Consider the following 52,977-nt stretch of genomic DNA (forward strand, 5'->3'; position numbering starts at 1 on the left):
TGTCTCGTGCCCCATGTTGAAGGTATTACCAAGGTAGTACTTGTGAGTTCTTGCTCTGATAGGTTAAAGGAGTAACAAACCAATCTTTATTGCCTTATCCATCCTTTAAATACACTTTTACAATTGTTTTCATTGCTTTTAATGCTAAAAATGTGGATCAATATAATGACTTTGGTAATGAAGCATAAGCAAAACACCATCCTTGTACGCTTGCCCATCTGCCACCCAACATCCATTTCTTCTTTTAGTGAACACCTTTGCTCCACCTTCAAGTTCTGGCAAAATCCTATAATCACCAGCATAGTAGTCGATACATTCCGTTTGGTTAAATGTAACCTCAATCTTGCATGGAGAAATAACTTTGGTAACAGTAGCCGCTCTCCTATCAGAATAGTAACATATAGTACACCCTAACCCGACTTCAGGAATTAAATTTCTGATGGCTTCCGTCCGTTGCCTGTCCCTCTCTTCTCTCCATTCGGAATACTTAACCCCATCTGGACATTTTCTGTTTTCGATTTCCCTAAGGATAGCAAAACTTTCTTTGCTTGTTAATTTCTTCGATATTTTCATTGTTCTTGTCTTTTAATTGTTAGTAATATTGGTTTCTTTTAGTATTGTAAAGATACTCATTTTCAGGTGTTTAATCAAAATAAAACAATCTAAAACTCCTTTCTTAAACTTAGTTTAACTTATTATTAACCAGGCACTTAGTCTATCAATTTAAATTCATAAGCCCATACGAACGGATTACTTTCCCAAGCGCCTTTGCCTGAGACTTTATCTATCAGGGCAGAAAAGGCTTCACGTGGAGTATCAAATCCATCGTCTTTGTTTCCCTCAAATTCATAAAATATAGATGGTGGAAACTCATCATCACCCGCATCTTCATATATACCTTCTTTCAGGCAATCTTCATCGGATATATCTTGCAAACGCTCTACTTTTACATTAGTTATCTTTATGTGATGTTTGCAAGCATACGACTTAACGAACATTTTGTTATTCCATCCTGCGGAATCCTTCATGAGACCTCGAATACTCAAATCTTTCGGATGTCTATCTAATGAGTCTGGGGCATAGCCTGAATCCCTATAGTTCTGTGCTATAGCAACTATTTCCCCGACTTCAAATTTAGGGAATATTTGACCGCCATCAATCATGCGTTCATCTTCGTCATGCAGACACACTTCGACAATCTCCCCAGAAGGTCTTCTGCAAACAAAATATCCAGCTACATTTTCACCTCTAAACTTTAAAGGATAAGTAACTATTCTTCTCGTCATAGTCTTCCGACCTTCTAATACAGCTTGTGTTAGGGAAAATTTATCGTTAAACATTATCTTCTTCATGATTCCTCCTTCCGATTATTGATTTCGTCTTTACTTTGATCATTTCGATTCTCCTTCACATCTTCCCAAGCAGTCGCTATTGACCAGAATAGGTTTAACGCTGTTACCACTACAAGAATTCCTGTCAACCATTCTATTCCCAGATGGTAAGATATCAAACCAGATATAAATGACAGCCAAAATGTTATCTCTTCAAATTGATAGTCTTTCATTTTATCATCCTTCCTCTTCTAAATAATAACTCATTTCCTTATACTCTTCATAGGTTATTTCCTTCCAAAAAGTAACTATACATCGTTCTTTATAGTTTTTCAGAAGTAACTTATGTATTTCTGCCAGGCTGAAACAGCCGTTATTTTCACAACGAATTCCAGATCCAAATCTACCCTTGCAACGAAAGGCATAATAGTAGTACTTTTCCATTTTATTCCTCCTCTCTATATTCAAAGGGACCGTCATATCCCATTTCTTTAAGACGCTGTGTAAACTCTTCGACTGAGTCATTTAATGGCGTGTAGCTGTCTAGAACATCCTGAAAAGGTCTCAGATAATGATCCAATATATCTAGAGCTTCTTGCTCACCCTTCACTTCTCCAAATTCCCGCTTACAAAGGCTTATATAGTCTTCCTTTGTCATGTTGATATTAGTCACTGTATCAACAATTGTGCTGAAACGACAGAAAAGACCATTTGGCTGTTTGGCTATAAATCCTGGCATGGTTACTCCTCCTTGATTAATTGTGGGTGATCGTAAATGTTGCCTACAATCTCTTCCGTTACATTACAGTAACAGAATGGGATTATTTTGCCATCCACTTCTCCGACATATCCAAAGCATCCGTCTTTTATGCCTACTTTATTGTATGTATTTTCATATCCATCGTTGCCCACCAACAAGATATCACCTTCGTAGATTTCTTTACCGTTCTTGTCTAACAAGCCGGTGAACTGACCTATGGTTTCAAGACAAACCTCATACATACTGATGCTTTTCCCTATGTCGATATCATTTAAGGGTGGAATGACGGCATATCTATCCTTTTCGATCTTAACAAGAAAGCCATACAGCCATTCTTCATCGTATATGCTTTTGCCTCTGAATTTTATTGTACGATTCATTTTATACCTCCATTATTTTTAACGCTTTCTGTATTCCAGCTTCTAATGCTTCTTCGTAAGTATCCCACTGACCACCATCGTTAGGACCGTCGAATATACCGGCAGCTATAAAAGTTCCATTATCAGCCTTGCATATATCATAACCATAACCACAAACATTTCTAATGATGGCTATATGCATATTCTTGGTTTCGCGCAGCCACTTTTGAGCAAAAGACTGAGTAGGGAAATGATAATAACAAAATCCTTGCTCTGTCAGCGATTTAAGAGTATCCAATGATACAAATTTTTCTTCCATAATTATCACTCCTTACTTTCCAAATATTCTATTAAACTTTTCTTGTCTCTAAAAAGTATTTTATCCCAAAGTGGATAATTGTTTCTTGGTACACTTAAACCGTCAGAGAGCTTGTATACCATCAAAAAAATACGATCTGTATAGGATATTTCAATAGTTATTTTGCTTACAGTGGAATAACAGATATTGTCTCCACTTAGATAGCAAACATTATCGCCTACATTAAACTCTGTATCTATTTTCATAATTATTCTTCTTTTCCTAATATTTGCTGAAATGGATCAAAACTCTCATTTACTCGTTGTATGCCATCTATAGAATCTTTCATATTTGTACACTGTAAACAACTCAAAGCGTTTGCAATTCTAAATATAGGATTTGCCATACGAATATCAGTAAGAGTATCAATCAACTCTTCTTTACTTAGTTGTTTCAACTGCTCCTTGATTATATTCCGCATTTCTTCTTCAGTCATTGCTATTTTCCTTTCTTTAGTTCTTCACAATGTAACTTATAAGCATAGGCAAACATCTTCAAAGTAACAGGCTCAAAGTGAAAATCCGCCTGTTTGCCTTTTACTACAACAGAAACGCATAAATCCCCATCACAAAAATCAATATATGCCACAGCATCATCATTTCCCTTAATAGAAAAGGTTTGTGTCTGTACGCTATCCATGATTCACCTCCTTTCTTTTAAAGTGTTCTATTAGCTCTTCTACGGTTGCCTTGTGCGAGGGGATACCCATAGAATCAAACTTATTCTTAGGAATTTTCCATTTATCCATACAGCATTTTAGGAGTGCTCCCTTCTCTATTATAGTATCAGGATAGTTAATACTTCCAAGCCTTACTTCTGTCACAAAGAACTGTTCTTTATCAGTATCATCCCTCAATGCAGCAAGAGCTAGGAACAAATCCTCATTAGTTCCGCAGTCAATACGTCCGGCACAGTCGTAAGTCCTGTAAGGATCTTTATCATCAAACAGAGCAGCAGGAATGGAGTGATAATTCTCCAAATTTGAAGCGGTAGATAAGCATTCTCCATCTTCGATAGATAATAAAGGTTTATATCCCAACGCTTCCAATCTCTTCCGAAGCTCCAGTGTATTCTCTCTTATAAAACATGATGTGGTAAATCCCATAGCTATTCTCCTTTAAGTTGTCTAACCAATTCATCTGCATATTTAACAGCATGTTTACAATTCTCTGTACAATATGAATCTTCTCCGGAATAAGCTATCCAAATTAGTATTCCGGATAAAACCTCTTTAGCTATTTCATAGCGTCTCTGTTCCCAATCAATGGAATTTCCAATATTCAAAAAGTCAAGGTCGCATCCTCTAAAAATCATATTATCGCATACATATAGATTATCGACACTATTTTGCGCATTGGCATTGCATTTCGGAATTACATCTATTAGAATTCCGGTTGATTTTACTCTTGCTTTCATACATTTTCTACTAATTTTAAGTCCTTAATATTCGCTTCCCACACATCTCCTTCGTTACCTTCAAAATCTAGATAAACAGTACCATCCTGGAAGATAGCGGTTACTTGCATAGGAATCATTTCTCTCACTCCTTGCGGTGACGGTAGCAGCTCTACTACGGTCATGCCTATATGTAGATCCTCAATCTTCATTTAGTTATTCGTTAGATTTAAGTTTCTTAATCACATCATCAACAACATTCCTGGCATCCTCTGATAGATTGTCATATTCCCAGAATGACAGCTTGCCTTTTGCTGGGATAGGCTTTTTGAATAATGCAGGATTAGCCAGTACCCAGTTATAAACTCCTTTCTCTGCCCAAACAGATGGATGGTTCCGTACACAGTCTACAATCTCCACACTGCCAATGATAGAACCAAAAGGAAGATCGTTAAAGAGAGTGCTACAAAGTACGGATTTCGAGCGAATGAGTGAGATCGATTGATCATTGCTTAAAAACCATCCTCCACACTTATCTGCTCCAGCATGAATCAACACCCTCCCCCCTAAGTATTTCTTAGGACAGGCCCAAGTGCGGTTCTCAATATCCTTGATACCGTGGACTATTAAGGATGCCCACGGTTGTTTTATTGTTATTGCTTTCATTTCTTATGTTTTAATCGTTTAATAGCGTCCTTTTTAGAGTATGCCATAATTTTGTTTCCTTTTATAGTGAATTCTCTCAACTCTTTAACTGATGACTTAACTTTATAGTCAGGATTAAAAGTCATTCCTTCTTTGCGATTCACAGAGTACGGATCGTATCTTTGTGCTACCGCACACATCGCTGCGGTTGCTAGCAACATTTGCTTCATTTTGCTCATAATTAGTCATTTAATTCTTTAATAAAAGATATTCTAAAGTCACAATCTTGACACGCACATAGCTTACCGCAATCAGAGCAAACCTTATCAAATGCCCTTACAGCTTTTTTCGTCAAATCAATTTCAGCCATTCGAACAGCTTGATGGGCTACAGTAGAATTAATCATCTTATTTTTAGCATTATAATCTACTTCCATCGTCTTTACAAGATCCCTTGCTTTTTTTGATTTCATTGTTATTTCTCCGTTTTAAGTTCTTTCAATATTTTCTTCGCTATCTCATAATGATTCAACTGCCAACTAGTATAAACATCATCTGTGTGTTCATCGTAATGGTTAGCATATACGTATGAATCCAATTCTTCGCGAAAAGATTTTCCATCTAGCCCGCTATCATCACAATCATCGTACATATTCAATTCACGAGCTACCTCATCACATTCTTGATGTGTGACAAAGTCATAGATAGTTCCATCATAGATATTTGTCTGACGGACATATTTTTGTCCTATCGCTATCTTTTCACAACAAAACTCACACCCATGTTCTTTTCTTGCTGTTGGATAAGTTTCTCTTAGTATTGTTGGCATAATCATTTTCCTTTAAGTTTCTTCCTTGATTTATTTTGAGTATTTATTCTTCGGGGAATAATCCATCTGAAAATTTTATTAACGCTTCAACTTTTCCCAACTCAATCTCATAAGCATAAAACTCTTTATCAATAATCTCCATGAGCTCCTGAAAATCATTTGTATTATAATTCTGCTTTATAGATTCAACTACGTTTACTCCATCCGAAAACCAATCGGGATTAAGCTCTTTTAGCTTTCGCATAGCTGTTGGAATTTGATGTGTATAAAGGTTTTCGGAGAATATGAAATTTAGCATTTCATATACATCATCCATTTTTGTTGATAACCTTCCATCTAATATGGTAAAAGCCTTTTTAAGTGATACTCTCATTTTTTACTTCCTTTCTCTCTAATTCGTTACCATTTGTACATTAATTTGAGTTATTTGCTTAAAATCTGCTTCATACACCTACGGAACTCTTTTATAGAGGCAGGATTCATATTTTTACTAAGCATGATTTGCGATATTTCAATCGGATTATACTTTCTGTATTCAACCGGAATCTTTCCATATACTCCGTATTCCAACATTGATCTTCTAATATCCATTGGAATTTTCAAAGTTTTCAAAGCCTTTTGTTGTTGTGGAACGGAATAGGGCTGATAATTACTGTCCCAATTTCCGAATACAGAAGTAACATAAAGAATCTTTTCTGCTAATCTTATTTTCATTTCTAAACAGTTATTCGTTATCATTTGATTCAAGAGAAGGGATTGGCATCCAATGGGTAGGGTGCACAATATTGCAATCATAGTCAATCCAAGTCTTTGTCTTAGGATTAAAATCACATACTCCGCATCCGGGAGGATTCATCCTAGCATCAAGCACTATGTACAGGTCATCATCTGTTTGTGGTAACCTGTCCTTCACGCTTATCCACGGAGATTGCTTTGCTTGCCATTCGGCGCCTTGAATAAAATTCGTTATCCCAAATTGCGCCAAGTTGCCACCTGACAAAGTACGATCAACCGTTCTATGGTTAAATAAGATATTTTCTTTTGCTGCTTCTTCTAATGTCTGTTTCATATCTTATTTGGTTATTAGTCAAATTCCGGTATCGGCATCCAATGAGTTATGCCTAATCTTTCTTCATTAACGTATGCTCCCGTTTCCCATTCCCCAAGGGTTGAAAGAAAACAGAGAAGGTATCCATAAGCTCCTTTGGTCAGAACTATTGTATCTACCTCCGGCAAGCTATCCGTTACACTTATCCAGGGAGATTGGGTCCGTATCAGCTCTATATCAGCTTCTAAAGCATAATCAGGTATGACTTTACCATCGACTTCGACACGATATAAATCTCCTTGCGTATGTCTGATTATGCCAGACTTTCCTATTGCATCCGGCATGACTGGACAATCTAAAACTCTCACTCTGTCACCTACTTTAAATTTTGCTTCCATATTCATTACTGTTCTTGTTACGAATTAAGTTGATTGATCATTTCGTTAGCGACTGAAATACAATATCTGCAAAATGACTCTTTATCAAATGAAGTTTGCGGAAAATTCCCCTGCATTGCAGCCTTTACAAGTTGGAAACGTCTTTCCTCCCAATCAATAAGGTTTTCTTTTGTAGATAAATAGCATTCTTCTACATCTTCAAAGTCCCAAAACCTATTCATCTTCATATCAACACATTCATAACCTTTGCTATCAATATAAGACACAACATCAATATCACTTCTATATGTATGCCCAGAGTAAGTTATTACATCTACAATCTCGCCTGTTTTTCTTATTTTTGCTTTCATATTCATTACTGTTCTTTTATTGAGTTAACCTTATCCTTGATAAATCGAATGTATATGACCACTTACAACCATCGTGACCAGGGCGATTAGTTTCAGCAATAGGCAAATTGCTGTTTCTATGAAATCCATGTATCGTTGCATAATCAAGTTGCCATTCATCGCCTATGAGAAAGTCAATATGATCGCCTATTTTAAATTGATGTTCAGTTAGTTCTTCGGATATATGTATAGGATACCAAACTTTTGCTTTAGTATCTGTATCAATACCATGGAACCAGACTTTCCCATTGTCTACAGTCTCAAAGGAAGTGATTTCAGCCTTCTTTATGTTTCCTCTCGTATTACGATAGGAAACTATATCTCCAATCTTAAAATTGTTCATTTCTGTTCAGTTTTGAATTAATCGACTCTTACAATTTTGCCACTCTCTAAAATCACATATAACTTGCAGTTGTAATCAATAGAGCTTGCCCATTGATGCGCATATCTTACATATTGATGTAGCTTATATCTGCTTGGGTCGGAAAGCATCTTTTTTCTAATCCTTTTTTTCATTTCTATCTTGTTTTGAGGGTTATTCATAAACTTCATTCCCGCACGTAGGGCAGAATGGATTTAAACAGTTACATTTAGGTTCTCCTAAAGTTTGGGATATATGCACTGGATACCAAACCTTTGCTTTAGTCTCCGTATCAATGCCATGAAACCAGACCTTCCCGTTGTCTACAGTCTCAAAGGAAGTTATTTCGGCTTTCTTTATGTTCCCTCTCGTATTGCGATATGGAACAATGTCTCCTACTTTAAATTTGCTCATTTCTATTCTGTTATTAGTTAAAAATATGCGCAAATACACTCTTCTCGTCAGACAGCTCAAGATTTAACTGGGACGGGAAACACTTGATGTAATTGTAGAATTCAAACATCTTCTTGTCGTCGTCACCGCAGCGATCTATCAGCAGCTTGATGAAGGCAAGGAGACAGTCTGAGTCGTTTCCGAAGTTCTCCTGAGTAGAAAGCTGGGTCTTATCTACATCTTGTTTCAGCCGGCGTATAGCTGCTATCGCCGTGTTGAAATTGTGCTTGGCATCATAACGCAGATCATAGCCCTGCTTTTTCATTTCACTTCTCATATCAAGGAGAAGAGTTTCTACGACATCTGCCAACACATACGTTAAGTTGAGGGTCGTATTAAGATTTGTTGTTCCTACTAACATAGTTAATTATACATTTTTCAATTCCACTTATGCGCCATGACTTATGAAATGGCTGTTTTGCTTTTGTATATAACTTGCACCGTTTACATATTGGTTTCAGGTATCTTCCCTGATAATGAATACCGTTACAAATTACTGGATAACCTTGGATCATCATCTGTTCGGTTATTGGTTTTGTGATTTAGTAGGTAGATAACAGGCATAAGAATAGATTGAGTAAGCCTGTTGAGTACCACTTCTTTTTCTGTTAATTTTCTAATTGTTTTCATTGCTCTTATGTTTTTATATGTTTCTGATTTACAGGTATAAAGTTACTTGTTTTTTAACTTGTAAACAAACGTTACTTTCCTTATCTGTAGGGCTTTAGATTAATTTAACTTGTTGTATATCAACTACTTCCTTCTACTATTTCCTGTAAGGGGTATCAGATTGAAACTCTTGAATCGGTCAACAAGTCGATCAGCAAAACGCTTTTTAAATTCTTCTGCATCAAGATTACTTGTTATGTGATACATCTTACCAAATTGCTGGTAAATCTCATATCTTGCATATAAAAATTCATCTATCACACTGTTTAGACTAGTACCATAACTTTTCTGATTCTCCGTTTCCAACCCAATATCGTTCAAACAGATGTTAAACGGTTCCGGTTTAAATCCTTTCGATTGTCCTTCATTGAACGTATGTCGGTCGATATGACCATTCATCTTGTAATAGTTCATCATTTGAGTAACCGATAGATTTTCAAAAGTATTCGGGTTATGAGTCAATCGTAGATAATCAGAAAAAATCTGCATCAGCATCGTTTTACCAGTACCTGGTTCTCCGACAAGTAGCAGGTTTTTATGAATTTTATAATCTTCATCCGGAAAAACCTGTTCTGCATACCGGCATCCATTGAAGTAGTAAAGCAGAAAAGACAACACTTTCGAGTTGTTTTCGTCTACTTCAAACTCTCTGAATTCACGCCCCATATAGTTATTCCCGATATACCTGATAAAATCACGATGGGCATAAAACTCATTGGGATTAGTCAAGTCATATTCAAAATCTTGAAGAATAGTCTTTCTGTGGCGCTCTATCAGATTCCCGATCTGCTCCTTTTTCAGCTTTGCTGCAAACGAATTTCTCTGTTGAATCTGTTGTAGTTGTTCCGATAATTTCTTTTCCAGAATTTCCATTTTTTGCCTTAGAAACGATTTCGTTATACTTCGAGTTAATATTAGCTACGCTAAAGTTATCCAGTAACCAACTATCCTTGACGGACGTCAGGAATACTTGAAGAGCGTACAACACAGAGGCATCATCAACGGGTATCTGTCTTTGTTCCCGTGAAAATGTTAGCTTACGAAGCAACTGGGACATATTGCCGGCATCTTTGGCAGTCCAGTAATATTCTTCGCCAAAAGTGTTCCTGAAATGATCTTCAAAAGCCTTTCGAGCGTTAGCATTTAGGCTATTAGCCCGTTTAGGCTTTGCAGGTTTGCTTTGGGATCTCTGTTTTTCAAGTTCTTTGATCTTAGCTAAAGCCTCATTCAAAGCATGATCTTTTTCAGAAATAACTTTTTCTAAATCCTCAACCCCCTTGGGGGGTGTGGGGGGAATAATAATATTCTCTTTACTTTCCTTTACTTTTCTTTCCTTTGTGATGTTTTTGCGCACATTAATATCGGCATTAAAAGAGTTATTGCATACATTTACTCCGTTATTGCAAACATTAACTGTATCGCTCGATAAATCTCCATCGTCGGAAGAAAAAACTTCCTTGTTTTCGCAACCGCTAATTTCGATTAATAGGTATCTAAAATCATCAACAGATTTACGCCTTTTAGATATTTTGAAATATCGTTTCTGAATGCCTACACTAGTAAGAACTCCCATCGAATCAAACAGGGATTTATCAAAGAAGCCCCATAAGACTAAACGGTTCAAAATACTGTCAAATAATTCAGAAGACACTCCGGGAAGATTTTTAAGAAGTTTGAATTTGAACAAATCACTCCACAGTATGAAATATCCATTTCGGTATATCGCACAAAGCAGTTTGATTGCAACAATTTCTCCTTTAATCCCGAATTCCCCGGATATGGCTACAATCTTTTCGTCATCGAAAAAATCTATATCTAAAGGAAAGTAATCCAATCCTGTTTTATTAGGTCTTGCCATGATTAGCCCTCCATTTTAGAAAATCATCAACGGACTTATCACGCTTTTGCCTATTGCATTTTTGGCAGGCAGTAGTCAGATTGTTCAAGCTATCACTTCCACCTTTAGAGAAAGGGAATATATGATCAACCTCTAATTTGCCACCTACTTTACCGCAATACTGGCATGTGTAATTATCTCTTTTAAATACAGCTCTTGAAATTCTCATCCATTCTTTTACGTTGATATTAAACATCCTCCTATATTCAGGATCCAACTTATATTTAGGGATTTTTATAGCGCTACCCAATAAATTCAACTTTGATGTTAGGAAATTATTACCAACATAATCTGTCAACTTAATCCATCGTTTCTGAATTCCTTTAGATGTTAAAATCTTCTCCTTATCATATAATTCTTTGGATAATAACCCTAGTGCCATAAAGCATTTAATGACCTCAAGTATATACGACTCTTCAAACCCGGTTTGTTCCGATATAATGAAAGCCAACTCTTCATCCCACCTCACGTAGTACCCACTTTTGTAGATAAGACATAGCAGGAGAGCATATACAGTTATAGCCTTGCCACTCTGGTACTTGATTAGTTTCCTTATCTTTATGTCTTGAAAGAAATTTATATCAAAAGGGAAATAGTCCAGCCCAACTTCTTTATTTCGAGCCATATTAAGTATTCATATATTAAAAACAGCGGCTTTCAAGTTTCTATACCTTTGATGTGGGATTAAGGTATGTACTCCAAGAAAGCCTGTTTAATATCTTGTTTATCATCAAATCCCACTAAGATGATTAATTATTTTCACGGTGTAAATCTACAAATAAATGACATTACTAATGCCACTTTTATCGGTTATTTTTCCGTGATTAACTTTTTTTTTCTAATATCCAGTCTTATTTAGCCGTAAAGCTTCCTTTTCATAACTCAATAGGGTGCGTAATGCGTCTAACTGATGCGTTGCTGAAGCGTTAAGTCGATCTAGTCGATCAACTAAGAATGATTCGTTTTCTGCAATACTATCAAGTAGGGCATTTTGCACTTTTGCAGACAAGCAGTTTTCCTGCGCTATCTTAATAATGGTGTTTTGTATTTCATCCGATTTTCTTTTGCGAAGCATTCTTTTAGCATCTGCAAGCATTTCACCGGTTCTTACTACATATACCATAGTAGCCGCAATCCTTTCCTGTATTTCTACAGGATTGTTTTGGCATGTAATATTCAAGAATCCACTTATTTCTTCCATTTCTTGTATGATGGGGGTTAGGGGACAGTCGTCTATATTGCACGCACCTGTACCATCATTTTTAGGGCAGTATTTACAGTTTATTTCCATGATGATGTAATATTAATCTTTAGGTGAAAATTCATATTTGATCTCTTTATCATCAAGTATGTATTTCTTGAATAACTCATTTGCATCTGTTCCGTTATGTTCCAAATATAAGATGTAAGTATAAAAAAGAGCAGCTGCGCTTCCTTCTGTCAAATACATATTCGTTTGGGTAGCACGTCCGGAACTTTGAGGATTTTCTACCGATAACAGGTAGGCATCTTCGTCTGTATGTGCAACAGTAACAAGACGGTGATCTGCAAATTCGCACCGAACCATATCTGTGATTCCAATTTTTCTTAACGGGCCATCCCCATATCCGAGGGTGACTTCGCCAATATTCTTTTTTTCTTCCATAAGAGGTGCTATGCTTTTATAGAGTCGTTAATGTATGATACCAACATTTCTCCCAATGGATGAAAACGCTTCAGTCCGCTAAAAACAAGCCCCGCACTCATGCCGCTGTGACCTTGCTTGGAGAACAAAGACCGACACCTCTCAAATCTTTCCAGTTCTTTTTTAGAGGTATCATTCAGAATCTCAATAAACGCTAACCAACAATCAAGCTCCATGCCATGATAGAGATCATTCAACCTGATAGGGACAATTTCATCCCAGTATTTCAAATGTTCTTCCGGAATAATACCCCTTGCACGTTTTCTGTAATCTTCGGTTAATTGCGGGATCTTAGCCTTAAACTCCGCTTCCTTACGATCATACTCTTCGTGTATTTTACGGATATATTCATCATGCTCTACTTTTGACTTACCAGTCACTTTAACAAACACTTCATCAAGAGAATCGGTAGAATACAACGTTTTCTCGTTAAATTCACCATAACATGGTGCATTGTCCTGCAATTCTTGATATGCTTTATCAAGATTGATTCCTGGGTAAAATTCAATTTTCTTCATTTCTTTATTGTTTTTGCTCATTACTATTCTTATTATCCTCTAATTAATAATTTTGCGCAAGATTCAACTCTCTCTAACGGAATTGCAGTAACAAAATCTTTTTCATTGAAATAGCTGCTTCCGCCAGGCATTCTTTTATGTAAACAGATACAATCTACCTCATTCACTTTCCTAAGACACCAAGCATATTCTCTGTTTAAATCAGTACCAAGTGTAACCATGGTACCGCCTAATTTTACATCTTCCATAATGTTTCTTTCTATTTTGTTTTACGGTTTTCTTTTAATTCTTCTTCACTGATATGTGTATTAGAATGGTCGCCAAGATTAGAAATAGTATTTGTATTATTGGGTTTGCAATACAAACACATTTGGGTAAAAGGTGAATATACCCTTCCACACTTCGGACAAATCCAACCTTGTTGCCCAAATATTCCGTTATACGGATTGATTATACTTGATTCTTGTTCCATATTTTGATATTTTAGTTATTTATTATGGTTCAGTCGTTTAATAGCATCCTTTTTAGAGTATGCCATAACTTTCTGTCCTTTTATGGTAAACTCTCTCAACTCTTTAGTTGATGACTTAACTTTATAGTCAGGATTAAAAGCCATTCCTTCTTTATGATTTATTGAGTATGGATTGTAACTTTGCGCTGCTGCGCACATTGCTGCTGTTGCCAGTAACATTTGCTTTAATTTACTCATACCACTCTATTATTGCATTGTAAATAAATTGTCGTTCCATCAGTACTGATACAGCCTACTTCAAATTGTGTCCAAGAGTTATCCCAACATTTTGTCCCGGGTGGAACCTGTATGGAGACATAAATATCTTCATTTTTATCGCATTGATCTAATGCTTCTTCAAACTTTTCTAAGAATTCATCTAAGCTCATATTATTATTTATGTTGTTAATAAAATTGTTTTATATACTATTTTTCAACTCTATATTACCTTAAATAATCAAGGATGATAGTTATTATTTCAAATCGCATGATTCTCTTAGAACCACTTAAAACCGGTAAAACAGTGACAACCATTTTTCAGATTGTCACTGTGTCGATTGGCATCAACTTAAAGTGTTGGGACGAATCCCTGACACAACTTTCATACTTAGTTAGCTCCCATTCGGCTACCATAATCAAAGTACTCGACCTGATTACGGGAAGAACGAGAAACCTTTAAGCTATCTAACAGCTTGGATCTCAACTTTTCGTTTTCAGCTTCTAACCGGTAACATTCGGATCTATATTGCGCACATTCGGTGAATGAGCTTAACATAGCCATGTACAGTTTTATATCTACCTTAATCATTGATCTATAGTTTATATTATTATCCCATTATACTTCCATTTAGACGCTGTGTGGTCCTTATATAGTCATCTAGTAATTCGTGGAGAATGAAGTCCGGATAAACATTGATTGTACCGAAACGCTCAATATTTACCTTGTTGACAGGATACCCCCTTTTCCTACATAAGCGTGCAGCATCATTACTAAGCTTCGATATGTCACTCACATAGATCGGCAATTTGTACCTCTGGATATATGATGACATCGTTGAACATCCATAGTTGCCGATACACTTTGAAGATAATTTCTTTACGCTCTCTTCAAGTGCAGCTAATCTTTGTTCTGTCAATTTAAGTCTTTTCTCCTGTTCCACATTCGTTTGAGCTAGCTGAAGGATAAGTTCGGCTTGGCTCATTTCAACTGTTGAGTTTAAAATATTGTCCATTGCTCTAAATATTTAATATTTAAATAATCAATCACCTACGTAGCGTGAACCGAATCTACCAGTACTGTTTACATTGTAATAAGCCGATGCAGGAATGTTCTTGTTATTGTAACCTTCGTGCATTGTAGCCTTAGCAGCTTTGCTCATCGCTTCTTCTCTTTCTGCCAAAAATTTATCAGTTCTTTCCTTTACAGCTTCTACTGTGAAGTTGGCTTGGAGTTTTGCAAGTCTCCATGCTGACTTTAAACATTCACCGAAGGTTTTACCTTGCTTCTTACCTGAATACTTGTAGTTTCTGTGAGCGTTTTTCATTATCTCTGATAAATTGTAGCGTTTCATATATTTAGGAGTTAAATTGTTATTAGTTCTTTTATTTGATGTAAAGATACAGTATTTACTGTATATTATCAAACAAAACAACCATAATATACTATTTCTTTTGCATAAATTAATATAGTATATACTGTATACTTCATAAATAATCTGTATTTTTGAAATCAAAAAGATAATTATGAGAATAAAGGAACTTTTAAAAGAGAAACATTACACACAACAAGAACTGGCAGATAAAATGAATGTAAGCCTATCTGCTGTTAGACAAATGGTTGCAGCAGAATCATTGACAACTGCTACACTTGAAAAGATCGCTACCGCCCTCAACGTTCCCATGTGGCAACTATTCGCGTCCCCAGAAGAAGTGCAACTACCGTCGAACACTCTTTCTGTCAAATGCCCACACTGCGGGAACGAGTTCCCAGTTAGTGTGAATGTTGAACTAAAGCCAGAAACCAGATAGGACAATAGCAAGCTATGGATACAAAAGAACTAAGGTTAGGCAACTATGTAAAGCTATCGAAAGATTACCAGTACGTAGGAGTTGAAATACCTGCAGGTACTATATGCAAAGTACATGCCATTAGTCTTAATTCCTTGTACCTGGAATGTCATGTAAATGGTGGGACTTTTTACGGTGAAGTTCCTATTTCTATGGTAGAACCTATTTCTCTCACAGAAGGATTGCTGTTAAAGTGCGGATTTAATATCGAGTATTATGAATTCCAAATAAAAGAACAACGATTATTGACTATAGAAGATTTCTGGATATTATATAATACTCGTACTAACTTCTATGGAGTAATGCTCTCTAACAGAGTTTTTAAGCAAATAGAATATCTGAATCAACTCCAAAATATATACTTTAATTTGACTGGGATAGAGTTGGAAGTAATTCTATAATTAACATACATCTTTTTACGATATTAATATAAATGTAAAACTTAAATTCAATAGTATGAAAAAGCTCCTAATCGTATTAATGTTTATTGCACCACTCTTTGCAAATGCGCAAGAATATGGCAATTTGACATCTAAAGACTCACTTAATATAAACATGGCTTCTTCACAGACTGTTGTTGATTCTATTATGGAAGCCAATTTAAAAAAAGAGCAAATAACAGTTATTGGCGGAATACCTTTTGGAATTTCCAGAGAAAAAGCTCTGCCTGTATTAAGAAACAAATATGGGACGGAAGATTATCTTTCCGACAATAAAGACATAGTCTTTAAAAACATAAAATATGCAGGTGTAGATTTTAACTCCGTATATTTCCTTTTTCAATCAGACGGTATTAATAGCTATTTTAATGCTTGCATATTTATCCTAAATGCAAAAACGAAAAAAGAAGCCATTGACAAACAAGAAGAGATGAGAGATCTTTTATCTAAAAAATACGATTTATCTTCTTTTACGGATGACAATGGATTCGATTTATACGTTGGAGGTGTATCCCCATTATGGAACGGTAGTTGGAAATCGTTTTTAGAAGGGAATTATGCAGGGGCTGTCCATATAGACATTATAAATTATGACGAAGAATTAGCAAAAAATGCTGGATTTGAATATTCTGTCCGTATAATTTATGGTCCTTTCGATTACGTAAAAGAAGAATTTTGAGCCTGAATGTATTAGAAATGCTCGTCTGGATACTTGCTCTTATCGTGTCTGTTATAGCCTTATTTATAAGCTACACCGCGATGTATAGATGAATAAGAGGGATGCATTTGCATCCCTTTATTTATATCAACTATTCAATATTCCTATATTTAGATAGGGAGAACATTAGGATATTTCCGGTAATACAATTTAGTCAATGTGGATTTAAGGCTGTTATAGTCTTTGATAAAGCCTAGATCTATCCATTGGGCTATCTGTAATTCCAACTCATACAATTCACGAATCTTAGCTTCATCGCCAATTTTATTACGCATTTCTGATTCATGCTTACCGTAGACTATGATATTAAGAGATTTAGCCAAATCCCTAACTTTTTGTTTAAATAGGTCATCAGGTAAAATAGAACTCACAGCTTTACACATGGATGGATATGCATCACCAGCAAGATTGCGGAATTTTATCATTTCATCATATACAAATTTGAGAACATCATATTTAAATGAGGGATTTATCCACATCGCAAAATCAATAAAAAGCAGTGGATGCATCCATGTGCCCGCGTTATCACCCTTATTTGCCCTTGATTTATGATAGGGGTAATTACCCGTATCATAATTTTCCCTTTCCATTATAGTGAAAATGAACTCTTTAGTAGAAGATAAATCGAAGTAGTCATTAACTTCTTTCTTCATTCCTTTTAATTGATTCCACTGTTTTAATAAATCTGTAGCATTGAAAAATGCATCTTTCGTTCTCTGAATTACCTTAAATTCACCCATTGGGCGAATCATAATCTGATTAGTCTTCATAATAATGTCTTTTCGTTCGAGGACGTACCGCACTTCTTCATGCGGAGATAAAAAGGCGAAAGCCATGCAGGGGGTTGTGACCTACACAGCTTTCTATATCTTAATCCTCTGATTAATTCTAATTTTAATAAGTACAACCCAACGCATTGCAAATATAATAATAATTTTTAAAAGTGATTATATAACTAACAATCAACATATTCTTTTAACTATTTTGTGATTCGATTCTCAAATGAAATTGATAACTTTGCATTGTGATACATATATAGCAGTACAACATGGGTAACTGGAGCGAAAGACAAGAAGAAAAACGAGAAGGAAAAGAGAAAGAGAAGACAAGCCGAGAAACGCTCGGAAAGTATTTCTATGACTTATCAAAACTTTCTTTTACTGCTTTATTCCTAGGTGGTGGAGTATCTTTAGTATTGGATTTCCAAAACATTAATTATTGGGTACTTGTTTCTTTTGGTGCTTTTACTTCTTTTATCTTTGCATATATTGGATATAAAATACTTAAAAAATAAATAGTTATGAATGGATTAACAATAATATTTATATTTACTAGCGTTGTTGGCGCAGGGATAGCTATTTGGCTTAACACCAAATCCGGAAAAAGATGGCTCAATAGCCTATGATAATTAATAGTATTAAACTTGTAATAGATAAAAGCGTCATGTAGAGTGACGCTTTTTTATTGCAGTTATACAATATAAGGCAGATTAAAAGCTGAAAACAAAATGTCAAAGAACGATTTGCCGATAATAGGAGTTGAGCCAATCGACACAAGTTTTATTTATTTAAACCAATTTGTGCAGACAATATTTCTAACAAAGCCTGCAATTGTCCAACGATGTAAGGTTTTATATCCTCACTACAATTACTTGTAAATGCAACAAGCTTTTCTGATAGCTTATGCCATTCTTGCAACTCATTCGGTTTCATCATTATCAGAAGACTTATGGAAACCTGAAAAGGAAGGAGGAACAATGTGCGATTCTATTCTTTCATCCAATATTTCCTTTTTCAACAATAGCATTATGCCATCATAACTTGACGATAGTTCTGATACAACTTCCCAACCTTGGCTACCTAAAACATTGAGTTTATCAGTAGTGTATTCTTGATAATTATGCCTATAACCATCGTCCATAGGACGAAGTAGAAACGTTCTATACTCGTATTTCTTCATTTTTCTATTTATTAGTTAATATTTCAAATTTGGTATAAAGCAGCGTAATAGGTTTTATGATCACATAGAAACTATTAATTTCATTGTTTTCGAACCATTTACACAGTTTAGATACAACCTGCTGTCTCGTGTAATCTGACTTGTTTATTAAGAAAGAATCATCGTTGTACATAGACTGGTTATTCCCAATATCGAACATCTTTTTAAATTCAATAATAGCCTGAGATTTACTAACCTGATTTATCATACATCATTCAAATAATCCGTTACTACTTTGATGAAATCATCAAGAGAACGACAGACAACATATTTATAACCGTCAGCAGTTATCTTAGCTTCCCATTCTTTTTGAGATTCGCGCTGAACTCCTTTTTTTGTCTTGGTTTCGATTAACAATGCCCCATAAAACCGGTTACTTTTTAAGAGAATTAGATCAGATACACCTGGAAGCACCCCTTCGGCTTTTAGCTTTGCTCCTGTAACAGCATCTCTTCTTCCACCGTTTGGAACGGAGAAAAGATTGTGACGCATCGAGGGATATTGTAGCCGGAACCAATTGACCATAGAGACTTGTATCTTATGTTCTTCATCTTTAGGCTTTCTGCGAATATTGGTTCCGCAATATTTAGCTTTCATTTCTTCGTATGTCATAATACCCTAGCAAGTTTAAAATCAAGCAACATCAATAACTCATTAAATTTCTCTTTATACCAAAGTGGATGCGTTTCTTTGGTATTATTAGGGTTGACTTGGTTCTCACCATAAGTAAGCCCGGATTCGGTTATGGATTTGAAATGCTTATCTCTACCTTTTGATGATTTCCTTTTCATATCACATAAGATACCTTTCTGAATCGCTCTTTGATTAAACGCCTGTGCACTGATAGACAGCCCCGCTTCTTTGAGTAATTCAGTAGCGGACTTAAGTATCCCATGCGACGGAGTATAATCAGGTGTCGGAAGTCCAAGAGGTGCAGCTACTTTACTAATTAAAGACAATTTAGAAGAATCATTTAGATTAAGCACTTCACTTACACCTTTTACCCATTCAAGACCAACACGGACCTTAGTTGTTAGTGATGGTTCACGTTTGGGTTTGTTCTGGTTTTCGATTACTTTCCGGACGCTTTGGTGGAACACTTGACGATAAACCTCAAACACAGGACGGACTTTTCTCGCGATGAAGAACTCCATGCAGGAAACTGTAAGTTTGTACTCATTTGTCGGTCTACCGCCTTTGGGGTTTCCCCCAAAAATGGGGAAAACTTGATAATCAACACCTTCAATGAACTGACTACCATATATCAACTCTCTAACGGCATGGTCTTTTCTTGGATAAACCAACATCCAAACTTCATCGAGATTGATTGGAAACTCATTGTCAGATTTTGACAGTTCAAGAACTGCGTTAAAGTAACGCTTGATTTCGCTTTCGCTACTCTCTTTAGATAAGATTAAATTCGTTGCCATATATTTTAACTTTGGCTATTATTTATTTCTAGACGCTTCCAAAACTGGAAGGTTTGTTTCCGTTGGTATGTATATCACAGTTTTATCATTCAGATTGCTTTGCTGACGCACCCACAAATATTGAATATATGCAGGGGTAATACTTCCATTCTCAATTTTAATCGCTTCGGCAGCACCTTTGGCGCGTTCGATTTCCGCTTGAGCGTTCAGCTTTTCAGCTTCCAGATTAGCTTTAGCTTCTTCAATCTTTATTTTACGGTTTTGTTCAGCTTTAGCAAATTCTGCCTTTCCAGACATTTCTTGTTGCCAAACGTTATAATAAGGGATGGCAACAAAACATCCTGCAACAATTGCGGCAAATATGATAGCCGCCAGAATTCCAAATTTATTCATAATTTCTAATATTGGGTTTTATAGAGCCTCCCAAGGCTCATTTCTGTATTGTAGTTAATTTGTAGTAGATAGCTTATCACATAGAGAGGAACAAATAACACACACCGTTCCTCTCTTTTAAACTAATCTTCAATTATCGCCCAATCTGGCAAATATTCTTCACTGTTGATCTCCTTCATTAGTATCTGATTTATTGTTAGGGATTACTTTTGTTTTACCACCAGTTTTATCAACAATAACCGGTTTGCCACCTACAGTGGTTTCGGTACATTGCCCTTCAGGGAACTTATTAATAAAGCGAACAACTTCTTTATCTTCTGTTGCGTTACTTTCTTCTTTGGCTTCATAAGGGAATACATCTACAATCGGAGTTTCGGATACCATGCCGATTTGATAATCCGCCATCGTTCCTTTCATGCCTTCATCCAGCTTCTTCACTGCGTCACGCAAGTCGGCAGCCTGAACCAGCACTTGGGTAGAAGTCTTTTTCTCTGCACCGCTTTTTTCGTCAAGGGTGATAAAGATAAGTTTGCACTTAAACCAGCGGTCGGCACTTTCCTCGTCGCTGGGGAAAAGTTCGCTATAGTTGGCACGTTTAATGTCCGATACTGTAAATTCTCCTGTTATAAATGGAGTCATCTCCTCGATAATACGTGCTTCTGCTTCTGTAAAGCTGAGTGCATCTACCAGATAAGGTTCAGTCACTTTCTTCTGCATTCCGTTTTCCATCGTTTTCTCGTAACGGATTTTGCACTCAAACCAAGTATGCATTGCCATAATTTAATCCTGCTTTTATTTATTAAAATTCCATTTTCTCTAGTTTCTCAATCTGCTTACGGAGAGAAGCAATTTTCTTTTTTCTCATATCCTCTGCTTTGTTCAGTGCTTCGGATTTATCGAGAAATGCATCCTTTCCTATGTAATAAAAAGAATATGCACTATCCCTTACATAGTTAGGAGAATCTTTGAAATTGGATTTATGAATTTCTGTTTCTACTTCCTTTATGCCCGATGTCAGGGCATATCTTGTTATAAATACTTTTGCCATAATATTCTTTTTTTTCTTATTTTGTACCAATCCTTGAATTTTCTTCAAGGATTGGCAAAGATTTATTGTTAAATTTATCTCCCAAACACTTCTTTAAACTTACGATCTAAAGCATCCAATATTCGCATCCTCACAGCAGGATCAGCGGAAAGATTATCAATTGAGTAAATCCTTGAAATCAACTGTTCGCGGGAACCACAGAAGCAACCACATGTATAAAATGGAGCAACATTGGGATAATTGTGTTTGTACCATAAGTGATTTGTACCCTTGATAGCCACATAGGTCTCTGTGATTATAAATTCTTCATCGGATGATGTATATCCAGGAGTGTTGGGATTGCCGGCGGCATTTCTGCGGACATCACAGTGGCTATCTTTCGACAACTTGATAAGGGTGTCGGCCGGAGTGTTGGGATTGCCGGCGGCACTGCTGCGGACATCACAGTCGCTATCTTTCGACAACTCGACAAGGGCGTCGGCCGGAGTGTTGGGATTGCCGGCGGCACTGCTGCGGACAGCCCAGTCGCTATTTAAAATTTCATCCTTTTCCATTGTATATTTTCTTTTTTAATTTTTTACTTAGTTTTTTAGCTTGTCTTGCTTTATCAAATTCGCAAGGCTTCTTACAATATTTATCAATTAACTCTGCACTCTTGTCAAGGAGCCGAATAATGGTCTGAACATCTGTTTTGCATACTTCCATTGCTTTTAAGTATATGTTTGCGAATCCAGGAAAAGCCACCATATAGCCATTTGTTTTGCTTACACAATAATAATCTATCACCTTTGGGATAAAATATAACCCATCCAAATCCTTTCTTAGACACAATAAATTCGAATCCAAAATCATTTCGCTGAATAACATCGTATCCTAAAGATTTGATAGCAGGAAGGATTGTATTAACAAATTGACTATAACGTTCTTCTCTTATCTGTTTTACAAATTGTCCGTATTCTTTTCCAGTTTCACTCATGCTAATTCTATTTTGTCAAAATCAATACCTTTTGCATTCATAAAATCACCAAGAGCAATGATGTTTTCACGAGTAGTGGTAACCTTGAATGCTCTCGTTAATAATTCAGATTGTTGCGATATGGATTGACTAAAAGGTACTTGTTCGTCAGCTTTTTGATTTGCCATTGAAAATGGATTGATCGGACGTGATTTGACTTGTTCTACTTCAACAACTTTACGAGCTTCTTCTGCTTGTTGCTTTTCTTGTTCCGCTTTAATCTTAGCTTCTTCCGCTGCCTTAGCTCGCTCTCGTTGTTCTTTAAGTCGGTTTGCGTATTGAATAGTAGAAGTGATATTGAGTGTATCCATGTAATAAGTACGGAGTACATCATAATCTTCACCAAAGCCTTTTAGCGTAGATAGCTCGTTTTCAACCTTAGCAAATATAACGTCAATATCAGAGCAAACAGACTTCATGCTTGCAGTCTTGTTTAGCCATTCCAGTTTGAACACCTTGTTAAAATCCACAAGATTGATGTTCATGCCATCAAAATAGGTTCTAATGTTTGCTTTCTTCTTTTCCTTATATTGCTGCTCGTTTTGTTTAACCACAGTGTCAATCTTAGCGGAGCATTCACCAATGAGTTTCACCGTTTCGTTTACTACCTCCTTGAATTCTCCAAAAGGTTTCATAAACTCCTTCTCTATTTCAAGGCGTTTGGAGTTGAGAGCTTTTGCAGCTTTGTTGAGAGAGGCTTTATCTCTCTTTGCCTGATCAATATTGTCATCCGTGTAGTTGGATATATCATACTTCGGCAAATTCGCCATTACAATATCTCGGATTTGCTTTGCATTGGTAGTAAGGCTACCTAACGTCTTTTCACTCACGACCAGTTCTAGGTCGCTTTCTTGAATTGCTAATTGTGTTTCCATTGCTCTATTTTTTATTTAGTTTATCAACAATACGTTCTATCACCTCTGCATTATCTACTGAAAGCCATTCCTTCGCGACATTCCAAGCTATACTTTTAGATGCTTTGAAATTGTCAATGCGTGTAGAATGATGCGACAAACGCCCTTCGGTAGGCTTCAATCCTTTGTCGTGAAGTTCACATAAACCATTATGGAAGAAAGAACAATAATCATCGCCCGATGCAATTTGGATCATAGGAACTGGGAAATCAATAACCCCCATTATCATTCCGGCTCCCCAAAGAGTGGGGAGTAACCGGTCTGAATAACCCGCATCTATCAATTTCTCAATATCTTGCGGGGTTCCTAAACAAGGAGTATGGCATTGCATTTTGCATAATGAACATTTGCATTCACATGGTTTTCTACCTGTTTTTCGTATAATACGCTGGAGTTGAGTTTCTTTTATCAATGAATCGCCCATTATTCTATATCCGCTATTTGGTTAATAATATCGTCCGCCATTCTAATACGCTTCTCCATTTCTGCAAAGACCTTTTCGTCTGGTAGTATACGAACAATGTGAATAGGATCTATTTGAAAAGGATTATATACAACAAAATCAGTCCAGTTTGCATTACAACACATCATGTGAGCCATACACTGATAAAAGTATTCATATTTTATTTGAAGCAAAGAGTCATTGTCGTATACTTCACTTTTATACTTCATGAAAGTATTTTGGGAAGGGCATTTTATCTCAATACATGCCCGTTCTCCCAATTCTTCATCATAAAAGAAGCCATCAGGACTACTTGCAAAGTTAGGGATAGTGGGGTGCTTACACGACCCCACTTCTACAATATGCCTTCCCGTTAACTTAGAATACAAATCACGTGCATTTGCCTCTTGCTCTGTTCCAAAACGCATAGCTTTACTTTCTACATTTACAGCAGATAAGTATTCTGTAAATGCAATATCATCATTTACTATTTCAGGATTCATAGCTCGCTCTGCCGCAACTTGAAAAATATAACTTTTAGCAGTATCACTAAATATGCCGTTTCTGCTGCTTTTCATAAGTAATCCGACATTTGAACCACTAATTTTGCCTATGCGTTGTCTAAACCATGAAAGAGAATGCTGACCGTTACCTTCTAATATTTCCATTATAATAATGTTTTTTGAACCGGTTTATTACTTGTATTATTTTGAGACTGATTTACCGGTTGTTCCGGTTTAGGTTGCTCTTCCACTCCTGCGGCCTTAGCAGCAATTTCTGCTATTTTTTTACCCTTATCTTCTTTGTCTGTGACATCTTCATATTCGGTAAATTTAACTTCTTGCTCTTCTTGTGTATACATTGCACCTAGTTGGGCCGGGAAAGCTTCACGCAATGCTTGGACTTTGGCTATCTTGGAAATCATAGTGGATTTTTTTTCATTCCATATAGATTGCTTTTTGTCATATTCGGAAAGATTAACTTTCGCTACAATCGGAAATTTGCGGTCAGATCGGTAAACTTCACACCATCCCCCTACAAGTACATCTGTCTTTTCATTATAAAAACAGCCTTCTACCTCTACAATCTGGTTATCTCTAATAATAATGATGCCCGCTTTGAAGCCTTCGTATTGTTCACTAGCGTCAGCACGTTTGAAAAACGCTTCCTTGCTGACAATCATCTGTGCCGGCTGTTGTCCGAACTTAACAAGAAATGCTTCGTTCAAGAATGGATTAAGCTGGTTGAATTTACAAATACTAATAAACTGAACAATATCTTGATCAGATACCTGCCCATTACCTTTAGTCAAATAGTTACGTACAATATCAAATGATAATGCCACGTCGTTACCTGCAACTTGATAAATGGTTTTGCCTTTACCAAACATTGCCAATGCATCATTTTCCTGTTTTGTTAATTTGTTTTCTTCCATTGCTCTAATATTTTAAAGTTTAACAATATCTCGCCAACCCCTGCATTAGACAAAGGTTAGTTCTCTCTTCTTCTAAGCTTTTCTCTGTATATCCTGATGAAATACCTGAAGAGTATAACTTTAGTCTTTTATTGATTTCTTTTTTGACATCAGATATATCCTCTTTGATAAGCTGGATTATTTCCTCTTTCCTTGAATATCCATATTCAGGAAGATATTCAAGGTTACTAGATTCCACCTTTTTCAACTCGGCTTCTAATTGCAGTAATTCATCATTCATGGAATTCTGATTTGAATGTTTCATACGTAACACCAATAGTGTCAAGTATTTCTCTTAATCTTTTGTTTTCTTTTTCCTTATTTTCAAGAAGACATTGCTCATACATTATTTTATATGTAAGTGAAGCCAAGTCTTCATGACTCATTGCTAATAATTCTTCTTTTGTTTTCATTGCCCTTATGTACGCTCTTATATGTACTTCACTTTTAGTTTTACATCGACCGGTTTGTCTTTCATTGAAGCAAAAGCATCGAGTATTTTGTTTTTCGTCAATCTGATAGCAATATCTATAATCTCCTTCTCCACAATTGTAAGATGTAGTTATCTTCCACTATACGTTATCAGGGTGATTTCCTGGATTACATACGGATATTTACTCATCTTCATGCTCAAACCTTTTATTATGCTTTTCGATATACACTGAGAAATATCCAAATAACCCAAATGAAATCCAAAATGAAATCTTATATGGATCTGCCAATACAACCATTGCAATAAATGACAAAACCCAAAGTGTTAATACAAATTCTTTTTTCATAACTAACTGATTATCTTTTAATTACAATGTAAAGTTACTTTATTTTTGACTTTAAAGCAAATTATAAACTTATAAAAATATTGTCTTTAACTTGATATAACTATTTGATTATCAGCTATTTTAAAGATGCATTTTTGATAACATCATAGGCATTGCAGTACCATCTTCCATTTTGACGATTAGAGGGTATCTTTTCAGCACGAATACCGCCCGAACCTATCAATTTGAACAAACGTCCTCTACTTCCTACTATTTCTTCAGCTTCACGTTGGCTAAAAGTTTTATCATTGAGAACTATCTTTAATACATCCTCATTCAACATTGTATCTAATCTTTAAAAAGGTTGTTCTTGTGCGCGTATTGAATAAACTCTGATTTTTCATGAATACCAAGTTTGATATACACTGACTTAATATGATTTTTTACAGTATGGGGGGAGAGATAGAGTTTTTCTGCAATATCTTCGTTATTAGCTCCTTCATATATCATTTTCATAACTCTCATTTCTGCATCTGATATACGACTGTAAAATTGGGGACAGCATATAATACCTTCGTACTTGCATTCTCCACGCATGGGACATTTTACACGTTCAAAATTGAATCCACCGTTTTTATCAATATCCCGGCTTGTGTTATCCAGTTCTCCAAAATTGCATTTGCAGAAACGTCTAACTATAAGGTATTGGAAATATGGGATATTCTGTGCGCTTTTTTGGTAACATTCCATCAGCGCCTTATATGCATCCGGGTAACATTCGCGTATACGATCCAATACACTTTTTATTAGTCCTATGTCTTTATCGGTCACAGGTTGGTTGCTTCCATCAGGGAACAGACACCAAAGTTCATCTTCAAATATGTAGAACTCTAAATCTTTCATTGCTCAATAGTTTTTTTATTCAGACCATAAATTATTGCGTGGAATTCCCGTGATTTCGGAAAGTACTGAGATATGTTCAGGATTGTTGGGTTTCATGCCGTAAATAACCCAATTTCTAGCAGTATTAAACGACACCCCTGTCCTCTTTGTTATCTCATTAATAAACTCCGTCTTGGGATGGACTGATTCCGGAAGATTTTTGTAATAGCCTTTTAGGGTCATTGTTTGACCTTCGTGCAGCAAATTGCTTGTTTTTAATCTATTTTCCATTATCTTTGTATTGTTATATATTATATCACATTGCAAATATATCTATTATAGATTAAATGCTACTATAAAACAGATATATTTAACTTATTTTAAACATGGAAAATAGATTAAAATATCTAAGAAAGTATCTGCGATTAACCCAGTCTCAATTTGCCGAAGTACTTTGTATGAAGCAAAATAGTTATTCACAGATAGAAAGTGGAAATGTATCTTTAACAGATAAGAACAAATATCTACTGGAAAACAAATACCATCTGACTCCTGGATGGTTAGATGGCAATGACGTAGACATGTTTGTCAAAGGAGACGCCATAGCTGGGATTATAGAAAAAAGCACTCCTATAACAAATAAGGAAAGACTAAGAGAGCAGATCTTAGATGAGCTTGTAGAACAGAGACTAGAATTACAGAATGACTCAGTTTCTATGAGCCGCGAAGTGTTTGAACAGATATCAAGATTAACTGAAACTGTTTTGTCACAGCAAAGAACAATCGAATCCATGCAGGAACAAAATAAAAAATTTCTTGCCCAGCAGGAAAATACTGCAAGATGTGTTCATGTAAGTGGGTCGGATATTTCAATGCAAGATACAAAGAACCAAAATATTAAATAAAATGGCAATAATATCAGAAGAAGGAATCGCTATAAGCAAGCGTTTCTTTGAAGCTATAGAAACCTTGAAAGCCCAAAAAAAAATACGAGGGCTTCAAACTTTCACTAGAAACAATAATTTGCATCGTTGGAATGTAAACTGTGTAAAATTCTATCCCGACAAACATATACTAAAGCCAGAGTGGATCGTTTATCTACATAAAGATTACAAAGTATCTGTCGAGTGGATTATTTTAGGAAAGGGAGAGATGTTTGACGAATAAATGTTCAAAAACTTATCTTCACCACATAATAGCGCTAAGTTATCATTTTTATTATCAGATTGTTATCCTATATTTTGGAGAAACATTCGTAACGCGTAGGTCGCCAGTTCAAGTCTGGCTAGCGGCTCTTGACAATAAAGCGCTAACTACAGAATAGTTAGCGCTTTTCTTATTAACCCCCAAAGCAAATCGCATGAAACGAGGTAAGAGCAGGAGATTATTTAAGAAAAAGAAGTCACATTCCAATCAAAGATTAGGGTGTATCATCGCTATCATCGTACTTATTCCCATTTGTTACGGGCTTTATCTGTATTATCAGCAATACAGTGTCCAGCACAGTAGCAAACCGCAGATAGAGACTTCCGTTTCCCTCCCCACTCCATCCGGCAAAGATTTAGAGATTCCCATTTCATTGATTCCCCGTCAGGAGCAGATCATTCGTCATAAAGGTTATACGGTTTCCTACAATAAAGATCTGAAGATTCCGAATTGGGTTTCTTACGAGCTGACCCGTCAGGAAACCAAAGGAAAAGAAAAGAGAGGTGACAACTTCATCGCCGATCCTTTAGTAAAAGGCGCCATTGCGACCAATGCGGATTATGCACGCTCAGGATATGACAAAGGACATATGGCACCAGCCGCCGACATGAAATGGAGTCCGGATGTCATGAAAGAATCCTTCTATTTCAGCAATATGTGTCCGCAGCATCCTCAACTGAACAGAAGAGGCTGGAAAAATCTGGAAGAAAAAATAAGAGACTGGGCGGTAGCCGATAGTGCCATCATCATCATATGCGGCCCTATCATCGACAAGCCGTCCAAGACCATCGGAAAAAATAAGGTGGCAGTGCCCGAACGATTCTTCAAAGTAATCCTCTCTCCTTTTGTCAAACCGGCTCGTGGCATCGGGTTCTTATTCAACAACAGACAGGCAGTAGAGCCCCTTTCCACCTATGCAGTATCAATTGACAGCATCGAGAAACTTACCCATATGGACTTCTTCTCTCCCCTGCCCGATGAAATAGAAAATGCAGTCGAAGCCAATGCCGATTATTACCAGTGGCCACGCTAATAGTTGACAAAATCAGCCGAATTTCAACTATTCACCGTTGAAAGGAATCGCTCCTATCCAAAATCTTCCTATCTTTGACGCAATTTTTAAAGTTACGTCACAAGATGAAAAAGAAAACAAGAAATATCTTATTATCCGTTCTGACCGGAGCTCTCCTTCTTTGCGCCATTGCCGGAGGAACAGTCTATTATTATCTCTTTGCTCCTCAGTTTCATCCCTCCAAAACCGTCTATGTATATGTAGACCGGGATGACACGGCAGATTCAATCTACAATAAGATCAGACAAACCGGTCATGTCAACAAATTCACCGGATTTCAATGGATGGCAAAATATAGAAAATTCGACCAGAATATACATACCGGACGTTATGCCATCCGCCCCAACGAAAACGTATACCATGTATTCAGCCGCTTCTTCAGAGGTTATCAGGAACCGATGAATCTCACTATCGGAAGCGTACGGACACTAGACCGGCTGGCGCGAAGCATCGGCAAGCAACTGATGATCGACTCCGCCGAAATAGCCCGCCAACTATTCGATTCCGCTTTTCAGGCCGAAATGGGGTATACGCCGGTCACCATGCCCTGTCTTTTCATCCCCGAGACCTATCAGGTATATTGGGATATGAGTGTCGACGACTTCTTCAAACGTATGCAGACAGAACAGAAACGATTCTGGAATGACGAACGTCTTGCCCAGGCAACCGCTATCGGCATGACACCGGAAGAAGTCTGCACCCTCGCCTCCATTGTTGAAGAAGAAACCAACAACAACGAAGAAAAGCCGATGGTAGCCGGACTATACATCAACCGCCTGCACACAGGTATGCCCCTGCAGGCAGACCCTACCATCAAGTTCGCTTTACAGGATTTCGGGCTGCGACGCATCACCAATGAGCATCTGAAAGTCAACTCGCCCTACAACACTTATATCAACAGCGGTTTACCTCCGGGACCTATCCGCATCCCCTCTAAAAAGGGCTTGGACAGTGTATTAAACTACACGAAACACAATTACATTTACATGTGTGCGAAAGAAGATTTTTCAGGTACTCACAATTTCGCATCCAATTATGCCGACCACATGGCAAATGCAAGAAAATATTGGAAAGCACTTAATGAAAGAAAGATTTTCAAGTAATTTTGTGATAAAACGAGCCAAAAAGGCTATCTTTGCCCGATATAATAACAAACTGTGATCAACACTAATAAAGGAAATATATGAGCAAGCAACTCTTACTTGGCGATGAAGCCATTGCACAAGCTGCACTGGATGCCGGACTTTCAGGTGTATATGCCTACCCCGGTACTCCTTCAACTGAGATTACTGAATATATCCAAATGGCGCCTATAACCACTGAGCAGAACATACATAATCGTTGGTGTGCCAACGAAAAAACTGCCATGGAAGCCGCACTGGGTATGTCATTTGTAGGCAAACGCGCCTTAGTGTGTATGAAGCATGTAGGCATGAATGTGGCTGCAGACTGTTTCGTCAATTCTGCCATCACGGGTGTGAAGGGAGGACTGATTGTGATAGCGGCAGACGACCCCAGCATGCACTCTTCACAGAATGAACAGGACAGCCGCTTCTACGGAGACTTCTCCCTGATACCGATGTACGAGCCCAGCAACCAACAGGAAGCATACGACATGGTATACAACGGATTCGAATTCTCTGAGAAAACAGGCGAACCGATCTTAATGCGTATGGTCACCCGCCTCGCACACTCCCGTTCCGGAGTAGAGCGCAAAGAGCAGAAGCCACAGAACAGCATTTCATTCAGTGAAGATCCCCGTCAGTTTATCCTGTTGCCGGGAAATGCCCGCAAACGCTATAAAGTATTGCTTGCCCGCCAGGACGAATTCATCAAAGCTTCCGAGGAATCTCCTTACAACAAATACATAGACGGCCCTAACAAAAAACTGGGAATCGTCGCTTGCGGTATCGGCTACAATTATCTGATGGAAAACTATCCGGAAGGTTGTGAATACCCGGTACTTAAGATCGGCCAGTATCCATTGCCTAAAAAGCAATTGCTGCAATTGGTTGAATCCTGCGACGAGATTCTGGTACTGGAAGACGGACAGCCATTCGTTGAAAAACATCTGAAAGGCTATCTGGGCATTGGTATCAAAGTAAAAGGACGTCTGGACGGCACACTGTCACAAGACGGAGAATTAAATCCGGACTCTGTAGCACGCGCGGTCGGCAAAGAAAACAAATCGGAATTCGGCGTCCCTTCTGTAGTCGAAATGCGTCCTCCCGCACTGTGTGAAGGATGCGGACACCGTGATATGTACGTCACACTGACAGAAGTACTCAAAGAAGAATATCCTTCCCATAAAGTATTCAGCGACATCGGTTGCTATACGCTGGGAGCCAACGCTCCGTTCAACGCCATCAATTCATGCGTAGACATGGGAGCTTCCATCACAATGGCAAAAGGTGCGGCCGACGGAGGTCTTCATCCGTCCGTAGCTGTAATCGGTGACTCTACATTTACTCACTCCGGAATGACAGGTTTGCTGGATTGCGTCAACGAAAATGCCAATGTCGTTATTGTCATTTCAGACAATGAGACAACAGCAATGACCGGTGGTCAGGACTCTGCGGGCACAGGACGTATTGAATCCATCTGTATCGGTTTAGGAGTCGACCCTGCTCATATCCGTGTCGTTGTTCCATTGAAGAAGAACCACGAGGAAATGAGACAGATCATACGCGAAGAAATCGAATACAATGGCGTATCCGTTATCATCCCGCGCAGAGAGTGTATTCAAACATTAGCACGCAAAAAAAGAAGTAAGTAAGCCATGAAAAAAGACATTATATTATCAGGAGTAGGTGGACAGGGTATTTTGTCCATCGCTACAGTTATTGGTAAAGCTGCTTTGAAAGAAGGACTTTACATGAAGCAAGCAGAAGTACACGGAATGAGCCAGCGTGGCGGAGACGTTCAGTCCAACCTCCGCATCAGCGACAAACCGATTGCTTCGGATCTGATACCATCCGGCAAATGCGACCTTATCATTTCGCTCGAACCGATGGAAGGTCTGCGCTATCTCCCCTATCTCAGTCCGGAAGGATGGCTGGTAACCAACGAAACTCCGTTTGTCAACATCCCCAATTATCCGGAAGAAGACAAAGTAATGGCTGAAATCAACAAATTGCCGCATAAGATCGTACTGAACGTGGATAAAGTAGCCAAAGAAGTAGGTTCTGCACGAGTTGCCAATATCGTTTTGCTGGGCGCAACCATTCCATTCCTCGGCATCGATTACGAGAAAGTACAAGACAGTATCCGCGAAATCTTCCTGCGCAAAGGAGAAGCTATTGTCGAAATGAATCTTAAAGCACTGGCTGCCGGCAAGGAAATTGCGGAAAAGCTAATGCAATAACTATCACAATCATGAGTACACAATACTGGGAAGAAGAAATTGAAATCATGAGTCGCGAGAAGTTGCAGGAACTGCAACTTCAGCGACTCAAAAAAACGATTAACATAGCCGCAAACTCACCTTATTACAAAGAGGTTTTCAGCAAAAACGGCATCACCGGAGATAGTATCCAATCACTGGACGACATCCGCAAAATTCCTTTCACCACTAAATCGGACATGCGTGCCAACTATCCCTTCGGGCTAGTGGCCGGCGACATGAAAAGAGACGGTGTACGTATCCACTCTTCCAGTGGAACTACAGGAAACCCTACAGTCATCGTACATTCACAACATGACCTCGACTCATGGGCAAATCTGGTAGCCCGTTGCCTTTACATGGTGGGGATCCGCAAGACAGATGTCTTCCAGAACAGCTCCGGATATGGAATGTTTACAGGTGGATTAGGTTTCCAATATGGTGCAGAACGCCTTGGCTGCCTTACCGTACCTGCCGCAGCCGGAAACAGTAAACGGCAAATTAAATTCATCAGTGACTTTAAGACTACCGCCTTACACGCCATCCCAAGCTACGCTATCCGTCTTGCCGAAGTATTTCAGGAAGAAGGTATCGACCCGAGAGAAACAACCCTGAAAACCTTGGTGATCGGCGCCGAACCGCATACTGACGAACAGCGCCGTAAAATAGAACGGATGATCAATGTGAAAGCATATAATAGTTTCGGTATGACGGAAATGAACGGCCCCGGTGTTGCCTTCGAATGCCAGGAGCAGAACGGAATGCACTTCTGGGAAGATTGCTATCTGGTAGAAATCATCGATCCTGAAACAGGAGAACCCGTTCCCGAAGGAGAAATCGGTGAATTGGTACTCACTACACTTGATCGTGAAATGATGCCGCTTATCCGCTACCGCACCCGCGACCTTACCCGTATACTACCCGGAAAATGTCCGTGCGGCCGCACCCATCTCCGCATCGACCGGATCAAGGGACGCAGCGACGATATGTTTATCATCAAGGGAGTCAACATCTTCCCCATGCAAGTCGAAAAGATTCTGGTTCAGTTCCCCGAATTAGGCAGCAATTATCTGATTACGCTGGAGACAGTCAACAATCAGGATGAGATGATCGTCGAAGTGGAATTAAGCGATCTTTCTACAGACAACTATATCGAACTGGAAAAGATCCGCAGAGATATTATCCGTCAATTAAAAGATGAAATACTGGTTACCCCGAAAGTAAAACTAGTAAAGAAAGGGTCTCTCCCGCAGAGCGAGGGAAAAGCCGTCAGAGTGAAGGACTTAAGAGACAACAAATAAATATTCAAATGCCCGATGTGCTAATATGCCAACCCAATACTGTATGATATCAGTAACAAATGGCATATTAGCACATTATTTAATTATCAGATTATAATGCAATTACTAAAAAAAAGAATTCTGCAGGACGGAAAATGCTACGAAGGAGGCATCCTTAAAGTAGATGGTTTTATCAATCACCAGATGGATCCTGTCCTGATGAAATCCATCGGAGTAGAATTTGTCCGCCGCTTTGCAGCCACAAACGTAAACAAGATCATGACTATAGAAGCAAGCGGTATCGCTCCTGCCATCATGACGGGCTATCTCATGGACTTACCGGTTGTATTCGCCAAAAAGAAATCACCCAAAACCATTCAGAACGCACTAAGCACTACCGTACACTCGTTCACCAAAGACCGTGATTATGAAGTAGTGATCAGTGCCGATTTTCTGACTCCAAATGACAATGTTCTTTTTGTTGATGATTTCCTTGCCTACGGAAATGCCGCATTAGGCATTCTCGACCTCATAGAGCAATCCGGAGCAAAATTGGTAGGCATGGGGTTCATTATCGAAAAAGCCTTCCAAAATGGACGTAAAATACTGGAAGAGAAAGGTGTCAGAGTAGAAAGCCTTGCCATAATCGAAGACTTATCCAACTGCTGTATTAAAATAAAAGATCAATAAGCTGAGTCGGGGTTAAAATAATGCCCCTTGCCTTTTGTCTTTTTACCATATTGCACCGCATGCTGAGGGCACACATGATAACATGCCAGGCAGGCGGTGCAATTCTTTCCCCAAACCGGTCTTCTTTCCTTCATCGTTATATTCCCTACCGGACAACTTTTTTCACAGCGCTTGCACCCGATGCACTCACTCGTTGCATGGAAAGGTTTGGGAGACATCTGATAACGAACAAATAACGGATTGATGATCCTCGTCTTGATAAAAGGCAAACTCCCCTCCTTGCATGCAAAGACAGTTTCTCTCCCGGTTATCAGTCTACTGACTTTTTCAAGAGCCGGAACCGCTTCTGCCAGTTTTTTCTTTTCCAGTTCCTTGCTATCCACATCAAATCCGAGGAACAACACATAGTTATTGGGCATAATTACAGAAAAGCCTGCATTACATCTCCATCCCCTCGCAGCCAATGCCTTTTCCATCACCTGCCGGGTCAGCCCCGTATCGTCTCCACACGAACACACAAAGAACAGATATTGCTGCTGATACCCCTTCAGAACCAGCTTCCGAATAAACTCCTGTACAATCACGGGAGGCGCCCACGAATAGACCGGAAAGACAAAACCGATCTTCTCATCCTCCCGCAAAGAGAACTCCCATGTGTCATTCTTCCATGCGTCCGGGATAAAAAACAAATCTTCCTGTTGTTCTTTAGAAAGCTGATTAGCAATCCATTTAGAGTTACCTGTACCTGAGAAATAAAATATCATAGAAGAGTATATAAAAAAGCCGCATCGACGATGTGATGAAACTCTGATAGAACAAGATTTGAGCGCTCGCCCTCTTTGTAATCCACCGGCTTAAAGCTGTCCCGAAGGATGTGGCCCGCCATTGAAGAACGAAGCTTTCTCGGTGCATCAGATTAATTTGAAGAGTTTCCCGATCCAGTCGATACGGCTAATATTTTTCTATCACAAATGTAATAAGATTCTCTGAGAATAGCAAGAAAAAGAAAGAATTTGTTCGTCCACTAACATTTTTTTTCATCCTTTCTCTCCGCCTAACAAAAGAAAAGTGCCAGTTATCGGATCGATAACTGACACTTTGTAAATCCTAAACTATTGAAACTTAAGCAGCTTTTGCTTTAGCAACTACAGCTTTGAAAGCTTCCGGATGATTCATAGCTAAATCAGCCAAAACCTTACGATTTATTTCAATACCGGCTTTGTGCAAACCGCCCATCAATTTAGAATAAGACATTCCTTCAAGACGTGCAGCAGCGTTGATACGTTGTATCCAAAGAGCGCGGAAGTTTCTTTTCTTATTTCTACGGTCACGGAACGCGTAAGTCAAACCCTTTTCCCAGGTGTTTTTTGCTACGGTCCATACATTTTTTCTTGCACCAAAGTAACCTCTGGTTAATTTCAAAATTTTCTTTCTTCTTGCTTTTGAAGCAACATGATTTACTGATCTTGGCATAGTTTTACTTTTTTTGAATGTTAGCGCCGTTACTTCACGCAACGAACTTCAGGCTAAAGCATTCGGTTAATACTTTAATAATACTTTGTACGCTTTTGATTACTTCATTGCTAAGAGTTCCTTAACCTGGCTTACATTTGTTGTATCAACAGTTGTAGAGTAGCACAGATTTCTTTTTCTCTTTTTCGATTTCTTAGTCAAAATGTGACTGTGAAAAGCGTGCTTTCTTTTGATTTTACCTGTTCCGGTAAGGGTAAACCTTTTTTTAGAACCGGAGTTAGTCTTCATCTTTGGCATCTTACTTGTTTTTAAAATTATTAAATATATAATGGTGACGCACTATACCTGCGCGCCACGCATTCATTCTTTTTTATTCTTCCTCGCCCGCTTCCGGCTTTTCAGCCTTCTGTCCCTGAGTTACCGGTTTGGAAGCCGCCGGTTTTTTAGGCATTTCCTTTTTCTTCGGAGAAAGCTGGATTGTCATACGCTTACCTTCAAGTACCGGCATCTGATCCACCTTTGCAAAATCTTCAAGATCGTTGGCAAAACGAAGCAATAACACTTCACCTTGTTCCTTGAAAAGGATGGAACGCCCCTTAAAGAATACATATGCCTTCACTTTATCCCCGTCTTCCAGGAATCCTCTGGCATGTTTCAGCTTAAAGTTGTAATCATGATCGTCAGTCTGCGGTCCGAAACGGATTTCCTTTACGTTCACTTTTACCTGCTTCGCTTTCTGCTCCTTCTGGCGTTTCTTTAATTGATAAAGAAATTTAGAGTAATCAATAATACGACAAACAGGAGGTTGAGCATTGGGGGAAATTTCAACTAGATCCAGCTCTTTCTCTTCAGCCATTTTCAAGGCCTGAAAGATAGGATATACTTTCGGTTCAATCTCGTCGCCCACGATGCGGACTTCTTTGGCACGAATCTGTTCATTGATTCTATATTGCCCTTTTAAAGTGTCATTCTTCATTAAAAACGTTTACTTCCTAGTTTGATTTTTTTATTGTTCTACTAAATATTTATCATGAAACGGCTGCAAAGTTACCATTTATTTATCATATTCTGAACTTCTTCGTTCAAAATTTTAGCAAATTCTTCATATTTCATGGTTCCTTTGTCGCCTTCCCCTTGTCTGCGAACAGAAACTTCACCATTTTCAGCTTCTTTTTCACCCACAATCAACATATAAGGAATGCGTTTCATTTCATTATCACGGATCTTGCGGCCGATCTTTTCATTACGATCATCCACAATAGCACGGATTTCATGCATTTTCAGATACATCTTCACTTGCTCTGCATACTCATTGAACTTTTCACTGATCGGCAGGATAGCTACCTGATCCGGAGTCAGCCACAACGGGAACTTACCGGCAGTGTGTTCGATCAATACAGCCACAAAACGTTCCATTGATCCGAATGGCGCACGGTGAATCATCACCGGACGGTGCTTCTGGTTGTCAGAGCCCATATATTCCAGTTCAAAACGTTCCGGCAAGTTATAGTCTACCTGAATGGTTCCCAACTGCCAACGGCGGCCGATGGCATCTTTCACCATAAAGTCGAGCTTGGGACCATAGAAAGCAGCTTCACCGTACTCAATCTTAGCCGGCAAGCCTTTTTCCTCACAAGCCTCGATAATCGCCTGTTCAGCTTTCTCCCAGTTGTCATCGCTACCGATGTATTTTTCACGGTTCACTTTATCACGGAGTGATATCTGAGCCTCGAAATTCTGGAAATTCATCGAACGGAACACGATAGAAATGATATCCATCACACGGAGGAACTCATCTTTCACCTGATCCGGACGACAGAAAATATGTGCGTCATCCTGAGTAAAGCTGCGTACACGAGTTAAACCGTGAAGCTCACCACTTTGTTCATAACGGCAAACCGTACCGAATTCTGCAATACGCAACGGAAGGTCCTTGTATGAACGCGGAAAATTCTTATATATCTCGCAGTGATGCGGACAGTTCATCGGTTTCAGGAAATACTCCTCTCCTTCTTCCGGAGTATGGATCGGCTGGAACGCATCCTTACCGTATTTTGCATAGTGACCGGAAGTCACATACAGCAACTTATTACCGATAGGCGGAGTAATTACTTCCTGATAGTCATAGCGGGTCTGGATACGACGCAAGAACTCTTGCAGACGCAAACGCAGTGCAGTACCTTTCGGCAACCACATCGGAAGTCCCTTACCTACTGTTTCAGAGAACATGAACAACTGCATTTCCTTACCGATCTTACGGTGGTCACGTTTCTTGGCTTCTTCCAGCAACACCAGATATTCATCCAGCATTTTCTTTTTCGGGAATGTGATACCATAGATACGGGTCAGCATCTTACGGTCTTCGTGACCGCGCCAGTAAGCACCGGCAACAGTTGTCAGCTTGATAGCCTTGATCGGCGCAGTCGTCATCAAGTGAGGACCACGGCAAAGGTCAGTAAACGCACCCTGGGTGTAGGTAGTAATATGTCCGTCTTCCAGTTCTGAGATCAATTCACATTTATACGTTTCGCCACGGTCGCCAAACATTTTCAGAGCGTCCGTCTTCGAAATACTTTCTCTGACTACCGCTTCTTTCTTTGCCGACAATTCAAGCATCTTTGCTTCGATGGCAGGCAGGTCACTTTCTTTAATCACAGCTTCTCCCGGATCCACATCATAGTAGAAACCGTTTTCGATAGCCGGTCCGATACCAAACTGGATACCCGGATAAAGTTCCTGCAAAGCTTCAGCCAGCAAGTGGGCGCTTGTGTGCCAAAATGCATGTTTGCCTTCTTCATCGTCCCATTTGTAAAGTACGAAATCAGCATCTTCATTAATAGGACGTCCTAAATCATAAGTCTCACCGTTCACGCCACATGCAAGTACATCCTGTGCCAAGCGCGAACTGATACTTTCTGCAATCTGTAAACCGTTCACTCCTTCGTTATACTCACGAACGGAGCCATCGGGAAATGTTATCTTTATCATAATATGATGATGTTATATTTTCATAATGAGAACGCAAAAGTAACGAAATCTTTTGAGTTTTCTATTTTTTATCAAAAAAATGTTATTCTGTCTGATCCGTGAAACGCTTGATCACGTTGTAAGCAGAAACAACTCCTAGTTCACCGGCCTTGCTCAAATCTGAGATTCCCGCCTTATTATTACCCAGGAAAATATGCGTAAGTCCCCGGTTGAAATAAGCGTCAGCAAAGTCCGGAGACAGCTGAATCGCCTTATCGTAATCGACAATCGCAGCCCTGTAATCTTTCAGCATAGCCGCCACATTGGCACGGTTATAATAAGCGTAAACGAAATCCGGAGCCAGAGTTATCACCTTATCCAGGTCCTTTCTGACAACTTCATAATCCACCGCACTCACTTCCTTGGCAGCAGCGCCACTCGGCATATCCGCTTCGGCAGCCTGTTCAGCCTTCTGATATTCCAGTTGTTTACAACGAATCAGTGCACGCATGAAATAGGCCGGGAAGAAATCTCCGTCCAGCAATATCGCCTGAGTCAGGTCGGCAACCGCACTGGAGAAATCCTGTACCAGATAAAAGTCAATGGCACGGGCAAAACGCTTCGGAGCACTCTTGTCATCGTCCACAATAGCCGATGTATGCGCATCAATCAGGGCAAAATGGAATTTCACCTGTTCTTCCGTCAGCGGGGCCTCCATATTTGTAATACGGATACGCTTCGGAAGTACATTCGCCAGATTCAGGTCTTCAATAAACTTATGGAAATTCACCGAACGCTTCACTTCGCTCGACTTTTCATAATAAGTCAAGGCAAACATCGGTTCCAGTTTTATGTTCACATTCTTATCCTGTACGCGTCCGCGATAATCACTTGTATAGCGTTGATCCGCTTCAGAATCATCGGCAATCACAATTTTGCGATAGTTGTTCATGTTCTTGTCAGACTTCTTACGAGTTTTTCCTTCCTCGCTTTCGTCACCGTTCTCGCCGCTCTGGTTTTCTTTATCCTTATTCTGATTCTGGGCAACGTCTTTGTTCGTCCCTCCATTCTGCTTGTCAAGCTGAGCCTTCAACAGTTTGAAGTCATCCTGTTCGGCCCCCTTCTTGTCGCCGATCTTCTTGCGGGCTTCCGCACGATGATAATATCCTGCGAGGAAGTTCGGATACTGGTCGATAACTGTCGTATAGTCTTTGATAGCACCCCGGTAATCTCCCGTCTGAGCACGAAGCAACGCACGGTTAAAGATAGCCATCATATTATCAGGTTCCATCTGAATCACAAAATCGAAGTCCTCGATAGCGCGGTTGTCATCCCCGACACGGGCACGAAGCAAACCACGGTTATAATGCCCGATAAAGTTATTGGGATCAATATCCAAAGCCAGGTCATAATCGCTCATAGCACCCCTCAGATTATTCTGATGGAATCTGGCCAAAGCACGGTTTATATAATTGCCCGCGTTCTTCGCACTCAGATGAATCGCACGGTCCAGATCCGATTCCGCTTCTGCATAGTTGGACTGCTGCAAGCGGACAATAGCCCTTGCCGACCATGCGTCCGGATCATACTTATCCAGTTCGAGAGCCGTATTAAAGTCCTTCAGTGCCGCAACCGTATCCTTCTGCTGCAAAGAAACCTCTCCCCTCATCAGATAGGCACGTGTATAGCGCGGAGACACTTTCAGCAAGCTCTCCAAATCCTCCTTGGCTGCGTCATAATCCTTTTTCTGAATATGAGACAAGGTCAGATTGTGCCACAAGGTGATGTTTTCCGGATCATAATGCAATGCTTTCTGATAATCCTCAATCGCCCCGTCGAATTTACTCTGACGAATCCGTGCCAGTCCACGAACCTGATATGCACCTACTACAAACGGATTCCGTTTGATAGCCTCGTCACAATCCGCTTCCGCTCCTTGATAATCCTCCAGGTTCACCTTTGCCAGCGCCCTGAAAAAATAAGGCTCATACAAATATGGCTTCGCATTAATTACCTGGTTGAAATACTGAATAGAAAGCACGTAGTCCTCAAAATACAGCGCATTGCGGGCAATAGTCATCACCCGCTCCGTATTAATCTGAGCACAAACCAGTGTGGGGAACAGCAATAAAACTGTTAGTATTCTTTTAATCATTGATATTTTATGCTTGTAAACGAAACAAAAATAATGCTTTTCGCTTACTTAACAGGGATATAAACGTTTTTTATCTTTATTTCACCTGTTTCATCTTATATGAACTACGCGCTTTTCCTTTCAGCATCGTATTTAATTTTCCTCTTATCATTTGTTTGCGCAACGGCGAAAGGTGGTCGATAAACATCTTTCCGTCCAGATGGTCGAACTCATGCTGCATCACCCTTGCCAGATAGCCTTCCACCACTTCATCATGCTCTACAAAGTTCTCGTCCATGTATTTCACACGGATCTTATCTCCTCTTTTCACAGACTCATGAATGCCGGGCAGACTCAGACAGCCTTCTTCCATACTGACTTCCTCCCCACCCACTTCGATGATATGAGGATTGATATAAGCTTTATTAAAATCCTTAAATTCCGGATAGTCTTCCGAAAGCGGGTCTAATGTAATCGTAACGACACGGATAGGCAAGCCGATCTGTGGAGCAGCCAATCCCACGCCATCGGCGTGCACCATTGTTTCAAACATATTCGCGATCAGCTCTTTCAGGTTCGGATACTCCGGGGTTATGTCCTCTGCCACCTTTCTCAAAACAGGCTGGCCATATACATAAATTGGTAAAATCATACTTTATACTCTACTAAAAAATTAAATTATTCTCTGTCTTATTATTAAAAACGTTTACTCTCCAAATATGTTTGCAGAATAATAGTGGCACTTATCTCATCCACCAATGCTTTGTTTTGCCGGTCTTTCTTTTTCAGTCCGGCTTCCAGCATCGTACGGTGTGCGAGAACAGATGTGAAACGTTCGTCCACATATTCTACAGGAAGTTCCGGGAAACGTTTCTTCAATGAACGAACAAAGGGTTCGATGTTCTTCATATTTTCCGAAGCTTCATTATTCATCTGCTTGGGCAATCCTATAATAATCCGCTCTACCGGTTCTTTTGCCACATACCCACCGATAAAGTTCAGAAGTTCATGCGTGGGTACAGTTGTCAACCCGTTTGCAATCAGTTGCAACGTATCGCTCACAGCTATCCCTGTGCGCTTCCTTCCATAATCTATAGCTACTATTCTGCTCATATGGGGTACAAAAATACAAAAAAGACGCTTCCCGCGAAAGGAAACGTCTCTTTTATTCTATTATTTCAACTGTGGATTATTCTTCCACGATAGCAACACGGCTCAACTTAGCGTCATCGTAGAACATATTGCCTACACCACCCTTGTAATCAACCTTCAGTTGAGAAGCAGGTACACCGAATTCATTCACCATCAGGTCACGTACAGCTTCAGCTCTCTTCTTACTTAACTTCATGTTGTACTCAGCAGAACCAGTACCCTTGTCAGCATATCCTGTAACAGTAAATGTCTTTTCCGGATTAGCTTTGATACCCTTAGCCATTGCTTCGATGTTCATGTACTCTCTCTTGCTGATGTTGCTCTTACCAATGTTGAATACAACAACCAGACGTGGAACGAATCCACCTTCTTTCTTAACGATTACTTCCGGCTTCTTGTTGCGTGCTTCAACCAAGTCACGTTTCAGAGATTCGTTTTCACCCTTCAGAGAGTTCAGTCTGTTTCTCATGTCGTCCAACTGGCTTTCCGGTACCATCGGTACAGTAGGAACAGCGTTGAATCCGCGTTTTTTGAACTTGTAAGTTACACCTACAGTTACACCGGCCATACCTTCTTTAGAAGTTCCGCCGAATGCATCCTTCATCAAAAGGCCACGCAATTCAAGGTTGATATCCCAAGCATCCGATACACGGAAGCGGTTGATCAAACCGGCATTGATACCTAAGTTTTGTTGATGAGGTTCTGACCAAGAAAGAGCCACACCTGCACCTACATAAGGAATGAATGAATAAAGACGATCCTCGTTGTAACCGCAGAACATGTTAGAAAGGTTGAAGAGAACATCACCATGGAAGTTAGCCATGTTCCATTTCTGCTTGTAGTAACCGTTAGAATACTTGCCACCTTTTGTATACAAGTCATTAGCACTAGGAGCAGCTCCCTTAGCTTGAAGACCGTTGTATGCGACACGCAATCCGATACCCGGAGTAAACCATTTACCTACGGCAATATCAAGTGCCGGAGCAATGCGTTTTCCGAAATCCGCTTTACCGTCGTTGTCGCCAAAGTACATTTGACCACCAACGCCACCACTAATGAACCAATTGGCCCCAAAACGATTAGTCTCTACAGTGTAGGCTTTACCTTCTGTTTTTCCTTTTTCCTGAGCAGACAGGCACACAGAAGCCCCTACCATTAAAATAAACAATAAACCCTTTTTCATCTCAATTTATTTTAGTAAATAATATAATGCAGTTTGTGTTACGCTATAACCACAACTCTACAGGCTCTAAATCTTAAACAAAGAGATATAAATCTCTACCCTTTTTCTTTAAATTTAGTGCAAATATAGATATTTATTGTAATACACACAAAAAAACTCGTAAAAAAACATTTCTTCGTGATATTTATATGGGATGATAAAAGTGTTGGATAGCCTACAAAGGGTATAGCCAACATTTTTGAAAGAAAAATAAAAGCAAAAAAAATAACCAATGATATCGATTATCATTGGTTATCCCTTATTTTTTCCGCTACCTTAATTAATATACCAGTTTTACATTATCAATCCACAATGAATTTCCGGGTGAACCGACGTAAGCTCCGCCATGACTGGATGTGAACTGGAGATACAGATGAGTCGGCTCATCATTTTCATCCCCCCATGCCACTTCGTGGATAGGCACGCTTTCACCTTTGCTGTTGACTGTATAGTTCTCAGTCACCTGCAGACGCATCATGTGAGGTTTATATTCGGGACGGCTGGTAATGTCTCCATACATAATTTCATACGTGGCATTATTCTTCCAGTCGGTAGAGTGATAGTAATAAGTCACCAACGTTCCGATACGCTTGGCATAAACATTTCCGTTGGCATCCTCCCAGCGTTTCTGCAAAAATAAAATAGCAGCCGGATAATCCTTGCCTGCTACATCTGTAATTTTACTGAAACCGGTAGCACGTATACGTTTTTCCCTGTCGGACATCTTCACTTTATAGTCAAACTGAAGGGCAACCGGCTTCTTGGTAAACGGAATCCCCGTCTGAAGCATCTTCTGCGGGTTTTTGGTACCCTTGATCGGTTCGTGCACAGATCCCGTAAAGATAGAGCCGGCAGCCAATACGGTTATATTGACAAGCCCCAGTACCTTCACACTCTCCATACGCGTATCCAGGCGTGCACAGTAACCGTCTCCCCGTTTCTCCGGAAAAACCGACGTATTTGTCTTGGTAATACCTGCCACTTTCGCCATCACATTCGAAGTCGCCCACGGTGAGCCACCCATATTCTTATACACCTGATCTCCCTTAATTACAGTCGTCGGACCAATCTCATACACATTCTTCGTATTCCCTCCGATAATCCCCGACTCTTTTATCTGGCGGTCCACCCATTGGTCCATATCCCCGAAGGGGACCATCTCCACTTTATGCTGCGCCATCAAAGACAAGGAAGAAAAAAATGCAACGAAGCCTGTCAGAAACAGGCGATGAACCATTTTCTTAATCATCAATACTTATCCTTTCTTTTATAAATTATAGTTCCATTGTTTCAAAGCAAAATCCCAGTTTTCCTCTACCAATCGAATCGTCCGGTCATCATATTTATACTTATTCTTCTTATATCCCTTCTTGCCGCCGACATATTTTTCGATATCTCCTTGTGCTTCGGCGAAGCCGGGGATAGAAAGTGACTTATAAATATTCTCCGTCATTCCCATCGCATCCGCTTCAAAGTCTTCAAACTTCACTTCGATCAGATTGCCTTCCGGAATGAATTTCTTATCCGATTCATACTTATGATACAGCTTTGCATAAATAGAAAGGATATTCTCCTCCAATTGTTCATTGCTGACATCCTCCAGTTTCAGAGGCTGGATTGTATTTGTAAAGAAACTGCGTGTAGATTCAAATACCGTATACGGATTACGCATCAGGTAGATAAACTTGGCGTTCGGGAACATTTTCACCAATTCTTTCACCCTGCCCGTATGAGGAGGGTTCTTGCTGAGGAATTGCGTACCCTTGGTGTTCCACAAAGAAATCTTGATCAATTTCGTGAATACCTCTTCAAACACTTTCAGTTCTTTGTCCGTGATATCATCAAACAGCAGATACTTGTCCGCATATTCCTGTTGATATTTCGGCAGGAACCAGAAATTATAATAGGTATACGGCATCATGTTCGACAATGCAAACTCTTCCTCCTGCGGAAGATCCACTGCCAGCTCCATATTATCCGTCGGACGCTTGTCCGGCATCAGCCAGCTCATATTCTTCTTGAAGAAAGGCTGTCCCCACATCATCAGATGCGGGAATACGGTCTGATAAGTTGTGTTATACCCAAAATGCTTGTCGCAGGAGAACACGTTATGTACAAAAGTAGTTCCACTCCGCCAGTGTCCCAGAATGAATACCGGATCATGTTCCAGCGGCTGATTGGCCAACAACTTTTCGTAGCGTTTATCCTGCAATGCAGCCAACGGAGAAAGCAGGCGGCACACCGCTTTCGTCAACCGGTACTTGCCTTTATAAGCAGCATCAATATCACGGCCGGCAGTGATTGCCTTAAACGTTTTCCAGTCGGCACCTACCAACGTATTAATCGGAAGTTTATTAAATTCAAGTAATCCCACTTTAATTGAAAATTGAAAATTGAAAATGGAGAATTAAAACGGTAGATGACCGTCATTTCTGGTTTTCAATTCATTGTTTAACAATCTATTTTATTAATTTCACTGCAATCCCCTGGCGTTCCAGTTCCTTCACAGCTTTTTCTATGGCAGCGTGATGTTCCGGAGCGATGTCCAGTTTCGACAAATCCAGTACGGGGATGTCGTCCGTGGCAGCCATATCTTTCATTTCCACCCGGTCGATAATCATACCTACGGCAGAGGTATTATTCGTAATCGGATCGATCAGGATAAAAGAACCGCAAGATTTATTCTTTTTATAAGGATCGAAGAAAAGCTCCTTGGCAGTAGTCAGCACAACGCGGGCGATCTGATTGAGCTGCAATGGCAAATTGTCCTTTGTCAGTTGTCCATTGTCAATGGAAAGATGCTCCATCGTGTTGACATCCACTTTATATTTGATCGCGTCGATGCGGGTACGGCTCAAATTGGTAGTCTGCTTGATAAAGAACGATTTATTGATGTCCATCGGTTCTTCATCCATCCATACCATCATCGCTTCGAAGTTGCGGTCAACGATCGGCAAGTTGTCCGGATGCACCAGCATTTCACCACGGGATACGTCGATTTCGTCTTCCAGTGTCAGTGTAACCGACTGCGGCGGGAAAGCGTAATCCAGTTCGCCGTCGTATGTCACGATACTCTTCACCTTGGAAGTCTTTCCGGAAGGCAATGCCATCACTGTATCTCCCTTGCGGACAATACCCGATGCCACTTTACCGCAGAAACCACGGAAGTCAAGGTTCGGGCGCAACACATACTGCACAGGGAAACGGAAATCCGTGAAGTTATGATCATTATCGATATGAACCGTTTCGAGGAAGTCCAGCAAAGAGATTCCTTTATACCATGGTGTGCGTTCGGACTTATCCACAACGTTGTCACCGTCCAAAGCAGAAAGAGGAATACAGTTCACATCCGGAATACCCAGCGGTTCTACGAATTTCTTGTATTCCGATACAATCTCGTTGAACCGTTCCTCGGAGAAGTCCACCAGGTCCATCTTATTGACCGCCAGCACCACGTGCTTGATGCCCAGCAGAGATACCAGGAAAGTATGACGACGGGTCTGGGTAATCACACCCGTACGGGCGTCTACCAAGATAATTGCCAGATTGGCCGTAGAGCCACCGGTAATCATATTACGTGTATACTGTTCGTGTCCCGGAGTATCCGCAATGATAAACTTACGGCCATTGGTAGAGAAGTAGCGGTAAGCCACATCAATCGTAATCCCCTGCTCACGCTCCGCTTTCAATCCATCGAGCAACAAAGCATAGTCTATATGTTCGCCTGCATTACCTACACGCTTACTGTCACGTTCCAATGCATCCAGCTGATCTTCGTACAGTTTCTTACTGTCAAACAACAGACGTCCGATCAAAGTCGATTTTCCGTCATCCACCGAACCGGCAGTCAACAGTCTCAGCAAGTCTTTCTGTTCGTCTTTATCCAGAAAGGCCTTTATATCCAGCTTATTATCCATTTCCAACTTTTAGTTTTTTTAATCATTCATTTTTAATTGCTTAAAAATACCCTTCACGTTTCTTCTGCTCCATGCTGCCTTCCTGGTCAAAGTCGATCACACGGGTAGTACGTTCGCTCTTGGTAGTCGTCATCATCTCTTCCACGATCTCTTCGATGGTAGCCGCACCGCTCTCTACTGCGCCCGTCAACGGCCAGCAGCCCAGAGTACGGAAACGCACCATCTTCATTTCGATCTGATCACGATATTTTTCCGGCAGACGGTCGTCATCCGCCATGATGATATTACCATCCAGATTGATCACAGGACGTTCCTTGGCATAATACAGCGGAACGATCGGAATATTCTCCAGACGGATATACTGCCAGATATCCAGCTCCGTCCAGTTGCTGATCGGGAACACACGGATACTCTCACCTTTGTGTACACGGGCGTTGTAGATATCCCACAATTCAGGACGCTGGTTCTTCGGGTCCCACTGGTGGAATTTATCACGGAAAGAGAAGATACGCTCCTTGGCACGTGACTTTTCTTCATCCCGGCGCGCGCCGCCGAATGCAGCGTCAAATTTATATTTATCCAGCGCATGCAGCAATGCCTGAGTCTTCATCAGGTCCGTATGTACCTTGCTTCCATGCGTGAAAGGTCCTACCCCTGCATGAAACGCTTCCATATTACTTTCCACAATCAGGTTCCAGCCATGTTTCTTGGCATATTCGTCGCGGAACTGGATCATTTCCTTAAACTTCCACTTCGAATCGATATGCATCAACGGGAAGGGAACTTTTCCCGGATAAAACGCTTTTTCAGCCAAGCGCACCATCACCGAAGAATCTTTTCCGATGCTGTACAGCATCACCGGATTCTCAAATTCCGCCGCCACCTCGCGGATGATATGAATTGACTCGGCTTCGAGTTCTTTCAAATGGCTCAGTTTATATTCTTCCATCTTTTTTGAAATTTCTTCATTTATTTCTTTTCTATTTTCGGCAACACCATCTCCAACAGGCGGTTGACCGACTCTTCCAGACTCAGCTTCGAAGTATCCAATGACAAGGCCGGATGTTCGGGCACTTCAAACGGTGCGGAAATTCCGGTGAAATTCTGAATTTCTCCCTTGCGCGCTTTGGCGTACAGTCCTTTCACATCCCGCTTTTCACACTCTTCCAGCGGGGTGCTTACGAAAACTTCCAGGAAATCATCTTTTCCGATAATATTCGCTGCCATTTCACGGATATCATTATTGGGACTGATAAATGCCGCAATCGTAATGATGCCGCTGTCCAGAAACAACTTGGATACTTCGGCGATACGACGGATATTCTCTACACGGTCAGTTTCGGAGAAGCCCAGATTATTGTTGATACCGCTGCGGATATTGTCTCCATCCAGAATACGGCAAAGCAGTCCGCGCTTATGGAGTTCACGTTCCAATGCAATCGCAATCGTACTTTTACCTGATCCGCTCAGACCTGTAAACCAGATCATCACGCTATGCTGTCCCAGAAGTTCTTCTTTGTCCTCCCGCGTCATCATGCGGTCAAAAATCGGATATATATGATTTTTTTCTTCCATTTATAGAATATGTTTATTAAAAGTTCCAGATCAACGGGATCAGGATCACAGAGATTAAGAAAGTGATGATATTGAGCGGCAGACCGATACGGACAAAATCCGTAAACTTATAGTTGCCGATACCTTGCACAATCAAATTAGTCTGATAACCGATCGGTGTGGAAAAGCTGGCAGACGCAGCCATACAGATCACGACAAAGAAAGGTGTCGGACTTACGCCCAACTGCGCCGAGATGGACAGTGCCAACGGAAATGCCAGAGCCGCAGCCGCATTGTTCGTGATCAGTTCCGTAAACAAATTCGTGATGACAAACAATATAGCAAGTAATACATGCGGTCCGTAATCGTCACTCAAACCGATGATAAATCCTGCCACACAATCGGCCACACCGGAGTTCACCATAGCCTTGCTGATGGCAAATGCGCAGGCAATCGTAATCAGAATATCCCACGAAATATATTTGGTATACTTACGGGCGGGGAAAATATTGGTCCACGCCATGATAATAGTAGTAATGCAGACAAAGAAAAACATATCCAGCTTGATATCGGGAAACATCTCTTTGGTTGCCGGCAGTTCGCCCACCGTAGCACCGACAATCATCAGTACCAGCAAGATTAGCGCCAACCAGCGCTTCTTCTTTCCCGAAGTATCCGGATCATTGCCGTTGGTAAGCAGCACGAATACCGAAGATTCTCCCCAAGTCGGGATAAACGTATCATCCGCCATCACCACAAGCGTATCACCCTCACGGAGCACTACATCCTCCAGATGATCGACATAGCGCTGACCGTTACGTGTTTTGATCTCTTTCACTTCCGCACCATAGTGACGCTGGAAATTGAAATCACTCAGTTTCTTGTTGATACCGGGGAAACGGGCTCCCAATACAGCTTCTACACGATGCAGCTTCTCTCCTTCCTCCACTTCTTCATCGGGTACAGCCGTATCCGGACGTGCATCGGGCAAGAGCCGTTTGGAGAAAATGAAAAGATATATGATACCGGCAATGGCAATAAAGATGCCGACCTTTCCCAGTTCGAACATGGTGAAGCCTTCATAGCCGGCTTCCAGAATCATACCATGCACTACCAGATTGGTAGAAGTGCCGATCAGCGTACAGATACCGCCGAGGATAGTCACATAAGAAAGGGGAATCAGGAACTTGGTGGCCGGAAGTTTTACCGATTTCGCCCAATGCTTGATGATCGGGGCAAAGATGACTACCACCGGAGTATTATTCAGAAAGGCAGAAATGAATGCAACAGACGGCAGGATACGCAGCTGCGCTTTAAACACCGTCGTCTTCCCCTGCGGAAGCAGTTTCTTGATCACTTGCCCTAATGTACCCGACTGACGGATACCTTCACTAACCAGGAATAACAAGGCGACGGTAATCATTCCTTTATTACTGAAACCTTCAAGCATTTCCTTCGGAGTCAGAATGCCGACGCACAGAAATAAAACCACTACCGAAAAGAGCACCATGCCCGGCCGCATCTTATCCGCGATCAGGGCAGCCATCATTCCTAATAAGGATAATAGTACAAATACAATTTCAAATGTCATATAAACATTAATTAGCGTTCTCTTTTTGCTTCAACGATAAACCACGGATTCAGCAGATCCTCTTTGTTATATCGCAAAGGTTCCTCCTTCCCTGCCTGATATACTTCCATCCCTGCGGCACGGGCTATCGCATGTCCGGCAGCCGTATCCCATTCCATCGTCGGAGCAAAACGCGGATAGACATCCGCCTTTCCTTCGGCAACCAGACAGATTTTAATAGAACTTCCGCTTGATATCAGTTCCACATTGCCGTGTTTCTTTTTTAAGTCTGCAATATATGTTTCAGTTTCAGGCGTCAGGTGTGAACGGGAAGCGACAGCAATAAAATGGTCGCGCGCATCCGCCAATGGCATCCGTTTCGATTTCTCAATCATCTGCTGTAAGGTCACTCCCTCGTCTTCCAGACCGACAATGCCGGAACACTTATAGGCACCTGTCCCCTCCACTGCAAAATAAAGTTCTTTTTTTACAGGCACGTAAATAACACCCATTACAGGTACAGCGTTCTGCACCAAAGCTATATTTACCGTAAATTCTCCGTTACGCTTGATGAACTCCTTCGTTCCGTCCAGCGGGTCTACAATCCATAAAGTATCCCAGCCTCGCCGCACTGCATAGTCCATATGCTTTCCTTCTTCACTAAGAACCGGAAAAGGAGTTTCATTCAAAATGGCCACAATCGCCTCGTGGGCTTTCCTGTCTGCTATCGTTAAGGGAGAGTTATCCGCCTTCCTCTCTATTTCAAAATCCGACTTCGGATCTTCATAGATAGAAAGGATTTTTTCACCCGCTTTCAACGCTGCATCGATAGCAGCCATTACATATTTCTGTTTCATAATGACAAAAGTAAAAACTTTATTTACGAAAAAAGTTTCCCACCTGCTATTTATAACTTCTTTTAGTAGAATGATAAAAATTTCTAAAAAACGAATTTACAATGTGTAACAAAAAAGCAGTAACTTCCCAGTTACCGCCTTCTTATTTCGGGAAAACAGGTTATCCATCCCGATATATATTACCAAAAAGAAATCAATAAATACGATACAGCAACCAAGCTCCCTGGAAGTCTGTACGACTCGGGTATTTAGCCTTGAATGCGTCACGTGCATCGACAGCAGCCGCTTTGTCAGCGAATGAGCTTACAATCACACGGTACATTGCTTTTTCCGCATTGAATGCGATTGTTGCGTTGTAACCTTGTCCGTCCAACCAGTCTTTCAAGCCTTCAGCATTCGCTTTCACACCGAAGCTGCCTACTACTACGCTGTAATCCTTCAATCCGTCGGTACCGGAAACGACTGTCACCTTTTCCTGACGAACGCCGGTTGTATCTGTAGCCTTAGGTGTTGTCACAGGAGCTGCAACAACCGGAGTCACTTCTACCGGAGCTTCCACCTGCGGTTCTGCCAATTCTTGCTGTTTTGCTTTTTCGTAAGCTTTTTTATAGGCGCTTTCACTGGATTTACAAGATGCAAACGCAAGCACCATGCATACTCCCATTCCTAATACGACCAATTTTTTCATATCCAATATTCTGTATTTAATTAATAATTCAATAATCTTGTTCGTTCACATTTAGTTTTCGGGCAACAAAATAATAGAAATTTTATCATCCGGCAAAGAAAATGAGCGAAAAAACGTCTATTCTGCCTTCTTCTTATAAGAAATAGTGCCCGTTGCCTGATAAGTCGGCATCAAAAGCACCTCTGCAATCTGAATATGCGCAGGAGCCGAGGCAGCATAATATACCGTTTCGGCAATATCGTCTCCGGTCAGCGGGCGGATTCCCTTGTAAAAATTGTCAGCCGCCTGCTTGTCACCACGGTAACGGACCACTGTAAAGTTTGTTTCCACCATGCCCGGTTTGATATTCGTCACCCGCAGCGGCGTATCCACCAAGTCTATCCGAAGTCCGTCCGAAAGTGCCTTCACAGCAGCTTTGGTGGCGCAGTAAACACTGCCTCCGGGATAGGCGGCATCTCCGGCGATAGAACCTATATTAATAATGTGTCCGCACCCCCGTTCCACCATGCCCGGAACTACCAGACGTGTCATGGCGAGCAAACCTCTTATATTCGTATCGATCATGATATCCCACTCGTCCAGACTACCTTCGAACTCTTTGTCCACTCCGATCACCAGTCCGGCATTGTT

The 52,977-nt window shown here is 40.0% G+C and carries 83 protein-coding genes (1 of these 83 only partly in view); 12 read left to right on the forward strand and 71 right to left on the reverse strand.

The features are described 5' to 3' along the window. Positions 1-144 precede the first annotated feature (144 nt). From DW640_RS02225 to DW640_RS02415, 33 genes are all read right to left on the reverse strand, one after another. A complete protein-coding gene (locus DW640_RS02225; protein WP_117577123.1) occupies positions 145-573 on the reverse strand; it encodes a hypothetical protein in 429 nt (142 codons plus the stop codon). Between the two features lie 137 nt (positions 574-710). Beyond that, positions 711-1,352, reverse strand: a complete 642-nt coding sequence (locus DW640_RS02230) for a hypothetical protein (protein ID WP_117577124.1) — start codon at positions 1,350-1,352, stop codon at positions 711-713. Between the two features lie 424 nt (positions 1,353-1,776). Continuing rightward, positions 1,777-2,070 (reverse strand): hypothetical protein, encoded by a 294-nt coding sequence (locus tag DW640_RS02245; protein WP_117577130.1) that lies wholly within the window; start codon positions 2,068-2,070, stop codon positions 1,777-1,779. Positions 2,071-2,072: 2 nt separating this feature from the next. Further along, entirely contained in the window at positions 2,073-2,471 is a 399-nt protein-coding gene (locus DW640_RS02250) for a YopX family protein (RefSeq protein WP_117577131.1), read from the reverse strand. Between the two features lies 1 nt (position 2,472). After that, positions 2,473-2,769: a hypothetical protein gene (locus DW640_RS02255; protein ID WP_117577385.1), complete on the reverse strand. Its 297-nt coding sequence runs from the start codon at positions 2,767-2,769 to the stop codon at positions 2,473-2,475. Positions 2,770-2,774: 5 nt separating this feature from the next. Beyond that, positions 2,775-3,014 carry a hypothetical protein gene (locus DW640_RS02260; protein ID WP_117577133.1) on the reverse strand — a complete coding sequence of 80 codons (240 nt, stop codon included), beginning with the start codon at positions 3,012-3,014 and terminating at the stop codon, positions 2,775-2,777. Between the two features lie 2 nt (positions 3,015-3,016). Further along, on the reverse strand, positions 3,017-3,244 hold the full coding sequence (locus DW640_RS02265) for a hypothetical protein (RefSeq protein WP_117577135.1): 228 nt from the start codon (positions 3,242-3,244) through the stop codon (positions 3,017-3,019). Between the two features lie 2 nt (positions 3,245-3,246). Beyond that, positions 3,247-3,447: a hypothetical protein gene (locus DW640_RS02270; protein WP_117577136.1), complete on the reverse strand. Its 201-nt coding sequence runs from the start codon at positions 3,445-3,447 to the stop codon at positions 3,247-3,249. Further along, positions 3,440-3,913, reverse strand: coding sequence for a hypothetical protein (locus DW640_RS02275; protein ID WP_117577138.1), 474 nt, complete (start codon positions 3,911-3,913; stop codon positions 3,440-3,442). Before DW640_RS02275 ends, DW640_RS02270 begins: the two co-directional genes overlap by 8 nt. A gap of 2 nt (positions 3,914-3,915) precedes the next feature. Further along, positions 3,916-4,224, reverse strand: coding sequence for a hypothetical protein (locus DW640_RS02280; RefSeq protein WP_117577140.1), 309 nt, complete (start codon positions 4,222-4,224; stop codon positions 3,916-3,918). Continuing rightward, a complete protein-coding gene (locus DW640_RS02285) occupies positions 4,221-4,415 on the reverse strand; it encodes a hypothetical protein (RefSeq protein WP_117577142.1) in 195 nt (64 codons plus the stop codon). Before DW640_RS02285 ends, DW640_RS02280 begins: the two co-directional genes overlap by 4 nt. A 4-nt stretch (positions 4,416-4,419) precedes the next feature. After that, positions 4,420-4,869 carry an ASCH domain-containing protein gene (locus tag DW640_RS02290; RefSeq protein WP_117577144.1) on the reverse strand — a complete coding sequence of 150 codons (450 nt, stop codon included), beginning with the start codon at positions 4,867-4,869 and terminating at the stop codon, positions 4,420-4,422. Then, a complete protein-coding gene (locus tag DW640_RS02295) occupies positions 4,866-5,087 on the reverse strand; it encodes a hypothetical protein (RefSeq protein WP_117577146.1) in 222 nt (73 codons plus the stop codon). The genes DW640_RS02290 and DW640_RS02295 overlap by 4 nt, the downstream gene beginning before the upstream one ends. A gap of 2 nt (positions 5,088-5,089) precedes the next feature. After that, a complete protein-coding gene (locus DW640_RS02300; protein WP_117577148.1) occupies positions 5,090-5,320 on the reverse strand; it encodes a hypothetical protein in 231 nt (76 codons plus the stop codon). Between the two features lie 2 nt (positions 5,321-5,322). After that, positions 5,323-5,676: a hypothetical protein gene (locus tag DW640_RS02305; RefSeq protein WP_117577387.1), complete on the reverse strand. Its 354-nt coding sequence runs from the start codon at positions 5,674-5,676 to the stop codon at positions 5,323-5,325. A 43-nt stretch (positions 5,677-5,719) separates the two neighbouring features. After that, positions 5,720-6,049 carry a hypothetical protein gene (locus DW640_RS02310; protein WP_117577150.1) on the reverse strand — a complete coding sequence of 110 codons (330 nt, stop codon included), beginning with the start codon at positions 6,047-6,049 and terminating at the stop codon, positions 5,720-5,722. 50 nt (positions 6,050-6,099) lie between these two features. Then, positions 6,100-6,390, reverse strand: coding sequence for a hypothetical protein (locus tag DW640_RS02315; protein WP_117577152.1), 291 nt, complete (start codon positions 6,388-6,390; stop codon positions 6,100-6,102). 10 nt (positions 6,391-6,400) lie between these two features. Beyond that, positions 6,401-6,745 (reverse strand): DUF551 domain-containing protein, encoded by a 345-nt coding sequence (locus DW640_RS02320; protein WP_117577154.1) that lies wholly within the window; start codon positions 6,743-6,745, stop codon positions 6,401-6,403. A gap of 14 nt (positions 6,746-6,759) precedes the next feature. Further along, complete coding sequence (locus DW640_RS02325; RefSeq protein ID WP_117577156.1) at positions 6,760-7,128, reverse strand: DUF551 domain-containing protein; 369 nt, start codon at positions 7,126-7,128, stop codon at positions 6,760-6,762. 11 nt (positions 7,129-7,139) lie between these two features. Continuing rightward, positions 7,140-7,472, reverse strand: a complete 333-nt coding sequence (locus DW640_RS02330; protein WP_147326369.1) for a hypothetical protein — start codon at positions 7,470-7,472, stop codon at positions 7,140-7,142. A 16-nt stretch (positions 7,473-7,488) separates the two neighbouring features. Then, the gene (locus tag DW640_RS02335; RefSeq protein WP_117577160.1) at positions 7,489-7,854 is read right to left on the reverse strand and encodes a hypothetical protein; all 366 of its coding nucleotides are present in this window, start codon (positions 7,852-7,854) and stop codon (positions 7,489-7,491) included. 445 nt (positions 7,855-8,299) lie between these two features. Beyond that, entirely contained in the window at positions 8,300-8,686 is a 387-nt protein-coding gene (locus DW640_RS02350; RefSeq protein WP_117577166.1) for a hypothetical protein, read from the reverse strand. Positions 8,687-9,078: 392 nt separating this feature from the next. Beyond that, positions 9,079-9,723 (reverse strand): ATP-binding protein, encoded by a 645-nt coding sequence (locus tag DW640_RS02355; RefSeq protein ID WP_229109767.1) that lies wholly within the window; start codon positions 9,721-9,723, stop codon positions 9,079-9,081. Between the two features lie 7 nt (positions 9,724-9,730). Beyond that, positions 9,731-10,852, reverse strand: coding sequence for a DUF4373 domain-containing protein (locus DW640_RS23895; protein ID WP_233525421.1), 1,122 nt, complete (start codon positions 10,850-10,852; stop codon positions 9,731-9,733). Next, entirely contained in the window at positions 10,839-11,516 is a 678-nt protein-coding gene (locus tag DW640_RS23660; protein WP_199610204.1) for a DUF4373 domain-containing protein, read from the reverse strand. Before DW640_RS23660 ends, DW640_RS23895 begins: the two co-directional genes overlap by 14 nt. A gap of 213 nt (positions 11,517-11,729) precedes the next feature. Continuing rightward, positions 11,730-12,182, reverse strand: a complete 453-nt coding sequence (locus DW640_RS02375) for a hypothetical protein (protein WP_117577168.1) — start codon at positions 12,180-12,182, stop codon at positions 11,730-11,732. A gap of 12 nt (positions 12,183-12,194) precedes the next feature. Next, on the reverse strand, positions 12,195-12,536 hold the full coding sequence (locus tag DW640_RS02380) for a hypothetical protein (protein ID WP_117577169.1): 342 nt from the start codon (positions 12,534-12,536) through the stop codon (positions 12,195-12,197). A gap of 8 nt (positions 12,537-12,544) precedes the next feature. Then, positions 12,545-13,093 carry a hypothetical protein gene (locus DW640_RS02385; protein WP_147326370.1) on the reverse strand — a complete coding sequence of 183 codons (549 nt, stop codon included), beginning with the start codon at positions 13,091-13,093 and terminating at the stop codon, positions 12,545-12,547. A gap of 32 nt (positions 13,094-13,125) precedes the next feature. Then, positions 13,126-13,341 (reverse strand): hypothetical protein, encoded by a 216-nt coding sequence (locus tag DW640_RS02390; protein ID WP_117577173.1) that lies wholly within the window; start codon positions 13,339-13,341, stop codon positions 13,126-13,128. Positions 13,342-13,352: 11 nt separating this feature from the next. Continuing rightward, a complete protein-coding gene (locus DW640_RS02395; protein WP_117577175.1) occupies positions 13,353-13,565 on the reverse strand; it encodes a hypothetical protein in 213 nt (70 codons plus the stop codon). Positions 13,566-13,580: 15 nt separating this feature from the next. After that, positions 13,581-13,802, reverse strand: coding sequence for a hypothetical protein (locus tag DW640_RS02400; RefSeq protein WP_117577177.1), 222 nt, complete (start codon positions 13,800-13,802; stop codon positions 13,581-13,583). Positions 13,803-14,431: 629 nt separating this feature from the next. Then, complete coding sequence (locus tag DW640_RS02410; protein ID WP_117577181.1) at positions 14,432-14,836, reverse strand: hypothetical protein; 405 nt, start codon at positions 14,834-14,836, stop codon at positions 14,432-14,434. Between the two features lie 27 nt (positions 14,837-14,863). Then, positions 14,864-15,175 carry a hypothetical protein gene (locus DW640_RS02415; RefSeq protein WP_199610206.1) on the reverse strand — a complete coding sequence of 104 codons (312 nt, stop codon included), beginning with the start codon at positions 15,173-15,175 and terminating at the stop codon, positions 14,864-14,866. 172 nt (positions 15,176-15,347) lie between these two features. Here DW640_RS02415 and DW640_RS02420 point away from each other — a divergent pair, with 172 nt between their 5' ends. From DW640_RS02420 to DW640_RS02430, 3 genes are read left to right on the forward strand one after another with little or no spacing between them, the layout of a single operon-like run. Beyond that, complete coding sequence (locus tag DW640_RS02420; protein ID WP_117577183.1) at positions 15,348-15,632, forward strand: helix-turn-helix domain-containing protein; 285 nt, start codon at positions 15,348-15,350, stop codon at positions 15,630-15,632. 14 nt (positions 15,633-15,646) lie between these two features. Beyond that, positions 15,647-16,072 carry a hypothetical protein gene (locus tag DW640_RS02425; RefSeq protein WP_117577184.1) on the forward strand — a complete coding sequence of 142 codons (426 nt, stop codon included), beginning with the start codon at positions 15,647-15,649 and terminating at the stop codon, positions 16,070-16,072. Positions 16,073-16,127: 55 nt separating this feature from the next. After that, positions 16,128-16,790, forward strand: coding sequence for a hypothetical protein (locus tag DW640_RS02430; RefSeq protein WP_117577186.1), 663 nt, complete (start codon positions 16,128-16,130; stop codon positions 16,788-16,790). 149 nt (positions 16,791-16,939) lie between these two features. On the opposite strand, the gene DW640_RS02435 is transcribed toward DW640_RS02430, so the two are convergent. Then, entirely contained in the window at positions 16,940-17,599 is a 660-nt protein-coding gene (locus tag DW640_RS02435; RefSeq protein WP_227204708.1) for a KilA-N domain-containing protein, read from the reverse strand. A gap of 278 nt (positions 17,600-17,877) precedes the next feature. Between DW640_RS02435 and DW640_RS02440 the strand changes: the two genes are divergently transcribed. Next, positions 17,878-18,123, forward strand: a complete 246-nt coding sequence (locus DW640_RS02440) for a DUF6722 family protein (protein WP_117577190.1) — start codon at positions 17,878-17,880, stop codon at positions 18,121-18,123. 265 nt (positions 18,124-18,388) lie between these two features. Here the strand turns inward: DW640_RS02440 and DW640_RS23505 are convergent, their stop codons facing one another. From DW640_RS23505 to DW640_RS02535, 19 genes are all read right to left on the reverse strand, one after another. After that, on the reverse strand, positions 18,389-18,544 hold the full coding sequence (locus DW640_RS23505) for a hypothetical protein (protein ID WP_158562581.1): 156 nt from the start codon (positions 18,542-18,544) through the stop codon (positions 18,389-18,391). Then, complete coding sequence (locus tag DW640_RS02445) at positions 18,528-18,788, reverse strand: hypothetical protein (RefSeq protein ID WP_147326371.1); 261 nt, start codon at positions 18,786-18,788, stop codon at positions 18,528-18,530. The genes DW640_RS23505 and DW640_RS02445 overlap by 17 nt, the downstream gene beginning before the upstream one ends. A 243-nt stretch (positions 18,789-19,031) precedes the next feature. Then, the gene (locus DW640_RS02455) at positions 19,032-19,439 is read right to left on the reverse strand and encodes a VRR-NUC domain-containing protein (protein WP_117577195.1); all 408 of its coding nucleotides are present in this window, start codon (positions 19,437-19,439) and stop codon (positions 19,032-19,034) included. Further along, a complete protein-coding gene (locus tag DW640_RS02460; RefSeq protein WP_117577196.1) occupies positions 19,436-20,257 on the reverse strand; it encodes a hypothetical protein in 822 nt (273 codons plus the stop codon). Before DW640_RS02460 ends, DW640_RS02455 begins: the two co-directional genes overlap by 4 nt. 18 nt (positions 20,258-20,275) lie before the next feature. After that, positions 20,276-20,650 (reverse strand): hypothetical protein, encoded by a 375-nt coding sequence (locus tag DW640_RS02465; RefSeq protein WP_005676593.1) that lies wholly within the window; start codon positions 20,648-20,650, stop codon positions 20,276-20,278. Between the two features lie 159 nt (positions 20,651-20,809). Beyond that, positions 20,810-21,427 carry a DUF4494 domain-containing protein gene (locus tag DW640_RS02470; RefSeq protein WP_117577198.1) on the reverse strand — a complete coding sequence of 206 codons (618 nt, stop codon included), beginning with the start codon at positions 21,425-21,427 and terminating at the stop codon, positions 20,810-20,812. A gap of 22 nt (positions 21,428-21,449) precedes the next feature. Beyond that, positions 21,450-21,698 carry a hypothetical protein gene (locus tag DW640_RS02475; protein WP_117577394.1) on the reverse strand — a complete coding sequence of 83 codons (249 nt, stop codon included), beginning with the start codon at positions 21,696-21,698 and terminating at the stop codon, positions 21,450-21,452. Positions 21,699-21,772: 74 nt separating this feature from the next. Beyond that, positions 21,773-22,252, reverse strand: a complete 480-nt coding sequence (locus DW640_RS02480) for a HEAT repeat domain-containing protein (protein WP_117577200.1) — start codon at positions 22,250-22,252, stop codon at positions 21,773-21,775. A gap of 104 nt (positions 22,253-22,356) precedes the next feature. After that, positions 22,357-22,674 carry a hypothetical protein gene (locus tag DW640_RS23450; RefSeq protein ID WP_147326372.1) on the reverse strand — a complete coding sequence of 106 codons (318 nt, stop codon included), beginning with the start codon at positions 22,672-22,674 and terminating at the stop codon, positions 22,357-22,359. Beyond that, positions 22,671-23,588: a DUF1351 domain-containing protein gene (locus tag DW640_RS02490; protein WP_117577204.1), complete on the reverse strand. Its 918-nt coding sequence runs from the start codon at positions 23,586-23,588 to the stop codon at positions 22,671-22,673. Before DW640_RS02490 ends, DW640_RS23450 begins: the two co-directional genes overlap by 4 nt. Before the next feature lie 4 nt (positions 23,589-23,592). Continuing rightward, on the reverse strand, positions 23,593-24,051 hold the full coding sequence (locus tag DW640_RS02495; RefSeq protein WP_117577206.1) for a hypothetical protein: 459 nt from the start codon (positions 24,049-24,051) through the stop codon (positions 23,593-23,595). Beyond that, the gene (locus DW640_RS02500) at positions 24,051-24,737 is read right to left on the reverse strand and encodes a lambda exonuclease family protein (protein WP_117577208.1); all 687 of its coding nucleotides are present in this window, start codon (positions 24,735-24,737) and stop codon (positions 24,051-24,053) included. Before DW640_RS02500 ends, DW640_RS02495 begins: the two co-directional genes overlap by 1 nt. Next, positions 24,737-25,504, reverse strand: coding sequence for a phage recombination protein Bet (gene bet, locus DW640_RS02505; RefSeq protein ID WP_117577210.1), 768 nt, complete (start codon positions 25,502-25,504; stop codon positions 24,737-24,739). Before bet ends, DW640_RS02500 begins: the two co-directional genes overlap by 1 nt. Positions 25,505-25,523: 19 nt before the next feature. Then, positions 25,524-25,784 carry a hypothetical protein gene (locus DW640_RS02510; RefSeq protein WP_117577212.1) on the reverse strand — a complete coding sequence of 87 codons (261 nt, stop codon included), beginning with the start codon at positions 25,782-25,784 and terminating at the stop codon, positions 25,524-25,526. Further along, positions 25,777-25,956, reverse strand: a complete 180-nt coding sequence (locus DW640_RS02515; RefSeq protein WP_117577214.1) for a hypothetical protein — start codon at positions 25,954-25,956, stop codon at positions 25,777-25,779. Before DW640_RS02515 ends, DW640_RS02510 begins: the two co-directional genes overlap by 8 nt. 201 nt (positions 25,957-26,157) lie before the next feature. Further along, positions 26,158-26,322, reverse strand: coding sequence for a hypothetical protein (locus DW640_RS23510; protein ID WP_158562582.1), 165 nt, complete (start codon positions 26,320-26,322; stop codon positions 26,158-26,160). A gap of 115 nt (positions 26,323-26,437) precedes the next feature. Then, entirely contained in the window at positions 26,438-26,644 is a 207-nt protein-coding gene (locus DW640_RS02525; protein ID WP_117577216.1) for a hypothetical protein, read from the reverse strand. 5 nt (positions 26,645-26,649) lie between these two features. Next, positions 26,650-27,204, reverse strand: coding sequence for a response regulator transcription factor (locus DW640_RS02530; RefSeq protein WP_117577218.1), 555 nt, complete (start codon positions 27,202-27,204; stop codon positions 26,650-26,652). 15 nt (positions 27,205-27,219) lie between these two features. Beyond that, a complete protein-coding gene (locus tag DW640_RS02535) occupies positions 27,220-27,474 on the reverse strand; it encodes a hypothetical protein (protein ID WP_117577220.1) in 255 nt (84 codons plus the stop codon). Between the two features lie 95 nt (positions 27,475-27,569). Here DW640_RS02535 and DW640_RS02540 point away from each other — a divergent pair, with 95 nt between their 5' ends. The 8 genes from DW640_RS02540 (at position 27,570) to xpt (ending at position 34,813) form a co-directional block, all read left to right on the forward strand. Further along, positions 27,570-28,088 (forward strand): helix-turn-helix domain-containing protein, encoded by a 519-nt coding sequence (locus DW640_RS02540; RefSeq protein WP_117577221.1) that lies wholly within the window; start codon positions 27,570-27,572, stop codon positions 28,086-28,088. 1 nt (position 28,089) lies between these two features. Next, positions 28,090-28,350 carry a hypothetical protein gene (locus DW640_RS02545; protein ID WP_117577223.1) on the forward strand — a complete coding sequence of 87 codons (261 nt, stop codon included), beginning with the start codon at positions 28,090-28,092 and terminating at the stop codon, positions 28,348-28,350. Positions 28,351-28,543: 193 nt separating this feature from the next. Next, entirely contained in the window at positions 28,544-29,422 is an 879-nt protein-coding gene (locus DW640_RS02550; protein ID WP_016267842.1) for a DNA/RNA non-specific endonuclease, read from the forward strand. A gap of 104 nt (positions 29,423-29,526) precedes the next feature. Next, the gene (mltG, locus tag DW640_RS02555; RefSeq protein WP_117577225.1) at positions 29,527-30,564 is read left to right on the forward strand and encodes an endolytic transglycosylase MltG; all 1,038 of its coding nucleotides are present in this window, start codon (positions 29,527-29,529) and stop codon (positions 30,562-30,564) included. An 80-nt stretch (positions 30,565-30,644) separates the two neighbouring features. After that, a complete protein-coding gene (locus DW640_RS02560) occupies positions 30,645-32,237 on the forward strand; it encodes a thiamine pyrophosphate-dependent enzyme (RefSeq protein WP_008760707.1) in 1,593 nt (530 codons plus the stop codon). Positions 32,238-32,240: 3 nt separating this feature from the next. Next, a complete protein-coding gene (locus DW640_RS02565) occupies positions 32,241-32,825 on the forward strand; it encodes an indolepyruvate oxidoreductase subunit beta (protein ID WP_008760706.1) in 585 nt (194 codons plus the stop codon). Positions 32,826-32,836: 11 nt separating this feature from the next. Then, positions 32,837-34,144 (forward strand): phenylacetate--CoA ligase, encoded by a 1,308-nt coding sequence (locus tag DW640_RS02570; RefSeq protein WP_117577226.1) that lies wholly within the window; start codon positions 32,837-32,839, stop codon positions 34,142-34,144. 96 nt (positions 34,145-34,240) lie between these two features. After that, a complete protein-coding gene (gene xpt / locus DW640_RS02575) occupies positions 34,241-34,813 on the forward strand; it encodes a xanthine phosphoribosyltransferase (RefSeq protein ID WP_008760704.1) in 573 nt (190 codons plus the stop codon). On the opposite strand, the gene DW640_RS02580 is transcribed toward xpt, so the two are convergent. From DW640_RS02580 to DW640_RS02665, 18 genes are all read right to left on the reverse strand, one after another. Then, positions 34,807-35,577 (reverse strand): EFR1 family ferrodoxin, encoded by a 771-nt coding sequence (locus DW640_RS02580; protein ID WP_011107264.1) that lies wholly within the window; start codon positions 35,575-35,577, stop codon positions 34,807-34,809. The two genes, xpt and DW640_RS02580, sit on opposite strands and share 7 nt — an antisense overlap. Before the next feature lie 358 nt (positions 35,578-35,935). Continuing rightward, complete coding sequence (rplT, locus tag DW640_RS02585; protein WP_004297540.1) at positions 35,936-36,286, reverse strand: 50S ribosomal protein L20; 351 nt, start codon at positions 36,284-36,286, stop codon at positions 35,936-35,938. Positions 36,287-36,385: 99 nt separating this feature from the next. Beyond that, entirely contained in the window at positions 36,386-36,583 is a 198-nt protein-coding gene (gene rpmI / locus DW640_RS02590) for a 50S ribosomal protein L35 (protein WP_004297539.1), read from the reverse strand. Positions 36,584-36,656: 73 nt separating this feature from the next. Next, positions 36,657-37,262: a translation initiation factor IF-3 gene (infC, locus tag DW640_RS02595; protein ID WP_062695168.1), complete on the reverse strand. Its 606-nt coding sequence runs from the start codon at positions 37,260-37,262 to the stop codon at positions 36,657-36,659. Positions 37,263-37,333: 71 nt separating this feature from the next. Next, the gene (thrS, locus tag DW640_RS02600) at positions 37,334-39,274 is read right to left on the reverse strand and encodes a threonine--tRNA ligase (protein ID WP_008766072.1); all 1,941 of its coding nucleotides are present in this window, start codon (positions 39,272-39,274) and stop codon (positions 37,334-37,336) included. Between the two features lie 82 nt (positions 39,275-39,356). Beyond that, positions 39,357-41,408, reverse strand: coding sequence for a tetratricopeptide repeat protein (locus DW640_RS02605; protein WP_055230308.1), 2,052 nt, complete (start codon positions 41,406-41,408; stop codon positions 39,357-39,359). 76 nt (positions 41,409-41,484) lie between these two features. After that, complete coding sequence (gene def, locus DW640_RS02610) at positions 41,485-42,039, reverse strand: peptide deformylase (RefSeq protein WP_048698459.1); 555 nt, start codon at positions 42,037-42,039, stop codon at positions 41,485-41,487. A 44-nt stretch (positions 42,040-42,083) separates the two neighbouring features. Then, positions 42,084-42,500: a Holliday junction resolvase RuvX gene (gene ruvX, locus DW640_RS02615; RefSeq protein WP_008766074.1), complete on the reverse strand. Its 417-nt coding sequence runs from the start codon at positions 42,498-42,500 to the stop codon at positions 42,084-42,086. A 76-nt stretch (positions 42,501-42,576) separates the two neighbouring features. After that, positions 42,577-43,722, reverse strand: coding sequence for an OmpA family protein (locus DW640_RS02620; protein ID WP_008760698.1), 1,146 nt, complete (start codon positions 43,720-43,722; stop codon positions 42,577-42,579). 319 nt (positions 43,723-44,041) lie between these two features. Next, positions 44,042-45,010 (reverse strand): PCMD domain-containing protein, encoded by a 969-nt coding sequence (locus DW640_RS02625; protein WP_032813480.1) that lies wholly within the window; start codon positions 45,008-45,010, stop codon positions 44,042-44,044. A gap of 18 nt (positions 45,011-45,028) precedes the next feature. Continuing rightward, on the reverse strand, positions 45,029-46,135 hold the full coding sequence (locus tag DW640_RS02630; protein ID WP_008760696.1) for a sulfotransferase: 1,107 nt from the start codon (positions 46,133-46,135) through the stop codon (positions 45,029-45,031). 85 nt (positions 46,136-46,220) lie between these two features. Then, on the reverse strand, positions 46,221-47,678 hold the full coding sequence (cysN, locus tag DW640_RS02635) for a sulfate adenylyltransferase subunit CysN (RefSeq protein ID WP_117577228.1): 1,458 nt from the start codon (positions 47,676-47,678) through the stop codon (positions 46,221-46,223). A gap of 40 nt (positions 47,679-47,718) precedes the next feature. Then, complete coding sequence (gene cysD / locus DW640_RS02640; protein ID WP_255309879.1) at positions 47,719-48,639, reverse strand: sulfate adenylyltransferase subunit CysD; 921 nt, start codon at positions 48,637-48,639, stop codon at positions 47,719-47,721. Positions 48,640-48,647: 8 nt separating this feature from the next. Beyond that, positions 48,648-49,253, reverse strand: coding sequence for an adenylyl-sulfate kinase (gene cysC, locus DW640_RS02645; protein WP_008760693.1), 606 nt, complete (start codon positions 49,251-49,253; stop codon positions 48,648-48,650). 16 nt (positions 49,254-49,269) lie between these two features. Beyond that, positions 49,270-50,823, reverse strand: coding sequence for an SLC13 family permease (locus DW640_RS02650; protein WP_008766078.1), 1,554 nt, complete (start codon positions 50,821-50,823; stop codon positions 49,270-49,272). Between the two features lie 11 nt (positions 50,824-50,834). After that, entirely contained in the window at positions 50,835-51,659 is an 825-nt protein-coding gene (cysQ, locus tag DW640_RS02655; protein ID WP_008760691.1) for a 3'(2'),5'-bisphosphate nucleotidase CysQ, read from the reverse strand. A 193-nt stretch (positions 51,660-51,852) separates the two neighbouring features. Next, complete coding sequence (locus tag DW640_RS02660; RefSeq protein WP_008766080.1) at positions 51,853-52,347, reverse strand: SPOR domain-containing protein; 495 nt, start codon at positions 52,345-52,347, stop codon at positions 51,853-51,855. Between the two features lie 117 nt (positions 52,348-52,464). After that, positions 52,465-52,977 carry the 3' portion of an SDR family NAD(P)-dependent oxidoreductase gene (locus DW640_RS02665; RefSeq protein WP_008760689.1) on the reverse strand. 258 nt of this gene lie beyond the right edge of the window, so the window shows 513 of its 771 coding nt (coding positions 259-771); its start codon lies off the right edge, out of view; it ends in the stop codon at positions 52,465-52,467.

It is taken from the genome of Bacteroides sp. AM23-12, assembly GCF_003434395.1.
GTDB lineage: Bacteria > Bacteroidota > Bacteroidia > Bacteroidales > Bacteroidaceae > Bacteroides > Bacteroides thetaiotaomicron.

Coding starts and splice junctions, on each gene's coding strand:
- DW640_RS02225 (WP_117577123.1), bottom strand. CDS start 573: ATGAAAATATCGAAGAAATTAACAAGCAAAGAAAGTTTTGCTATCCTT.
- DW640_RS02230 (WP_117577124.1), bottom strand. CDS start 1,352: ATGAAGAAGATAATGTTTAACGATAAATTTTCCCTAACACAAGCTGTA.
- DW640_RS02245 (WP_117577130.1), bottom strand. CDS start 2,070: ATGCCAGGATTTATAGCCAAACAGCCAAATGGTCTTTTCTGTCGTTTC.
- DW640_RS02250 (WP_117577131.1), bottom strand. CDS start 2,471: ATGAATCGTACAATAAAATTCAGAGGCAAAAGCATATACGATGAAGAA.
- DW640_RS02255 (WP_117577385.1), bottom strand. CDS start 2,769: ATGGAAGAAAAATTTGTATCATTGGATACTCTTAAATCGCTGACAGAG.
- DW640_RS02260 (WP_117577133.1), bottom strand. CDS start 3,014: ATGAAAATAGATACAGAGTTTAATGTAGGCGATAATGTTTGCTATCTA.
- DW640_RS02265 (WP_117577135.1), bottom strand. CDS start 3,244: ATGACTGAAGAAGAAATGCGGAATATAATCAAGGAGCAGTTGAAACAA.
- DW640_RS02270 (WP_117577136.1), bottom strand. CDS start 3,447: ATGGATAGCGTACAGACACAAACCTTTTCTATTAAGGGAAATGATGAT.
- DW640_RS02275 (WP_117577138.1), bottom strand. CDS start 3,913: ATGGGATTTACCACATCATGTTTTATAAGAGAGAATACACTGGAGCTT.
- DW640_RS02280 (WP_117577140.1), bottom strand. CDS start 4,224: ATGAAAGCAAGAGTAAAATCAACCGGAATTCTAATAGATGTAATTCCG.
- DW640_RS02285 (WP_117577142.1), bottom strand. CDS start 4,415: ATGAAGATTGAGGATCTACATATAGGCATGACCGTAGTAGAGCTGCTA.
- DW640_RS02290 (WP_117577144.1), bottom strand. CDS start 4,869: ATGAAAGCAATAACAATAAAACAACCGTGGGCATCCTTAATAGTCCAC.
- DW640_RS02295 (WP_117577146.1), bottom strand. CDS start 5,087: ATGAGCAAAATGAAGCAAATGTTGCTAGCAACCGCAGCGATGTGTGCG.
- DW640_RS02300 (WP_117577148.1), bottom strand. CDS start 5,320: ATGAAATCAAAAAAAGCAAGGGATCTTGTAAAGACGATGGAAGTAGAT.
- DW640_RS02305 (WP_117577387.1), bottom strand. CDS start 5,676: ATGCCAACAATACTAAGAGAAACTTATCCAACAGCAAGAAAAGAACAT.
- DW640_RS02310 (WP_117577150.1), bottom strand. CDS start 6,049: ATGAGAGTATCACTTAAAAAGGCTTTTACCATATTAGATGGAAGGTTA.
- DW640_RS02315 (WP_117577152.1), bottom strand. CDS start 6,390: ATGAAAATAAGATTAGCAGAAAAGATTCTTTATGTTACTTCTGTATTC.
- DW640_RS02320 (WP_117577154.1), bottom strand. CDS start 6,745: ATGAAACAGACATTAGAAGAAGCAGCAAAAGAAAATATCTTATTTAAC.
- DW640_RS02325 (WP_117577156.1), bottom strand. CDS start 7,128: ATGAATATGGAAGCAAAATTTAAAGTAGGTGACAGAGTGAGAGTTTTA.
- DW640_RS02330 (WP_147326369.1), bottom strand. CDS start 7,472: ATGAAAGCAAAAATAAGAAAAACAGGCGAGATTGTAGATGTAATAACT.
- DW640_RS02335 (WP_117577160.1), bottom strand. CDS start 7,854: ATGAACAATTTTAAGATTGGAGATATAGTTTCCTATCGTAATACGAGA.
- DW640_RS02350 (WP_117577166.1), bottom strand. CDS start 8,686: ATGTTAGTAGGAACAACAAATCTTAATACGACCCTCAACTTAACGTAT.
- DW640_RS23895 (WP_233525421.1), bottom strand. CDS start 10,852: ATGGCAAGACCTAATAAAACAGGATTGGATTACTTTCCTTTAGATATA.
- DW640_RS23660 (WP_199610204.1), bottom strand. CDS start 11,516: ATGGCTCGAAATAAAGAAGTTGGGCTGGACTATTTCCCTTTTGATATA.
- DW640_RS02375 (WP_117577168.1), bottom strand. CDS start 12,182: ATGGAAATAAACTGTAAATACTGCCCTAAAAATGATGGTACAGGTGCG.
- DW640_RS02380 (WP_117577169.1), bottom strand. CDS start 12,536: ATGGAAGAAAAAAAGAATATTGGCGAAGTCACCCTCGGATATGGGGAT.
- DW640_RS02385 (WP_147326370.1), bottom strand. CDS start 13,093: ATGAAGAAAATTGAATTTTACCCAGGAATCAATCTTGATAAAGCATAT.
- DW640_RS02390 (WP_117577173.1), bottom strand. CDS start 13,341: ATGGAAGATGTAAAATTAGGCGGTACCATGGTTACACTTGGTACTGAT.
- DW640_RS02395 (WP_117577175.1), bottom strand. CDS start 13,565: ATGGAACAAGAATCAAGTATAATCAATCCGTATAACGGAATATTTGGG.
- DW640_RS02400 (WP_117577177.1), bottom strand. CDS start 13,802: ATGAGTAAATTAAAGCAAATGTTACTGGCAACAGCAGCAATGTGCGCA.
- DW640_RS02410 (WP_117577181.1), bottom strand. CDS start 14,836: ATGGACAATATTTTAAACTCAACAGTTGAAATGAGCCAAGCCGAACTT.
- DW640_RS02415 (WP_199610206.1), bottom strand. CDS start 15,175: ATGAAACGCTACAATTTATCAGAGATAATGAAAAACGCTCACAGAAAC.
- DW640_RS02420 (WP_117577183.1), top strand. CDS start 15,348: ATGAGAATAAAGGAACTTTTAAAAGAGAAACATTACACACAACAAGAA.
- DW640_RS02425 (WP_117577184.1), top strand. CDS start 15,647: ATGGATACAAAAGAACTAAGGTTAGGCAACTATGTAAAGCTATCGAAA.
- DW640_RS02430 (WP_117577186.1), top strand. CDS start 16,128: ATGAAAAAGCTCCTAATCGTATTAATGTTTATTGCACCACTCTTTGCA.
- DW640_RS02435 (WP_227204708.1), bottom strand. CDS start 17,599: ATGAAGACTAATCAGATTATGATTCGCCCAATGGGTGAATTTAAGGTA.
- DW640_RS02440 (WP_117577190.1), top strand. CDS start 17,878: ATGGGTAACTGGAGCGAAAGACAAGAAGAAAAACGAGAAGGAAAAGAG.
- DW640_RS23505 (WP_158562581.1), bottom strand. CDS start 18,544: ATGATGAAACCGAATGAGTTGCAAGAATGGCATAAGCTATCAGAAAAG.
- DW640_RS02445 (WP_147326371.1), bottom strand. CDS start 18,788: ATGAAGAAATACGAGTATAGAACGTTTCTACTTCGTCCTATGGACGAT.
- DW640_RS02455 (WP_117577195.1), bottom strand. CDS start 19,439: ATGACATACGAAGAAATGAAAGCTAAATATTGCGGAACCAATATTCGC.
- DW640_RS02460 (WP_117577196.1), bottom strand. CDS start 20,257: ATGGCAACGAATTTAATCTTATCTAAAGAGAGTAGCGAAAGCGAAATC.
- DW640_RS02465 (WP_005676593.1), bottom strand. CDS start 20,650: ATGAATAAATTTGGAATTCTGGCGGCTATCATATTTGCCGCAATTGTT.
- DW640_RS02470 (WP_117577198.1), bottom strand. CDS start 21,427: ATGGCAATGCATACTTGGTTTGAGTGCAAAATCCGTTACGAGAAAACG.
- DW640_RS02475 (WP_117577394.1), bottom strand. CDS start 21,698: ATGGCAAAAGTATTTATAACAAGATATGCCCTGACATCGGGCATAAAG.
- DW640_RS02480 (WP_117577200.1), bottom strand. CDS start 22,252: ATGGAAAAGGATGAAATTTTAAATAGCGACTGGGCTGTCCGCAGCAGT.
- DW640_RS23450 (WP_147326372.1), bottom strand. CDS start 22,674: ATGAGTGAAACTGGAAAAGAATACGGACAATTTGTAAAACAGATAAGA.
- DW640_RS02490 (WP_117577204.1), bottom strand. CDS start 23,588: ATGGAAACACAATTAGCAATTCAAGAAAGCGACCTAGAACTGGTCGTG.
- DW640_RS02495 (WP_117577206.1), bottom strand. CDS start 24,051: ATGGGCGATTCATTGATAAAAGAAACTCAACTCCAGCGTATTATACGA.
- DW640_RS02500 (WP_117577208.1), bottom strand. CDS start 24,737: ATGGAAATATTAGAAGGTAACGGTCAGCATTCTCTTTCATGGTTTAGA.
- bet (WP_117577210.1), bottom strand. CDS start 25,504: ATGGAAGAAAACAAATTAACAAAACAGGAAAATGATGCATTGGCAATG.
- DW640_RS02510 (WP_117577212.1), bottom strand. CDS start 25,784: ATGAATGATGAATTACTGCAATTAGAAGCCGAGTTGAAAAAGGTGGAA.
- DW640_RS02515 (WP_117577214.1), bottom strand. CDS start 25,956: ATGAAAACAAAAGAAGAATTATTAGCAATGAGTCATGAAGACTTGGCT.
- DW640_RS23510 (WP_158562582.1), bottom strand. CDS start 26,322: ATGAAAAAAGAATTTGTATTAACACTTTGGGTTTTGTCATTTATTGCA.
- DW640_RS02525 (WP_117577216.1), bottom strand. CDS start 26,644: ATGTTGAATGAGGATGTATTAAAGATAGTTCTCAATGATAAAACTTTT.
- DW640_RS02530 (WP_117577218.1), bottom strand. CDS start 27,204: ATGAAAGATTTAGAGTTCTACATATTTGAAGATGAACTTTGGTGTCTG.
- DW640_RS02535 (WP_117577220.1), bottom strand. CDS start 27,474: ATGGAAAATAGATTAAAAACAAGCAATTTGCTGCACGAAGGTCAAACA.
- DW640_RS02540 (WP_117577221.1), top strand. CDS start 27,570: ATGGAAAATAGATTAAAATATCTAAGAAAGTATCTGCGATTAACCCAG.
- DW640_RS02545 (WP_117577223.1), top strand. CDS start 28,090: ATGGCAATAATATCAGAAGAAGGAATCGCTATAAGCAAGCGTTTCTTT.
- DW640_RS02550 (WP_016267842.1), top strand. CDS start 28,544: ATGAAACGAGGTAAGAGCAGGAGATTATTTAAGAAAAAGAAGTCACAT.
- mltG (WP_117577225.1), top strand. CDS start 29,527: ATGAAAAAGAAAACAAGAAATATCTTATTATCCGTTCTGACCGGAGCT.
- DW640_RS02560 (WP_008760707.1), top strand. CDS start 30,645: ATGAGCAAGCAACTCTTACTTGGCGATGAAGCCATTGCACAAGCTGCA.
- DW640_RS02565 (WP_008760706.1), top strand. CDS start 32,241: ATGAAAAAAGACATTATATTATCAGGAGTAGGTGGACAGGGTATTTTG.
- DW640_RS02570 (WP_117577226.1), top strand. CDS start 32,837: ATGAGTACACAATACTGGGAAGAAGAAATTGAAATCATGAGTCGCGAG.
- xpt (WP_008760704.1), top strand. CDS start 34,241: ATGCAATTACTAAAAAAAAGAATTCTGCAGGACGGAAAATGCTACGAA.
- DW640_RS02580 (WP_011107264.1), bottom strand. CDS start 35,577: ATGATATTTTATTTCTCAGGTACAGGTAACTCTAAATGGATTGCTAAT.
- rplT (WP_004297540.1), bottom strand. CDS start 36,286: ATGCCAAGATCAGTAAATCATGTTGCTTCAAAAGCAAGAAGAAAGAAA.
- rpmI (WP_004297539.1), bottom strand. CDS start 36,583: ATGCCAAAGATGAAGACTAACTCCGGTTCTAAAAAAAGGTTTACCCTT.
- infC (WP_062695168.1), bottom strand. CDS start 37,262: ATGAAGAATGACACTTTAAAAGGGCAATATAGAATCAATGAACAGATT.
- thrS (WP_008766072.1), bottom strand. CDS start 39,274: ATGATAAAGATAACATTTCCCGATGGCTCCGTTCGTGAGTATAACGAA.
- DW640_RS02605 (WP_055230308.1), bottom strand. CDS start 41,408: ATGATTAAAAGAATACTAACAGTTTTATTGCTGTTCCCCACACTGGTT.
- def (WP_048698459.1), bottom strand. CDS start 42,039: ATGATTTTACCAATTTATGTATATGGCCAGCCTGTTTTGAGAAAGGTG.
- ruvX (WP_008766074.1), bottom strand. CDS start 42,500: ATGAGCAGAATAGTAGCTATAGATTATGGAAGGAAGCGCACAGGGATA.
- DW640_RS02620 (WP_008760698.1), bottom strand. CDS start 43,722: ATGAAAAAGGGTTTATTGTTTATTTTAATGGTAGGGGCTTCTGTGTGC.
- DW640_RS02625 (WP_032813480.1), bottom strand. CDS start 45,010: ATGATTAAGAAAATGGTTCATCGCCTGTTTCTGACAGGCTTCGTTGCA.
- cysN (WP_117577228.1), bottom strand. CDS start 47,678: ATGGATAATAAGCTGGATATAAAGGCCTTTCTGGATAAAGACGAACAG.
- cysC (WP_008760693.1), bottom strand. CDS start 49,253: ATGGAAGAAAAAAATCATATATATCCGATTTTTGACCGCATGATGACG.
- DW640_RS02650 (WP_008766078.1), bottom strand. CDS start 50,823: ATGACATTTGAAATTGTATTTGTACTATTATCCTTATTAGGAATGATG.
- cysQ (WP_008760691.1), bottom strand. CDS start 51,659: ATGAAACAGAAATATGTAATGGCTGCTATCGATGCAGCGTTGAAAGCG.
- DW640_RS02660 (WP_008766080.1), bottom strand. CDS start 52,347: ATGAAAAAATTGGTCGTATTAGGAATGGGAGTATGCATGGTGCTTGCG.